This window comes from Streptomyces sp. NPDC032091, assembly GCF_055580265.1.
This window is the reverse complement of the sequence record NZ_JBVILR010000009.1, coordinates 96,390-153,392: the sequence shown is the minus strand read 5'-3', so window position 1 is coordinate 153,392 and position 57,003 is coordinate 96,390. Positions and strand designations below refer to the sequence as shown.

The 57,003-nt window shown below is 73.2% G+C and carries 51 protein-coding genes (1 of these 51 cut by a window edge); 36 read left to right on the top strand and 15 right to left on the bottom strand.

The genetic code is table 11. The features are described 5' to 3' along the window. The 7 genes from rplQ to glmM all read left to right on the top strand — a co-directional run. Positions 1–51: the 3' end of a 50S ribosomal protein L17 gene (gene rplQ / locus ACZ5NJ_RS17105; RefSeq protein WP_007265921.1), read on the top strand. Its footprint begins 426 nt before the window's first position; 51 of the gene's 477 nt are visible here — the last part of the coding sequence; its start codon lies beyond the left edge, outside the window; the stop codon is at positions 49–51. 102 nt (positions 52–153) lie between these two features. Then, complete coding sequence (gene truA / locus ACZ5NJ_RS17100; RefSeq protein WP_468765711.1) at positions 154–1,005, top strand: tRNA pseudouridine(38-40) synthase TruA; 852 nt, start codon at positions 154–156, stop codon at positions 1,003–1,005. Positions 1,006–1,054: 49 nt separating this feature from the next. Next, on the top strand, positions 1,055–2,674 hold the full coding sequence (locus ACZ5NJ_RS17095; protein ID WP_468765710.1) for an ABC-F family ATP-binding cassette domain-containing protein: 1,620 nt from the start codon (positions 1,055–1,057) through the stop codon (positions 2,672–2,674). 66 nt (positions 2,675–2,740) lie between these two features. Further along, complete coding sequence (locus ACZ5NJ_RS17090; protein ID WP_468765709.1) at positions 2,741–4,012, top strand: glycosyltransferase family 87 protein; 1,272 nt, start codon at positions 2,741–2,743, stop codon at positions 4,010–4,012. Between the two features lie 236 nt (positions 4,013–4,248). Beyond that, positions 4,249–4,692 (top strand): 50S ribosomal protein L13, encoded by a 444-nt coding sequence (gene rplM, locus ACZ5NJ_RS17085; protein ID WP_030773854.1) that lies wholly within the window; start codon positions 4,249–4,251, stop codon positions 4,690–4,692. A 41-nt stretch (positions 4,693–4,733) separates the two neighbouring features. Beyond that, a complete protein-coding gene (gene rpsI / locus ACZ5NJ_RS17080; RefSeq protein WP_030031261.1) occupies positions 4,734–5,249 on the top strand; it encodes a 30S ribosomal protein S9 in 516 nt (171 codons plus the stop codon). Positions 5,250–5,385: 136 nt separating this feature from the next. Then, positions 5,386–6,744: a phosphoglucosamine mutase gene (gene glmM, locus ACZ5NJ_RS17075; RefSeq protein ID WP_468765708.1), complete on the top strand. Its 1,359-nt coding sequence runs from the start codon at positions 5,386–5,388 to the stop codon at positions 6,742–6,744. Positions 6,745–6,799: 55 nt separating this feature from the next. Here the strand turns inward: glmM and coaA are convergent, their stop codons facing one another. Then, the gene (gene coaA / locus ACZ5NJ_RS17070) at positions 6,800–7,831 is read right to left on the bottom strand and encodes a type I pantothenate kinase (RefSeq protein WP_468765707.1); all 1,032 of its coding nucleotides are present in this window, start codon (positions 7,829–7,831) and stop codon (positions 6,800–6,802) included. A gap of 270 nt (positions 7,832–8,101) precedes the next feature. Between coaA and ACZ5NJ_RS17065 the strand changes: the two genes are divergently transcribed. From ACZ5NJ_RS17065 to ACZ5NJ_RS17025, 9 genes are all read left to right on the top strand, one after another. Beyond that, positions 8,102–8,866 (top strand): hypothetical protein, encoded by a 765-nt coding sequence (locus ACZ5NJ_RS17065; protein WP_468765706.1) that lies wholly within the window; start codon positions 8,102–8,104, stop codon positions 8,864–8,866. Further along, positions 8,863–9,657 (top strand): hypothetical protein, encoded by a 795-nt coding sequence (locus tag ACZ5NJ_RS17060; protein WP_468765704.1) that lies wholly within the window; start codon positions 8,863–8,865, stop codon positions 9,655–9,657. Before ACZ5NJ_RS17065 ends, ACZ5NJ_RS17060 begins: the two co-directional genes overlap by 4 nt. Before the next feature lie 63 nt (positions 9,658–9,720). Further along, entirely contained in the window at positions 9,721–11,592 is a 1,872-nt protein-coding gene (gene glmS, locus ACZ5NJ_RS17055; RefSeq protein ID WP_468765703.1) for a glutamine--fructose-6-phosphate transaminase (isomerizing), read from the top strand. Between the two features lie 14 nt (positions 11,593–11,606). Then, on the top strand, positions 11,607–11,975 hold the full coding sequence (locus ACZ5NJ_RS17050) for a holo-ACP synthase (protein ID WP_389609986.1): 369 nt from the start codon (positions 11,607–11,609) through the stop codon (positions 11,973–11,975). A 26-nt stretch (positions 11,976–12,001) separates the two neighbouring features. Next, entirely contained in the window at positions 12,002–13,417 is a 1,416-nt protein-coding gene (locus ACZ5NJ_RS17045) for an NAD(P)H-hydrate dehydratase (protein WP_468765702.1), read from the top strand. A gap of 129 nt (positions 13,418–13,546) precedes the next feature. Then, positions 13,547–14,683, top strand: a complete 1,137-nt coding sequence (gene alr, locus ACZ5NJ_RS17040; protein WP_468765700.1) for an alanine racemase — start codon at positions 13,547–13,549, stop codon at positions 14,681–14,683. Between the two features lie 91 nt (positions 14,684–14,774). Then, the gene (locus ACZ5NJ_RS17035) at positions 14,775–15,908 is read left to right on the top strand and encodes an alpha/beta fold hydrolase (protein WP_468765941.1); all 1,134 of its coding nucleotides are present in this window, start codon (positions 14,775–14,777) and stop codon (positions 15,906–15,908) included. Next, positions 15,865–16,425 carry a tRNA (adenosine(37)-N6)-threonylcarbamoyltransferase complex ATPase subunit type 1 TsaE gene (tsaE, locus tag ACZ5NJ_RS17030; protein ID WP_468765699.1) on the top strand — a complete coding sequence of 187 codons (561 nt, stop codon included), beginning with the start codon at positions 15,865–15,867 and terminating at the stop codon, positions 16,423–16,425. The genes ACZ5NJ_RS17035 and tsaE overlap by 44 nt, the downstream gene beginning before the upstream one ends. A 170-nt stretch (positions 16,426–16,595) precedes the next feature. Further along, a complete protein-coding gene (locus ACZ5NJ_RS17025) occupies positions 16,596–16,778 on the top strand; it encodes a hypothetical protein (protein WP_468765698.1) in 183 nt (60 codons plus the stop codon). 67 nt (positions 16,779–16,845) lie between these two features. Here the strand turns inward: ACZ5NJ_RS17025 and ACZ5NJ_RS17020 are convergent, their stop codons facing one another. Then, positions 16,846–17,409: a hypothetical protein gene (locus ACZ5NJ_RS17020; protein ID WP_468765697.1), complete on the bottom strand. Its 564-nt coding sequence runs from the start codon at positions 17,407–17,409 to the stop codon at positions 16,846–16,848. 165 nt (positions 17,410–17,574) lie between these two features. Between ACZ5NJ_RS17020 and tsaB the strand changes: the two genes are divergently transcribed. The 5 genes from tsaB to ACZ5NJ_RS16995 are packed head-to-tail and all read left to right on the top strand — an operon-like array spanning position 17,575 to position 20,969. Next, positions 17,575–18,237, top strand: coding sequence for a tRNA (adenosine(37)-N6)-threonylcarbamoyltransferase complex dimerization subunit type 1 TsaB (tsaB, locus tag ACZ5NJ_RS17015; protein WP_468765695.1), 663 nt, complete (start codon positions 17,575–17,577; stop codon positions 18,235–18,237). Next, entirely contained in the window at positions 18,234–18,794 is a 561-nt protein-coding gene (gene rimI / locus ACZ5NJ_RS17010; protein ID WP_468765694.1) for a ribosomal protein S18-alanine N-acetyltransferase, read from the top strand. Before tsaB ends, rimI begins: the two co-directional genes overlap by 4 nt. Next, complete coding sequence (gene tsaD, locus ACZ5NJ_RS17005) at positions 18,784–19,938, top strand: tRNA (adenosine(37)-N6)-threonylcarbamoyltransferase complex transferase subunit TsaD (protein WP_468765692.1); 1,155 nt, start codon at positions 18,784–18,786, stop codon at positions 19,936–19,938. Before rimI ends, tsaD begins: the two co-directional genes overlap by 11 nt. 17 nt (positions 19,939–19,955) lie before the next feature. After that, positions 19,956–20,225 carry a hypothetical protein gene (locus ACZ5NJ_RS17000; RefSeq protein WP_468765939.1) on the top strand — a complete coding sequence of 90 codons (270 nt, stop codon included), beginning with the start codon at positions 19,956–19,958 and terminating at the stop codon, positions 20,223–20,225. A 57-nt stretch (positions 20,226–20,282) separates the two neighbouring features. Beyond that, positions 20,283–20,969 (top strand): hypothetical protein, encoded by a 687-nt coding sequence (locus ACZ5NJ_RS16995; protein WP_468765690.1) that lies wholly within the window; start codon positions 20,283–20,285, stop codon positions 20,967–20,969. 48 nt (positions 20,970–21,017) lie between these two features. Here ACZ5NJ_RS16995 and ACZ5NJ_RS16990 read toward each other — a convergent pair whose 3' ends face one another. Then, entirely contained in the window at positions 21,018–22,190 is a 1,173-nt protein-coding gene (locus ACZ5NJ_RS16990) for a THUMP-like domain-containing protein (RefSeq protein WP_468765688.1), read from the bottom strand. A 168-nt stretch (positions 22,191–22,358) separates the two neighbouring features. On the opposite strand from ACZ5NJ_RS16990, the gene ACZ5NJ_RS16985 reads away from it, so the two are divergent. Then, complete coding sequence (locus ACZ5NJ_RS16985; protein ID WP_468765686.1) at positions 22,359–23,234, top strand: polysaccharide deacetylase family protein; 876 nt, start codon at positions 22,359–22,361, stop codon at positions 23,232–23,234. After that, on the top strand, positions 23,231–24,118 hold the full coding sequence (locus ACZ5NJ_RS16980) for a polysaccharide deacetylase family protein (protein ID WP_468765684.1): 888 nt from the start codon (positions 23,231–23,233) through the stop codon (positions 24,116–24,118). Before ACZ5NJ_RS16985 ends, ACZ5NJ_RS16980 begins: the two co-directional genes overlap by 4 nt. A gap of 342 nt (positions 24,119–24,460) precedes the next feature. On the opposite strand, the gene ACZ5NJ_RS16975 is transcribed toward ACZ5NJ_RS16980, so the two are convergent. The 5 genes from ACZ5NJ_RS16975 to ACZ5NJ_RS16955 all read right to left on the bottom strand — a co-directional run bounded on the left by ACZ5NJ_RS16975 (position 24,461) and on the right by ACZ5NJ_RS16955 (position 29,397). After that, positions 24,461–25,207, bottom strand: coding sequence for a DUF2071 domain-containing protein (locus tag ACZ5NJ_RS16975; RefSeq protein WP_468765682.1), 747 nt, complete (start codon positions 25,205–25,207; stop codon positions 24,461–24,463). After that, a complete protein-coding gene (locus ACZ5NJ_RS16970; RefSeq protein ID WP_468765680.1) occupies positions 25,204–25,536 on the bottom strand; it encodes a metalloregulator ArsR/SmtB family transcription factor in 333 nt (110 codons plus the stop codon). Before ACZ5NJ_RS16970 ends, ACZ5NJ_RS16975 begins: the two co-directional genes overlap by 4 nt. A 276-nt stretch (positions 25,537–25,812) precedes the next feature. Further along, positions 25,813–27,216, bottom strand: a complete 1,404-nt coding sequence (locus ACZ5NJ_RS16965) for an FtsW/RodA/SpoVE family cell cycle protein (RefSeq protein ID WP_468765678.1) — start codon at positions 27,214–27,216, stop codon at positions 25,813–25,815. A gap of 82 nt (positions 27,217–27,298) precedes the next feature. After that, positions 27,299–28,708 (bottom strand): sensor histidine kinase, encoded by a 1,410-nt coding sequence (locus tag ACZ5NJ_RS16960; protein ID WP_468765676.1) that lies wholly within the window; start codon positions 28,706–28,708, stop codon positions 27,299–27,301. Positions 28,709–28,710: 2 nt separating this feature from the next. Further along, positions 28,711–29,397, bottom strand: coding sequence for a response regulator transcription factor (locus tag ACZ5NJ_RS16955; protein WP_468765674.1), 687 nt, complete (start codon positions 29,395–29,397; stop codon positions 28,711–28,713). A 299-nt stretch (positions 29,398–29,696) separates the two neighbouring features. Here ACZ5NJ_RS16955 and groES point away from each other — a divergent pair, with 299 nt between their 5' ends. Together groES and groL are read left to right on the top strand one after the other, a co-directional pair. Continuing rightward, the gene (gene groES / locus ACZ5NJ_RS16950) at positions 29,697–30,005 is read left to right on the top strand and encodes a co-chaperone GroES (RefSeq protein ID WP_030230757.1); all 309 of its coding nucleotides are present in this window, start codon (positions 29,697–29,699) and stop codon (positions 30,003–30,005) included. 111 nt (positions 30,006–30,116) lie between these two features. Further along, entirely contained in the window at positions 30,117–31,745 is a 1,629-nt protein-coding gene (groL, locus tag ACZ5NJ_RS16945; RefSeq protein WP_468765672.1) for a chaperonin GroEL, read from the top strand. A 121-nt stretch (positions 31,746–31,866) separates the two neighbouring features. Here the strand turns inward: groL and ACZ5NJ_RS16940 are convergent, their stop codons facing one another. Together ACZ5NJ_RS16940 and ACZ5NJ_RS16935 are read right to left on the bottom strand one after the other, a co-directional pair. Further along, on the bottom strand, positions 31,867–32,565 hold the full coding sequence (locus ACZ5NJ_RS16940) for an ester cyclase (protein ID WP_468765670.1): 699 nt from the start codon (positions 32,563–32,565) through the stop codon (positions 31,867–31,869). Positions 32,566–32,660: 95 nt separating this feature from the next. After that, a complete protein-coding gene (locus tag ACZ5NJ_RS16935) occupies positions 32,661–33,434 on the bottom strand; it encodes an SDR family NAD(P)-dependent oxidoreductase (RefSeq protein WP_468765668.1) in 774 nt (257 codons plus the stop codon). 109 nt (positions 33,435–33,543) lie between these two features. Between ACZ5NJ_RS16935 and ACZ5NJ_RS16930 the strand changes: the two genes are divergently transcribed. Then, positions 33,544–34,440, top strand: a complete 897-nt coding sequence (locus ACZ5NJ_RS16930) for a LysR family transcriptional regulator (protein WP_468765666.1) — start codon at positions 33,544–33,546, stop codon at positions 34,438–34,440. 64 nt (positions 34,441–34,504) lie between these two features. Here the strand turns inward: ACZ5NJ_RS16930 and ACZ5NJ_RS16925 are convergent, their stop codons facing one another. Beyond that, on the bottom strand, positions 34,505–34,831 hold the full coding sequence (locus tag ACZ5NJ_RS16925; protein ID WP_468765664.1) for a WhiB family transcriptional regulator: 327 nt from the start codon (positions 34,829–34,831) through the stop codon (positions 34,505–34,507). Between the two features lie 379 nt (positions 34,832–35,210). Between ACZ5NJ_RS16925 and ACZ5NJ_RS16920 the strand changes: the two genes are divergently transcribed. From ACZ5NJ_RS16920 to ACZ5NJ_RS16905, 4 genes are all read left to right on the top strand, one after another. Next, on the top strand, positions 35,211–35,822 hold the full coding sequence (locus tag ACZ5NJ_RS16920; protein WP_003948568.1) for a response regulator transcription factor: 612 nt from the start codon (positions 35,211–35,213) through the stop codon (positions 35,820–35,822). A 342-nt stretch (positions 35,823–36,164) separates the two neighbouring features. After that, a complete protein-coding gene (locus ACZ5NJ_RS16915; protein ID WP_365151630.1) occupies positions 36,165–36,794 on the top strand; it encodes a sigma-70 family RNA polymerase sigma factor in 630 nt (209 codons plus the stop codon). Between the two features lie 122 nt (positions 36,795–36,916). Beyond that, positions 36,917–38,416 carry an IMP dehydrogenase gene (guaB, locus tag ACZ5NJ_RS16910; protein ID WP_468765661.1) on the top strand — a complete coding sequence of 500 codons (1,500 nt, stop codon included), beginning with the start codon at positions 36,917–36,919 and terminating at the stop codon, positions 38,414–38,416. A 143-nt stretch (positions 38,417–38,559) separates the two neighbouring features. Beyond that, the gene (locus ACZ5NJ_RS16905; protein ID WP_358893485.1) at positions 38,560–39,684 is read left to right on the top strand and encodes a GuaB3 family IMP dehydrogenase-related protein; all 1,125 of its coding nucleotides are present in this window, start codon (positions 38,560–38,562) and stop codon (positions 39,682–39,684) included. A gap of 77 nt (positions 39,685–39,761) precedes the next feature. On the opposite strand, the gene ACZ5NJ_RS16900 is transcribed toward ACZ5NJ_RS16905, so the two are convergent. The 4 genes from ACZ5NJ_RS16900 to ACZ5NJ_RS16885 all read right to left on the bottom strand — a co-directional run bounded on the left by ACZ5NJ_RS16900 (position 39,762) and on the right by ACZ5NJ_RS16885 (position 44,382). Continuing rightward, positions 39,762–41,519 carry a M16 family metallopeptidase gene (locus tag ACZ5NJ_RS16900; protein ID WP_468765659.1) on the bottom strand — a complete coding sequence of 586 codons (1,758 nt, stop codon included), beginning with the start codon at positions 41,517–41,519 and terminating at the stop codon, positions 39,762–39,764. 11 nt (positions 41,520–41,530) lie between these two features. Then, complete coding sequence (locus ACZ5NJ_RS16895; RefSeq protein WP_468765657.1) at positions 41,531–42,499, bottom strand: hypothetical protein; 969 nt, start codon at positions 42,497–42,499, stop codon at positions 41,531–41,533. A 91-nt stretch (positions 42,500–42,590) separates the two neighbouring features. Next, the gene (locus tag ACZ5NJ_RS16890) at positions 42,591–43,058 is read right to left on the bottom strand and encodes a hypothetical protein (protein WP_468765655.1); all 468 of its coding nucleotides are present in this window, start codon (positions 43,056–43,058) and stop codon (positions 42,591–42,593) included. Positions 43,059–43,152: 94 nt separating this feature from the next. Next, positions 43,153–44,382, bottom strand: a complete 1,230-nt coding sequence (locus ACZ5NJ_RS16885; protein WP_468765653.1) for a nucleotide sugar dehydrogenase — start codon at positions 44,380–44,382, stop codon at positions 43,153–43,155. A 253-nt stretch (positions 44,383–44,635) separates the two neighbouring features. Here ACZ5NJ_RS16885 and ACZ5NJ_RS16880 point away from each other — a divergent pair, with 253 nt between their 5' ends. From ACZ5NJ_RS16880 to ACZ5NJ_RS16855, 6 genes are all read left to right on the top strand, one after another. Continuing rightward, positions 44,636–46,342, top strand: coding sequence for a glycerol-3-phosphate dehydrogenase/oxidase (locus ACZ5NJ_RS16880; protein WP_468765651.1), 1,707 nt, complete (start codon positions 44,636–44,638; stop codon positions 46,340–46,342). A 150-nt stretch (positions 46,343–46,492) separates the two neighbouring features. Further along, the gene (locus tag ACZ5NJ_RS16875) at positions 46,493–48,823 is read left to right on the top strand and encodes a serine/threonine-protein kinase (RefSeq protein ID WP_468765649.1); all 2,331 of its coding nucleotides are present in this window, start codon (positions 46,493–46,495) and stop codon (positions 48,821–48,823) included. A 91-nt stretch (positions 48,824–48,914) separates the two neighbouring features. Then, on the top strand, positions 48,915–51,560 hold the full coding sequence (locus tag ACZ5NJ_RS16870; RefSeq protein WP_468765647.1) for a protein kinase: 2,646 nt from the start codon (positions 48,915–48,917) through the stop codon (positions 51,558–51,560). A 114-nt stretch (positions 51,561–51,674) separates the two neighbouring features. Beyond that, positions 51,675–53,288 (top strand): serine/threonine-protein kinase, encoded by a 1,614-nt coding sequence (locus ACZ5NJ_RS16865; RefSeq protein WP_468765646.1) that lies wholly within the window; start codon positions 51,675–51,677, stop codon positions 53,286–53,288. Between the two features lie 92 nt (positions 53,289–53,380). Continuing rightward, positions 53,381–55,012 (top strand): succinic semialdehyde dehydrogenase, encoded by a 1,632-nt coding sequence (locus ACZ5NJ_RS16860; protein ID WP_468765645.1) that lies wholly within the window; start codon positions 53,381–53,383, stop codon positions 55,010–55,012. 88 nt (positions 55,013–55,100) lie between these two features. Next, positions 55,101–56,894, top strand: coding sequence for a GMC oxidoreductase (locus ACZ5NJ_RS16855; protein WP_468765644.1), 1,794 nt, complete (start codon positions 55,101–55,103; stop codon positions 56,892–56,894). Positions 56,895–57,003: the final 109 nt, after the last annotated feature.

Below are 57,003 nucleotides of genomic sequence, written 5' to 3'. Positions count from 1 at the left end.
AAGGCCGAGGCCACCGAGACCGAGGCCGTCGAGGAGACCAAGGAGGCCTGATCCCGCTACGGGATCGAGCTTGCTTGATCGGCTCTGAACGGGCCCGCCCCTTCCCGGGGCGGGCCCGTTCTGCATGTCTGTGCGTCTGAGAGGATCGGTCACGTGAGTGACGAGGTGGAGCCCGGACACGTCCGGGTACGGCTGGACCTGTCGTACGACGGCAAGGACTTCTCCGGCTGGGCGAAGCAGCGCACGCTGCGGACCGTCCAGGGCGAGCTGGAGAGCGCCCTGCAGACCGTGATGCGGCTCAAGGAGCCGGTCGAGCTGACCGTCGCCGGGCGCACCGACGCCGGCGTGCACGCCCGCGGGCAGGTCGCGCAGTTCGACCTGGCCGAGGAGGTGTGGGCCGAGCACCACGACAAGCTGCTCCGGCGCCTCGCGGGCCGGCTGCCGCACGACATCCGGGTGTGGAAGGTCGCCGAGGCCCCCGAGGGGTTCAACGCGCGGTTCTCCGCGATCTGGCGCCGCTACGCCTACCGCGTCGGCGACCACCAGGGCGGCGTGGACCCGCTGCGCCGCGGGCACGTGCTGTGGCACCAGTGGCCCCTGGACGTGGACGCCATGAACGAGGCCTCCCGCGCCCTGCTCGGCGAGCACGACTTCGCCGCGTACTGCAAGAAGCGCGAGGGCGCGACGACCATCCGCACCCTCCAGGAGCTCAGCTGGGTGCGGGGCGGCGACGGGATCGTCACGGCGACCGTCCGCGCCGACGCCTTCTGCCACAACATGGTCCGCTCCCTGGTCGGCGCGCTGCTGCACGTCGGCGACGGGCACCGGCCCGTCGAGTGGCCCGGCCGGGTCCTGGCCGCGGCCGTACGGGACTCCTCGGTGCACGTGGTCAAGCCGCACGGGCTGACCCTGGAGGAGGTCGGCTACCCGGCCGACGAACTGCTGGCCGCCCGCAGCAAGGAGGCGCGGAACATGCGCACCCTGCCGGGCAAGGGCTGCTGCTGACCCGTCACCGGTTTGGGCCCGGCCCCGCCGGACCGCGACAATGCCCCGCATGGGACATCTCGAAGCCAGCCACCTGGAGTACTACCTTCCCGACGGGCGGGTCCTGCTCCCCGACGTCTCCTTCCGCGTGGGGGAGGGGTCGGTGGTGGCCCTGGTGGGGGCGAACGGCGCGGGCAAGACCACCCTGCTGAAGCTGATCTCCGGTGAGCTCCAGCCGCACGGCGGCGGGGTCACCATCAGCGGCGGCCTCGGCGTGATGTCCCAGTTCGTGGGCTCGGTGCGGGACGAGACGACCGTACGGGACCTGCTGGTCTCGGTGTCGCAGCCGCGGATCCGGGAGGCGGCGAAGGCCGTGGACCGGGCCGAGGAGCTGATCCTCACCGTCGACGACGAGGCCGCGCAGATGGCCTACGCCCAGGCGCTCAGCGACTGGGCCGACGTCCAGGGCTACGAGGCGGAGACGCTCTGGGACGTCTGCACGATGGCCGCGCTGGCCATCCCGTACGACCAGGCCCAGTTCCGTCAGGTACGCACCCTCTCCGGCGGTGAGCAGAAGCGGCTGGTCCTGGAGGCGCTGCTGCGCGGGCCGGACGAGGTGCTGCTGCTCGACGAGCCGGACAACTACCTCGACGTGCCGGGCAAGCGCTGGCTGGAGGAGCAGCTGCGGGCCACCCGCAAGACGGTGCTGTTCGTCTCCCACGACCGGGAGCTGCTCACCCAGGCCGCCGAGAAGATCATCAGCCTGGAGGCGAGCCCGATGGGCTCCGACGTCTGGGTGCACGGCGCGGGCTTCGGCACGTACCACGAGGCCCGCAAGGAGCGCTTCGCCCGGTTCGAGGAGCTCAAGCGGCGCTGGGACGAGGAGCACGCCCGGCTGAAGGCCCTGGTGCTGCGGCTGCGCAACCAGGCGGCGAGCAGCCCCGACATGGCCTCGCGCTACCGGGCGATGCAGACCCGGTTCCAGAAGTTCGAGGAGGCCGGCCCGCCGCCGGAGCCGCCGCGGGAGCAGGACATCAGGATGCGGCTCAAGGGCGGCCGGACGGGCGTGCGCGCGCTGACGGTGGAGAACCTGGAGCTGACCGGCCTGATGAAGCCGTTCGACCTGGAGGTCTTCTACGGGGAGCGGGTCGCGGTCCTCGGCTCGAACGGCTCGGGCAAGTCCCACTTCCTGCGGCTGCTGGCGGGGGAGGACGTCAGGCACACGGGTGACTGGAAGCTGGGCGCGCGGGTGGTTCCCGGCCATTTCGCGCAGACCCACGCCCATCCGGAGCTGTTCGGCCGCACGCTCGTCGACATCCTGTGGACGGAGGCGGCCAAGCCGCTGGGCCAGGCGATGGGGGCGCTGCGCCGCTACGAGCTGGAGCGGCAGGCGGAGCAGCCGTTCGAGCGGCTGTCGGGCGGCCAGCAGGCGCGGTTCCAGATCCTGCTGCTGGAGCTGGCCGGCACCACGGCGCTGCTGCTGGACGAGCCGACCGACAACCTGGACCTGGAGTCGGCGGAGGCCCTCCAGGACGGTCTGGAGGCGTACGAGGGGACGGTGCTGTGCGTGACCCACGACCGCTGGTTCGCGCGCACATTCGACCGTTATCTGGTCTTCGGTTCGGACGGTGTGGTGCGGGAGACTCAGGAGCCCGTCTGGGACGAACGTAGGGTCGACCGGAAGCGCTAGGGGGCCGACCTCCCCCGCGCGGGTCGAGGGGGAGGCGTCGTGGGGCTGCGGCCTAGCATCTGGCTCATGCGCATCTGGCTGACACGCAGTGGCCGTCCGGTCACGGAGGACCGGCTCGTCGCCTGGCTGCTCGGGCCGGCGCCGCGGACCTGGCGGGCGGTGGCGCTGGTGGTGCTGCTTTCCGTCTCGGTGTCGACGAGCCTGCGGGCGAACTGGGGATCGGACAACGCGTTCGTGGTCAAGGCGGCGGACGCGCTGCTGGAGGGCGTCTCCCCGTACGAGGACAAGCGCTTCCTGTACCTGCCCAGTGCCGTGCTCATGGCGGTCCCGGAGGCGCTGGTGCCGACGGGCGTGCTGCGCTGGCTGCTGCCGGCGGGGATGTCGGGGCTGGTCGGCGCCGGATGGTGGGCGGCGCTGCGGCTGTTCTCGGTGCCGGTCCGCTCGCGGTTCGCGGTGGGCGGGCTCGGACTGCTGGGGCTGGCGTACAAGCCGTACCTGAACCTGGTGCTGATCGGGAACTGGACGGCGATCTCGGCGGCGGCCCTGCCGGTGGCGCTGCTGCTCGCGCACCGCAGGTCCTGGACGGCCGCGGGGCTGGTGGTGGGGCTGGCGATCGCCTGCAAGCCGATGCTGGTGCCGGTGGGGCTGCTCTTCGTGCTGGCCCGGCGGTGGCGGGGGCTGGCGGCGGCGGTGGCGGTGCCGGTGGGGCTGTCGCTGGCGGGGGCGCTGCTGATGCCGAGCCCGACGCTGTTCTTCACCAAGACGCTGCCGTTCCTGTTCCAGGGGCAGGACGGGTACGCGCTGCCCTGGGACGCCTCGCCGATCGCGGTGCTGCCGCGGCTGGGGGTGCCGCAGCCCGTGGCGGTGGCGGTGGCGGGCGCGGGGGCGGCGGCCGGGCTGTGGGCGGCGTGGCGGCGGTGGCGGCGGCCGGATCCGCAGGGCGAGGGGGACGAGCTGCGGCTGGCGGAGACCGCCTGCATGGTGATGCTGGCCGTGTTCCTCGTCTCACGGCCGTCCTTCGACCACTACCTGCTGGTGGTGCTGCCGCTGCTGCTCGCGTCGGGGGTGCGGGAGGGCTCGCTGCCCCGCTCGGGCTGGTTCTGGGCGGCCCTGGTGCCGCAGGCGGCGGGGATCCCGTGGCCCTCCGAGTTCGAGCACAAACGGCGGGCTTTCCGGGACTGCGTGGCGCTCTGCGCGCTCGCCGGTCTGCTGGGGCGTCGTGCACTGCGCCGCAGTCGGGTTATTCTGGAGCCCGTAACAACTGCGGGGTCCCCACCCAGGACCGAACCGGAGTGCGCCGCGACGCCAGCAGAATCGGCAACGCGGACCGCGTTTTGACCCGTACGGGTCTGCTTGGGTATCCTGCTGGTTTGTTATGCGTATTGGCTTTCTCATTCTCACGTGAAAGGGCCTTACGCCGGTCCACCGGACCGATGACCAGCGGTTTTCACTCGGGTGCGTCCCCGATGTGAACGAGGGCTGTCGTGATCGTCCGTGGTGACCCTGTCAGGACCCTTCCCGCGGGGCTTAGGCCCTATGGGATGACCCACCACTGAAGAAGCGAAGGCATACGCGTGCGTACGTTCAGCCCCAAGCCCGGCGACATCTCGCGCCAGTGGCTCGTCATTGACGCCCAGGACGTGGTCCTCGGCCGTCTGGCGACCCAGGCCGCCACCCTCCTCAAGGGCAAGCACAAGCCGACTTACGCCCCCCACATGGACATGGGCGACTTCGTCATCATCATCAACGCCGACAAGGTTCACCTGTCCGGCAACAAGGCCTCGCAGAAGATGGCCTACCGCCACTCCGGCTTCCCGGGCGGTCTGCGCTCCGTGCGTTACGACGACCTGCTGGCGAACAACCCGGAGAAGGCCGTCGAGAAGGCCGTCAAGGGCATGCTCCCCAAGAACTCCCTGGGCCGTCAGATGCTCTCGAAGCTGAAGGTCTACTCGGGCGACCAGCACCCGCACGCTGCCCAGCAGCCGGTGCCGTTCGAGATCACCCAGGTCGCGCAGTAGTTCCGGCCACCCCCTAAACACAGAGAATTCTGAGGAGCATCGTGGCCGAGACCACCGCCGAGACCCCCGTCGACGAGTTCGAGGGCGTCGAGGAGTACACCACCGAGTCGGACGTCGCCGTCGAGGGCGACTACACCTCCGAGTCCCTTGCCGGTCGCTTCGGTGACCCCCAGCCGGCCGCCGGCCTGGGCCGTCGCAAGAACGCCATCGCCCGCGTCCGGATCGTTCCGGGCACCGGCAAGTGGAAGATCAACGGTCGCACCCTTGAGGACTACTTCCCCAACAAGGTGCACCAGCAGGAAGTCAACGAGCCCTTCAAGCTCCTGGAGCTCGACGGCCGCTACGACGTCATCGCCCGCATCTCGGGTGGCGGCGTCTCCGGTCAGGCCGGCGCCCTGCGCCTCGGCGTGGCCCGCGCGCTGAACGAGGCGGACGTGGACAACAACCGCCCGGCGCTGAAGAAGGCCGGCTTCCTCTCCCGCGACGACCGTGCGGTCGAGCGCAAGAAGGCCGGTCTCAAGAAGGCCCGTAAGGCTCCGCAGTACAGCAAGCGTTAATCTGCGCCTGCTGTTCAGCAACGAAACCGCCCCGGCAGCACTCTCTGTGCTGTCGGGGCGGTTCGTTTACCGCCAAAAGCGGCAAACAACTGTCACCAGCGGTAACCAAGCGAAGCGTGAACTCGGGAGGACAACAGTGGGACGACTCTTCGGGACGGACGGTGTACGAGGCGTCGCCAACGCGGATCTGACGGCCGAGCTCGCGCTCGGCCTCTCCGTGGCGGCCGCGCACGTACTGGCCGAGGCGGGCACCTTCGCGGGCCACCGCCCCACGGCCGTGGTCGGCCGTGATCCCCGCGCCTCGGGCGAGTTCCTGGAGGCCGCGGTCGTCGCGGGCCTCGCCAGCGCCGGCGTGGACGTCCTGCGCGTCGGTGTGCTGCCCACCCCGGCGGTGGCGTATCTCACCGGTGCGCTGGGCGCCGACCTCGGCGTGATGCTCTCCGCGAGCCACAACGCCATGCCCGACAACGGCATCAAGTTCTTCGCGCGCGGCGGCCACAAGCTCGCCGACGACCTGGAGGACCGGATCGAGTCCGTCTACGAGGAGCACCGCACCGGCGCTCCCTGGGACCGGCCCACGGGCTCCGGCGTGGGCCGGGTCTCCGACTACGACGAGGGCTTCGACAAGTACGTCGCCCACCTGATCGGCGTTCTGCCCAACCGCCTCGACGGCCTGAAGATCGTCCTGGACGAGGCGCACGGCGCGGCCGCCCGCGTCTCGCCCGAGGCCTTCGCCCGGGCCGGCGCCGAGATCGTCACCATCGGTGCCGAGCCCGACGGCCTCAACATCAACGACGGCTGCGGCTCCACCCACCTCGGCCTGCTCAAGCAGGCGGTCGTCGAGCACGGGGCCGACCTCGGCATCGCCCACGACGGTGACGCCGACCGCTGCCTCGCGGTGGACGCCGACGGCAACGAGATCGACGGCGACCAGATCCTCGCCGTGCTCGCCCTCGCCCTGCGCGAGGCCGGACAGCTGCGCGAGAACACCGTCGTCGCCACCGTCATGTCGAACCTGGGCTTCAAGCTGGCCATGGAGGGCGAGGGCGTCCAGCTCGTCCAGACCGCGGTCGGCGACCGCTACGTCCTGGAGTCGATGAAGGAGCACGGCTACGCGCTCGGCGGCGAGCAGTCCGGCCACGTGATCATCCTCGACCACGCCACCACCGGCGACGGCACCCTCACCGGCCTCATGCTGGCCGCCCGGATCGCCGCCACCGGCCGCTCCCTGGCCGACCTCGCCGGGATCATGACGCGGCTGCCGCAGGTCCTGATCAACGTCAAGGACGTCGACAAGTCCCGCGTCTCCACCTCCGCCGATCTGGCGGCCGCCGTGACCGAGGCGGAGCGCGAGCTCGGGTCCACCGGACGGGTGCTGCTGCGCTCCTCGGGTACCGAGCCGCTCGTACGGGTGATGGTGGAGGCCGCCGACATCGAGCAGGCCCGCGCGGTCGCCGGGCGGCTCGCGGACGTCGTGAAGTCGGCCCTCGGCTAGGGAGTACCCGGCCGCGGCCGCTCCCGGGGAGGCCCCGGAGCGGCCGCGGCGGGCCTCAGAGCTTGCGCAGGCTGAGCTTGGTGACCTTGTGGTCGGGGCCCTTGCGGACCACGAGCGTGGCGCGGCCGCGGGTGGGGGCGACGTTCTCCAGCAGGTTGGGCTTGTTGATGGTCCGCCACATCGTCTTCGCGTACTCCAGGGCCTCCTCCTCCGAGACCTGGGTGTACTTGCGGAAGTAGGAGAACGGGTTCTGGAACGCGGTCTCGCGCAGCTTCCGGAAGCGGTTGAGGTACCAGCGCTCGATGTCCTCGGGGCGGGCGTCCACGTACACGCTGAAGTCGAAGTAGTCGGCGAGGCCGACCCGGGTCCGGCCGTCCTTGCCCGGCAGGGCCGGCTGGAGGACGTTGAGGCCCTCGACGATGAGGATGTCCGGGCGGCGCACGACGAGCCGCTCGTCCGGGACGATGTCGTAGATCAGGTGCGAGTAGACGGGGGCCGTGACCTCGTCCTTGCCGGCCTTGATGTCGGCGACGAACTTGGTGAGCGCGCGCCGGTCGTAGGACTCCGGGAAGCCCTTGCGGGAGGTCAGGCCGCGGCGCTGGAGCTCCTTCATCGGGTAGAGGAACCCGTCCGTGGTGACCCGCTCGACGCGCGGGTGCTCGGGCCAGCGCGCCAGGAGGGCCTGGAGCAGACGGGCCACGGTGGACTTGCCGACGGCGACCGACCCGGCCACCCCTATGACGAACGGGGTCCCCTGCTGGGCGCCGTGGCCGGTGCCGCCCGCGTCGCCCAGGAAGGTGTTCAGGGTGCCGCGGAGGTTGCTGGTGGCGCCGACGTACAGGTTCAGCAGGCGGGAGAGCGGGAGGTAGACGTCCCGCACCTCGTCGAGGTCGATGACGTCCCCGAGGCCGCGCAGCCGCTCGACCTCCTCCGCCGTCAGAGGCAGGGGGGTGCGCTCGCGCAGGGCGCTCCACTCGGCCCGCGTGAGGTCCACGTAGGGCGAGGGCTCCGGCACCCGGCGGGAACCGGAACGCTCCGTTGCGTGGTCCGGCGTACAGCGTGTCGGCGATGTGATCACACCGCCCATTGTCGGGGCTCGGGGCCGCCCGTGGGTGGTGGGGTCGGTCACGTGGCGGCCGCGCGGGCGGGAACGCCCAGGTGGCGCGGGCGTCCGCGAGCGGGTCTCGATCGGAAGCCCGTCACGTCTCGTGCCGATCACGATTCCCCGGTGTGACCGGGAAGATCCCGCGTATGTGCCATTAACACCGGTCGCGTGATCGAGCAAGTCGTACATTGTTCGTCACCGCGACGTTGACCGGCGTCCCGCGGTGATCTGTTTCCTGGGGGAGAGCAACACGTGGGTACCACGTCTGTCCGTCGCGGCGTCCTGGCCGCGGCCGCCGTTTCCTTGTGTCTGCTGGCCGCCGCCTGCGACTCCGGCTCCGGTGCGGGGGCCGGTGCGGGGAAGGACGTACGCACCGACGCCGCGCCCGGGGGTACGGCGAAGTCGTCCGCGCTGCTGAGCGGGCTGCTGGTGGCTCCGGCGGACCTGCCGGGGTACCAGGTGGAGGGCAAGCGCGCGAAGCGCGAGCCGGAGCGGAAGGTCCCGTCCGACAAGGAGGTCTGCGTGCCGCTCGTCCGGGCGCAGGCCGGTATACCGATCGGCCGGGCGGCGGGGACCGCCGTCGCCGCGGTCATGGAGGAGCCCCGGCCCGCCGCCGCCGACGCCGGTGAGGACGAGAAGCTCGACGCGCTGCGGGAGAGCGCCGCGAAGCCGCAGACCACCGTGACCCTGGACTCCTACGCGGGTCAGGGCGCTGCGGACGCCTTCGCGGCGCTCAAGGCGGCCGTCTCGGGCTGCGCGGGCGGGTACACGGCCTTCGACGGGCCCAAGGCGATCAAGGTCGGGCAGGTGCTGCCCGGGGAGACGGCCCGGGCCGGGGACGAGTCGCTGGCCTTCCAGACGGTGCTGGAGCTGCCCGAAGGCCGGAAGACCGTCGTGCAGTACGTGTTCGTCCGCAAGGGCGACGTCCTGGCCACCTTCGAGAGGATGGGCGGTCCCGGCGGCGCCCCTCAGCCGCAGGAGGCGGTCGTCGCGGCGCAGGCCGGGAAGCTCGGATGAGAGGCGCGGATGCGCGGCGGGCGGCCGCGTGCACCGTCTCGGGGCTGGCGCTGGCCGTGCTGGTGAGCGGATGCGGGACCGGCCGGCCCACCGTGATCGTGGTGGAGGACGGCGTTCCGGCCGCCGCCGAGGTGTCCGCGCCCGGGACCGGGCCGGCGCGCAAGGGGCAACAGGATCTGTCGCGGAAGGGCCGGCCCCAGGAGGCCCCCGAGCGGCTGCTCGTGGCGCAGGCGGACCTGCTGGACCACAAGGTCACCCCGGAGACGCACGACAGCGCCCCGGCGAGCGTGGACCGGCCCGAGTGCCGGGAGCTGGCCCGCGCCGTCTCCGGGTTCCTGCCGGCCGGGCGGACCGGCTGGGCCAGGGCCTCCGTGATCGCGGTGGCGTCGGCGCTGTCCGACGACGCGTCGGAGCAGCAGAAGCGGGCGGCCGCGCTGGACGCGGCGAGCTCGACGGTGACGGTGGTGACCCTCGCCTCGTACGCGGGGGACGCCGCGCACGGGCACTTCGTCGAGGTGCAGAGCGCTGGGCGGGCCTGTGAGGGCGGGTACGCGGCGACGGCGAACGGGGAGACCGTCACGGTCACCCGGATCGTCCCGCACGCGGCGTCCGGCGGTGACGAGGCCCTCGCCTACACCGTGGAGGCGGAGCGCGACGGCGAGCCGTACGAGACCGAGCTCATGCTCGTGCGCAAGGGCGGCACGCTGGTGAACTTCCACGCCAGCCGGCTGTCCGGTGAGGCGCGGCTGGCCGCGCCCGCGATCGAGGCACAGGTCAGGAAGCTGGGCTGACGCCCTGTTTTCGTCCTGTTCGGGTACCCGACAGCGGCCCAACTCAGGCGTACCCTGCGGCCTATGTGCGGAATTGTGGGATACGTGGGAGCGCAGTCGGCGCTCGATGTGGTCATCGCCGGACTGAAGCGGCTGGAGTACCGGGGCTACGACTCGGCCGGGGTCGCCGTCCTCGCCGACGGCAAGCTCGTCAGCGCCAAGAAGGCCGGAAAGCTCGTCAACCTGGAGAAGGAGCTGGTGGCGCAGCCGCTCCCGGCCGGCTCCACGGGCCTGGGGCACACCCGGTGGGCGACCCACGGCGGGCCCACCGACGTCAACGCCCATCCCCATCTGGACAACTCCGGCCGGGTGGCCGTCGTCCACAACGGCATCATCGAGAACTTCGCCGCGCTGCGCGCCGAACTGGCCGAGCGCGGGCACCGGCTGGAGTCCGAGACGGACACCGAGGTCGTCGCCCACCTGCTGGCCGAGCGCTTCGAGGCGTCCCGGGGCGTCGGGGGCGCGGCGGGCGCCGGGCTGGCGGAGGCCATGCGGCAGGTGTGCCGGCGGCTGGAGGGCGCGTTCACGCTGGTGGCCGTGCACGCCGACGAGCCGGACGTGGTCGTCGGCGCGCGCCGGAACTCCCCCCTGGTGGTGGGCGTTGGGGAAGGTGAGAACTTCCTCGCCTCGGACGTGGCCGCGTTCATCGCCCACACCCGGTCCGCGATCGAGCTGGGGCAGGACCAGGTCGTCGAGCTCCGCCGGGACGGGGTGTCGGTGACCGACTTCGACGGTGCGCCGGCGTCCGTGCGGGCGTACCACGTGGACTGGGACGCCTCGGCGGCCGAGAAGGGGGGTTATGACTACTTCATGCTCAAGGAGATCGCCGAGCAGCCGAAGGCCGTCGCCGACACCCTCCTGGGCAGGATCGACGCGAGCGGCCTGCTGACCCTCGACGAGGTGCGCATCCCCGCCTCGGTGCTCCGCGAGGTCGACAAGGTCGTGATCGTGGCGTGCGGTACGGCGTACCACGCGGGCATGATCGCGAAGCTGGCCATCGAGCACTGGACCCGCATCCCGTGCGAGACCGAGCTGGCCAGCGAGTTCCGTTACCGCGACCCGATCCTGGACCAGCGGACGCTGGTGATCGCGATCTCCCAGTCCGGCGAGACCATGGACACCCTGATGGCGCTGCGGCACGCCCGCGAGCAGGGTGCCAGGGTGCTGGCCGTCTGCAACACGAACGGGTCGACGATCCCGCGCGAGTCGGACGCCGTGCTGTACACGCACGCCGGGCCGGAGGTGGCCGTCGCCTCGACCAAGGCGTTCCTGACGCAGCTGGTGGCCTGTTACCTCGTCGCCCTGTACCTCGGCCAGGTGCGGGGGACGAAGTGGGGCGACGAGATCGAGGTGGTGATCCGGGAGCTGTCGGACATCGCCGCGGCGGTGGACCGGGTGCTGGAGACGATGGAGCCGGTACGGGCCCTCGCGCGCTCGCTGGCCGACAAGGACACCGTGCTGTTCCTTGGCCGGCACGTCGGGTACCCGGTGGCGCTGGAGGGCGCGCTCAAGCTCAAGGAGCTGGCGTACATGCACGCCGAGGGCTTCGCGGCGGGCGAGCTCAAGCACGGGCCGATCGCGCTGATCGAGCAGGACATGCCGGTGGTGGTCGTCGTGCCGTCGCCGCGCGGACGCTCCGTCCTCCACGACAAGATCGTCTCGAACATCCAGGAGATCCGGGCGCGCGGGGCGCGGACCATCGTCATCGCCGAGGACGGCGACGACGCGGTCGTCCCGTACGCCGACCACCTGATCCGGATCCCGGCGACCCCGACGCTGCTCCAGCCGCTGGTGGCGACGGTCCCGCTCCAGGTGTTCGCGTGCGAGCTGGCGACCGCGCGCGGCAACGAGGTGGACCAGCCGCGTAACCTCGCGAAGTCCGTCACTGTGGAGTAGTAGGGGTTGTTGCCGTGATTGTCGGTGTGGGGATTGACGTGGCCGAGATCGCGCGGTTCGGCGCGGCGCTGGAGCGGACGCCGCAGATGGCGGAGCGCCTGTTCCTCCCCACCGAGTTGACGCTGCCGAGCGGCGAGCGGCGCGGAGTCGCCTCGCTCGCCGCCCGGTTCGCCGCCAAGGAGGCCCTGGCCAAGGCCCTGGGCGCGCCCGGCGGCCTGCTGTGGACGGACGCCGAGGTGTACGTCGAGGACACCGGGCAGCCCCGGCTGCGGGTGTCCGGCACGGTCGAGGCGCGGGCCCGGGCCCTCGGGGTGAAGTCCTGGCACATCTCGCTCAGCCACGACGCCGGGATCGCGTCGGCGGTGGTGATCGCCGAGGGCTGACGGCCCGGGTGGGGCACGCTGGTGGCATGCGTACTGCTTACAGCGTGGAGAGCGTACGGGCCGCCGAGCGCGAGCTGATGGCCCGTCTGCCGGAGGGTGCCCTGATGGCGCGGGCCGCGGCCGGGCTGGCCGCCGTGTGCGCGGAGCTGCTGGCGCGCGGCCGCGGCCGGGTCTACGGGTCCCGCGTGGTCCTGCTGGTCGGGCCCGGGGACAACGGGGGTGACGCCCTGTACGCCGGCGCCCGGCTGGCGCGGCGCGGGGCCGGGGTGACGGCGGTGCCGATGGACCCCGGGCGGATGCACCCGGGCGGGCTGGCCGCGCTGCGGGCCGCCGGCGGACGGGTCGGGACGACGGTGCCGGAGCGGGCCGACCTGGTCGTGGACGGGCTGCTCGGGATCGGCGGCCGGGGCGGGCTGCGGCCGGCCGCGGCCGCGCTCGTGGAGCGGATCCCGGCCGGGGCGACCGTGGTCGCGGTGGACCTGCCGAGCGGGGTCGACGCGGACACCGGGGAGGTGGCGGGCCCGGCGGTGACGGCCGACGTGACGGTGACCTTCGGGGCGTACAAGCCGGGACTGCTGACCGATCCGGGGGCCTCGCGGGCGGGGGCGGTGCGGCTGGTGGACATCGGGCTGGAGCCGCCGCGGCCCGCCGCCGCGATGGAGGCGCTGCAACACGCCGACGTGGCGCGGCTGCTGCCGGTGCCGTCCGCGTCGAGCGACAAGTACCGGCGGGGTGTCGTCGGGGTCGTCGCCGGGTCGGAGCAGTACCCGGGCGCGGCGGTGCTCGCCGTGGCGGGGGCGCTGCGGGGCGGCGCCGGCGCGGTGCGGTACGTGGGGCCGGCGGCGGAGGCCGTGCTGGCGCGCTTCCCCGAGGTGCTGGTCGGGCGGGGGCGGGTGCAGTCCTGGGTGGTCGGCCCGGGGCTCGGCGCGGGCCGCGCGGAGGAGGCCGAGCGGGCCCTGGCGGACGCCGACGTGCCGGTACTGGTCGACGCGGACGGGCTGCGCGGGCTGGACGGCGCGGTGGTGCGGGGACGCCGGGCCGCGACCCTGCTGACCCCGCACGCGGGGGAGGCGGCGGCGCTGCTGGGCGTGGCGCGGGAGGCGGTGGAGGCCGGCCGGCTGGGCGCCGTACGGGAGTTGGCGCGGCGGTACGGGGCGGCGGTGCTGCTGAAGGGGTCGACGACGCTGGTCGCGCCCGCCGGGGACGGGGCCGTACGGGTGAACCCGACGGGGACGCCCTGGCTGGCCACCGCCGGGAGCGGGGACGTGCTGTCGGGGCTGGCGGGGGCGCTGCTGGCCGGGGGGCTGTCGGGGGTGGACGCGGGGTCGGTGGCGGCGTACCTGCACGGGCTCGCGGGGCGGTTCGCGGCCGGCGGGGCGCCGGTGGTGGCGCAGGAGGTGGCCGGTGCGTTGCCCGAGGCGTGGCGCAGCGTCATGGCGTAGCCCGGCCGGGTGGCCGCTCGGCGGAGCCGTGTCCCCGCCCCGGATCCCGCGCCTCACGAGCCGGTGGGGGCATAGGGGGCGAACCGTGCCGGATCACCGGCGGGTACGGGTTCTGAGAGACTGTGGGCGATGAACGAGACACCGATGCGCGTGTACGCCGAGATCGATCTTGACGCCGTACGGGCCAACGTGCGCGCCCTGCGCGCCCGGGCGCCCCGGTCCGAGCTGATGGCCGTCGTCAAGTCGAACGCCTATGGGCACGGGGCCCTCCAGTGCGCCCGGGCGGCCCGGGAGGCCGGGGCCACCTGGCTCGGCACCGCCACCCCCGAAGAGGCGCTGGAGCTGCGCGCCGCCGGGATCCAGGGGCGGATCATGTGCTGGCTGTGGACCCCGGGCGGGCCCTGGCGCGAGGCGATCGAGGCGGACATCGACCTGTCCGTCAGCGGGATGTGGGCGCTGGAGGAGGTCCGCGCGGCCGCCCGCGCGGCCGGGCGCACCGCCCGGATCCAGCTCAAGGCCGACACCGGCCTCGGCCGCAACGGCTGCCAGCCCGCCGACTGGGCCGAACTCGTCGGCGCGGCCGTCGCCGCCCAGGCCGAGGGCACCGTCCAGGTCACCGGCGTCTGGTCGCACTTCGCCTGCGCCGACGAACCCGGCCACCCCTCCATCCGGCTCCAGCTCGACGCCTTCCGCGACATGCTGGCCTACGCGGAGAAGGAGGGCGTCGACCCCGAGGTCCGGCACATCGCCAACTCGCCCGCGACCCTCACCCTCCCCGAGACCCACTTCGACCTCGTCCGCACCGGCCTGGCCGTCTACGGCGTCTCGCCCTCCCCCGAGCTGGGCACCCCCGCCGAACTCGGCCTGCGGCCCGCGATGACCCTCAGGGCCTCCCTCGCGCTGGTCAAGACCGTCCCCGCCGGCCACGGCGTGAGCTACGGCCACCACTACGTCACCGGGGCCGAGACGCACCTCGCGCTCGTCCCCGCCGGCTACGCCGACGGCATCCCGCGGAGCGCCTCCGGCCGAGGACCCGTGCTCGTCGCCGGGAAGATCCGGCGGGCCGCCGGGCGGATCGCCATGGACCAGTTCGTCGTCGACCTCGGCGAGGACCTCGCCGCACCCGGCGACGAGGTCGTCATCCTCGGCGACGCCGAGCGCGGCGAGCCCACCGCCGAGGACTGGGCTCAAGCGGCGCATACGATCGCGTATGAGATCGTCACCCGTATCGGAGGTCGGGTGCCCCGGGTCTACCTGGGCGGCTGAGGCTGAGTGAGGACGGCGGCGACGTGAGCGGGAACGTGTCGTGAGCGAGAACTGGCGCAAGGCCGGCTGGGCCGGCGCCGCCATCGGCGTCATGGCGGCGGGCGCCGCGGCCGGTGTCGCCGTCGAACGGATCACCGTGGGCCGGGGCATCCGCCGCAAGGCGCGCCTCGCGCTGGACGCCGCCGGGGACTACGGCTCCCTGCGCGGGACCGAGGGCACCTGCCGCGCCGAGGACGGCACCGAGCTCTACTACGAGGTCGACGAGGCCGAGGAGACCGCGGCCCCCGGCGGTGTGAAGCGCCGGCTGCGCCGCAAGGACGCGGCCCCCGCCACCGTCGTGTTCTGCCACGGCTACTGCCTCAGCCAGGACTCCTGGCACTTCCAGCGCGCCGCCCTGCGCGGGCTCGTCCGCGCCGTCTACTGGGACCAGCGCAGCCACGGCCGCAGCGCCCGGGGCCTGGCCCAGGCCGACGGCGAGCCCATCACCATCGACCAGCTCGGCCGCGACCTCAAGGCCGTCATCGACGCCGCCGCGCCCCAGGGCCCGCTCGTCCTCGTCGGCCACTCCATGGGCGGCATGACCGTCATGGCCCTCGCCGAGCAGTTCCCGGAACTGGTGCGCGAGCGCGTCCTCGGCGTGGCCCTGGTCGGCACGTCCAGCGGGCGGCTCGACGAGGTCACGTACGGGCTGCCGTCCCTCGGGCAGGGGGCCGTGCGCCGCCTCCTGCCGGGTGTGCTCAAGGCCCTCGGCTCCCAGGTGGAGCTGGTGGAGAAGGGACGCCGCGCCACCGCCGACCTCTTCGCCGGCATGATCAAGCTGTACTCGTTCGGTTCCCGCGAGGTCGACCCCGGCGTCGCGCGCTTCGCCGAGCGGCTGATCGAGGCCACTCCGATCGACGTGGTCGCCGAGTTCTACCCGGCCTTCCAGATCCACGACAAGAGCGCCGCCCTCCAGAAGTTCGCCGACATCCCCGTCACCGTCGTCGCCGGGGACCGCGACATGATCATCCCGCCGGCGCACAGCGTCGCGATCAAGGAGGAGCTGCCGGCCGCCGAGCTGGCGGTCCTGGAGGAGACCGGGCACCTGATGATGCTGGAGCGCCCCGAGATCGTGACGGCGCTGCTCACCGGCCTGCTGGAGCGCGCCGGCGCCGTCCCCGCACCGACTAACGTTGGGGCGCATGGAAGACGTACAGCGGGAAGCGCCGCGCAGCCCGGCCGCTGAGGCCCTGGCCGAGGCCGCCGCCGAAACCCTGATCACCGTCGACTCGCCCGCCTCCATGCAGGAACTGGGCCGCAGGATCGCCGGCCTGCTGCGCCCCGGCGACCTGGTCCTGCTGACCGGTGAGCTCGGCGCGGGCAAGACCACCCTGACCCGGGGGCTGGGGGAGGGGCTGGGCGTGCGCGGGGCCGTGACCTCGCCGACCTTCGTGATCGCCCGGGTGCACCCGTCCCTGGGCGACGGCCCGCCGCTGGTGCACGTGGACGCGTACCGGCTCGGCGGCGGGCTGGACGAGATGGAGGACCTGGACCTGGACGTCTCGCTGCCCGATTCCGTGGTCGTCGTGGAGTGGGGCGACGGCAAGGTCGAGGAGCTCTCCGACGACCGGCTGCACGTGGTCATCGGGCGGGCGGTCGGCCACGAGGAGGTCCTGGACGACGTGCGCGAGGTCGCGCTGCGCGGCGTGGGCGCCCGGTGGGAGCAGGCCGGGCCGGAGCTGGCGCGGCTGTCGCCGGCGTAGCCGGGCCGGCGGGCGCCCTGACGCCCGGCCGGCCGCCGGCCGGTGTACCGACGATGTGCCGACAACTCGTCGGGAAAACATTGCGCGGGCACGGGCCGACGTGATGACATGGTACCGAGCGCTGGTTAGGTGTGCCTAAGTTCGGCGTCCCGGGGTCTCAGGAGGCAGCCATGTCGGCAGCAGGAGCAGAGCGAGCGCCCGTCGTGTCCATGCGGGCCCTGCTCGCGGCGGGTGCGGCCGCCAGCGCGGTGTCCACGCCGCCCGCCCGCTCGGAACCGGACCCCCGGGACCCCGCCGCCGACGACGCGGCGGACGCCGAACGGGCCGCCTCCGCGGAACCGGAAGCGGCCTGACGACGGCGGGAGCCCGCGCGCGGTACCCACGGACGGGTGAAAGGTCCGCCCGGAAGGGCGGGCCGGACTACGGGACGACGACGATCTTCGAGTTGTAGAGCGCGAAGGCCCACAGGGCGTCGCCGTCCGCACGCGACATCCGGATGCCGCCCGTCTTCTTCGACGGGTCCGGCTGCGGCAGCTGACCGTCCACGCGGGCGCTGAAGCCGATCCCGATGCCCTCGGTGCTGCTCGCGAAGCGGACCACGTGCTCGATCGGCACCCCGTCCGAGCCGGTGACCGTGCCCGCCCGGGAGTTGACCAGGTAGCTGCCGGGCGCCGGGTGCACCGTGCTCGGCACCACCGTGAAGGTCTTCGGGTCCTTGCCGTCCTCCGTGACCAGCCACACCCGCTTCTGCGACACCGAGTACACGACCCGCTGCCCGGTCCCCGACGCGGCCGGCAGCGCCGCCGGCTTCGCCGCGTCCTGCTGCGCGGGAGCCTGGTTCTGCGGCTGCGCCGGCGGAGCCTGCGCGGCGGCCTTCGCCGGGTGCGCCGGAGCGGTCGCGTGCGCCTGGAAGCCGAGGAAGCCGATGGCGGCGATCGCCGCGACCGTGAGGCCGGCCACGATTCCCGAGCTGCTGCGTGCCACCTTGCTCCACCTCTCCGCGCCTGCGCGTGCTGGTTCCTGCTGCGTTGCCGAGTCGTGCGCGCCTGCGCTTCGTCGCCGCGTCGCACTGCCGGTCGAAAGGTAGCAGCCGGACCCCGCCCCGACCGGCCGCAAGGCCCGGGGGCCGGGGAGTCGTAGGCTGTTCGCGTGCTCTTGCTCGCCGTAGATACCGCCACGCCCGCCGTCACCGTCGCCCTGCACGACGGGGAGTCCGTCCTGGCCGAGTCCCACCAGGTCGACGCCCGCCGCCACGGGGAGCTCCTGCTGCCCTCCGTGGACCGGGTCCTCGCCGAGGCCGGGGTGAAGCTCGACGCCCTCACCGGCATCGTCGTCGGCGTCGGCCCCGGCCCCTACACCGGGCTGCGCGTCGGCCTCGTCACCGCCTCCACCTTCGCCGCCGTCCTCGGCATCCCCGTCCACGGCCTGTGCACCCTCGACGGGCTCGCCTACGCCGCGGGCGCCGCCGGCATCGAGGGCCCCTTCACCGTCGCCACCGACGCGCGGCGCAAGGAGGTCTACTGGGCGCGCTACGAGGACCCGCGCAGCCGCGTCGGCGAGCCCGCCGTCGACCGCCCGGCCGACATCGCCGAGCGGGTCGCCGGCCTCCCGGCCGTCGGCCAGGGCGCCCGCCTCTACCCGGAGGTCTTCACCGACGCCCGCGACCCCGAGCACCAGTCGGCCGCCGCCCTGGCCGGCCTGGCCGCCGAACGCCTCGCGGCGGGCGCCGACTTCCTCCCCGTGACGCCGCTCTACCTGCGCCGCCCCGACGCCCAGGTGCCGAAGAACTACAAGGTGGTCACCCCGCAGTGACCGCCCCGACCGCAGTGCTCCGCGAGATGCGCTGGTGGGACATCGCACCGGTGCTGGAACTGGAGCACGAGCTCTTCCCCGAGGACGCCTGGTCGGCCGGGATGTTCTGGTCCGAGCTCGCCCACGCGCGCGGCCCGCGGGCCAGCCGCCGCTACGTCGTCGCCGAGGACCCCTCCTCCGGCCGCCTGGTCGGCTACGCGGGACTGGCGGCCTCCGGCGACCTGGGCGACGTACAGACCATCGCGGCGGCCAAGGACCAGTGGGGCACCGGACTCGGCGCCCGGCTCCTCACCGAGCTGCTGCGCGCCGCGACCGCCTTCGAGTGCGCGGAGGTGCTGCTGGAGGTCCGGGTCGACAACACCCGCGCCCAGCGGCTCTACGAGCGCTTCGGCTTCGAGCCGATCGGCTTCCGGCGGGGCTACTACCAGCCGGGGAACGTCGACGCGCTGGTCATGCGCCTGACGGACCCGGCCCGTACGGCCGCCGCGGCCTCCCCGGCCGACCCGACCACCGAGACCACCGAACACCCTGAGAGCAGTGAGACCCATGGCAGCTGACGAACCGCTCGTCCTCGGCATCGAGACCTCCTGCGACGAGACCGGCGTCGGCATCGTCCGCGGCACCACCCTGCTGGCCGACGCGGTCGCCTCCAGCGTCGACGAGCACGCCCGCTTCGGCGGGGTCGTGCCCGAGGTCGCCTCCCGGGCCCACCTGGAGGCGATGGTCCCGACCATCGAGCGCGCCCTGAAGGAGGCCGGCGTCAGCGCGCGCGACCTCGATGGCATCGCGGTCACCGCCGGCCCCGGCCTCGCGGGCGCGCTGCTGGTCGGCGTCTCGGCGGCGAAGGCGTACGCCTACGCGCTGGGCAAGCCGCTCTACGGGGTCAACCACCTCGCCTCGCACATCTGCGTCGACCAGCTGGAGCACGGCCCGCTGCCCGAGCCCACCATGGCCCTGCTGGTGTCCGGCGGCCACTCCTCCCTGCTGCTGGCCCCGGACATCACCAGCGACGTCCGCCCGCTCGGCGCGACCATCGACGACGCGGCCGGCGAGGCGTTCGACAAGATCGCCCGCGTGCTCCAGCTGGGCTTCCCCGGCGGGCCGGTCATCGACCGGCTGGCGAAGGAGGGCGACCCCAAGGCCATCGACTTCCCGCGCGGACTGACCGGGTCGCGCGACCCGGCGTACGACTTCTCCTTCTCCGGCCTCAAGACGGCGGTGGCCCGCTGGATCGAGGCGAAGCGGAACGCGGGCGAGGAGGTGCCGGTGCGCGACGTGGCGGCGTCCTTCCAGGAGGCCGTGGTGGACGTGCTCACCCGCAAGGCGATCCGCGCGTGCAAGGACGAGGGCGTGGACCACCTGATGATCGGCGGCGGCGTGGCGGCCAACTCCCGGCTGCGCTCGCTGGCGCAGGAGCGGTGCGACGACGCGGGGATCATCCTGCGCGTGCCCCGGCCCAAGCTGTGCACCGACAACGGCGCGATGGTCGCGGCCCTGGGCGCCGAGATGGTCAAGCGGAACCGTCCGGCCTCGGACTGGGACCTGTCGGCGGACTCCTCCCTCCCGGTCACGGACCCGCACGTCCCGGGCACGTCCGCCGCGCACGGCGAGGGCGAGGGCCAGGGGCACGGCCACTCCCACGGCCACGCGCACTCCCACGACCACGTGCACGAGCTCAGCAAGGACAACCTCTACTCGTGAACACCGTCGTCGTGCTGATGTGGGAGGCCCGGGCCGTCGAAGGCCGGGGCAACGAGCTGCTGGAGTGGGCCCGTGCCCAGGTCCTGGCCCGGGATCCGCTGCGCCGCGAGGTGCTGCGCGCCCCGCAGGACCGGGTCCTCGTGGTCACCTGGTGGCCGGCCCCGGAGGGCGGCTCCGCGGCGGAGCTGCCCGAGCTGCCCGAGCTGCCCGAGCCCGCGGCGGACCTGATCACCCGGCCCGTGCACCGCTGGCGCTTCGAGTCCGTCGAGGTCACGGAGGGCGGCTGAGCGCGGGTCGAGGAGCGCTGCGGCGAAGCTCCACGGGGCGTCGCTAGGGTCATGCGCATGCCTAGCCGCCGTGACCTGCCGCCCCCGCCGCCGCCCGCGCACCTGCGCGAGTGGCTGGACGAGCGCGTCGTACGGGCCGACCGCGCGCGGCACCTCGCCGAGCTGAGCCGCCGCAGCCTGGGTCTGGGGCGGCTGGCGCTGCTGTGGGTGCTGGCGGCGGTCTTCGCGGTGGGCTGGACCTTCGTGAGCACGGCCGCGATGACCTTGGCCTCCGCCGCCGGCCCGGAGCGCCTCTTCGGCGTCGTCTTCGCCGGGATGGGGGCGGCCGTCCTGGTGCCGGCCGGCTACTGCTTCGTACGGGGTGCCCGGCAGGAGCGCCGGATGCACCGGCTGCTGTGCGCGTGGGCCGTCGCCGACCACGGCGCCGGCCACGGCCCCGGAGCGGATGCGGGGCTGCGTGCCCCGGTCCGCAGTGCGGTGTGGCTGCTGGCCTCGCTGTCCCTGGGCGCCCTCGGCTTCTGGACGGCCTTCACCGCGGCGTCGGGTGCCCGGCCGGGCACCGACACGGTCGGGGAGGTCGCGTACTCCATGGGCCTCGGCCTGATCCTGTGGATCACCGCGCTCCTGGGCCTGGCCAAGGCCGCCACCCACTACAGCTGGTCCCTCCGGGCCCGCCCCGCCCACCGGGAACGCACCCGGGCCGCCCCCTCCCGCCCGGCGAAATCCAGCCTCGCCGGCGTGTGAGGCGCGGGGGGCACCCCCAGCGGTGGCCGGGGGAGGCCCGGGCCCCCGCTACGCCACGGGGCCGCCGATCAGCATCGCCGGCGCCCCCGCGACCCGCGTCAGGAACACCGTGGCGGAGTTCGGCCCCGACGGCTTCACCTTCCGCCGCAGCTCCTCCGGCTCGATCGCCGACCCCCGCTTCTTCACCGTCAGCACCCCCACCTCCCGCTCCCGCAGCAGCGCCTTCAGCTTCTTCAGCCCGAACGGCAGCACGTCCGTGATCTCGTAGGCCGTCGCGTACGGCGTCGCCCGCAGCTCGTCGGCCGTGATGTACGCGATCGTCGGGTCGATCAGCCGCCCCTCCAGCCGCTGCGCCACCTCCGCCACCAGGTGCGCCCGGATCACCGCGCCGTCCGGCTCGTACAGCCAGCGCCCCACCGGCCCCGCCTCGGGATCCGGCAGCGGCTCGGCGGTGCCCAGCCCGACCGGTCCCGGCAGCAGGGTGGCCCGTACCGTGCCGGGGGCGGTGCCGAACCACAGCACGGCCTCCTTCACGTCCCCGTGGTCCGAGATCCACTCCGCCTCGGCCTCCGCCGGCACCGCCTCGTGCGGGATCCCCGGCGCGATCTTGATGGCGGCGTACCGCGCGGCCCGCGCCGCCCCGACCGCCCACGACAGCGGCGGCGAGTACGACTCCGGGTCGAAGATCCGCCCGCGCCCGCCGCGCCGGGCCGGGTCGATGAAGACGGCGTCGTACGAGGAGACGTCGACGTCCGTCACGTCCGCCTCCCGGACCTCGATGAGGTCCGCCAGCCCCAGCGCCTCCGCGTTGGCCCGCGCGACCGCCACCGTCAGCGGGTCGAGGTCCACCGCCAGCACCCGGATCCCGCGCCGCGCCAGCGCCAGCGCGTCCCCGCCGATCCCGCAGCACAGGTCCGCCACGCTGCGTACGCCCAGTCCGGCGAGGCGCTCGGCCCGGTACGAGGCCACGGACGCGCGGGTGGCCATCTCCCCGCCGCCGGGGGTGAAGAACATCCGGAACGCGTCCTCGGCCCCGAACTTCGCCACCGCCCGCTGCCGCAGCCGGGCCTGCCCCAGCGCGGCCGACACCAGGGCGGCGGGGTGCTCGCGGCGCAGCCGGGTGGCCACGGCCAGCTCCTGGGCGGGGTCGTAGTCGCGGAGCGAGTCGAGGAGCGCGCGGCCCTCGGGGGCGAGGAGCGCGGCGAAGTCTTCGGGAGTCACGGCTCCATTGTCGGCCAGTCGGTGGAAGGGAGGGCTCCGGCCGTGGTGTCGAGCGGGGAGCCGGGCCGCGTGGTGCAAGGATCCGCTGCTATGCAGCTAGTACGACAAAAGGGAAATCCCACGCAGTTTGGTCACCGGTCCGCGGCCCGTCCGCGCGCCCGGTACGGGGTGGCCGCGGCCGCGCTGCTGGTCGCCGCCCTGGGCACGGGGTGCGGCGCCGCGGGCCCGGCCGCGCCGGTCAAGGGCAAGCCGGACCGTCCCGCCGCCGAGGCCGGCTCCGGCGCGGCCGGCGCCCTCGCCAACTCCGCCGAGAAGCTCAAGGCCGCCCAGGCGGCCCGCGCCGTCATGGCGAAGAAGTGGGGGCTGGCCAAGACCCCGCTCATGGCCCCGGCCGGGCCGAAGACGAAGCCCGAGATCCCCACCCGCGAGGGCTTCGAGGTCGAGGGCCAGGACGAGCTGCCCCCGGTCTTCACCACCGTCCCGACCGAGGACAAGGTCGTCTTCCTGACCGTCGACGACGGGGCCGAGAAGGACCCCGAGTTCATCCGGATGATGCAGGAGCTGAAGATCCCGTACACGGCGTTCCTCAGCGACTACCTCGTACGGGACAACTACCCGTACTTCAAGGAGATGCAGGCCGCCGGCGTCACGCTGAACAACCACACCCTCAACCACCGCTACATGCCCGGCCTCAACTACGAGCAGCAGCGCGAGGAGATCTGCGGGCAGCAGGACACCATCCAGAAGCAGTTCGGCAAGCGGCCCCAGCTCTTCCGGCCGCCGTACGGCAACTACAACCAGGACACGCTGCGCGCGGCCAAGTCCTGTGGCATCAAGGCGGTTCCCCTGTGGAACGCGGAGGCCTTCCCGAACCGGATGGACTACCGTGAGTGGGACAGGGACCTGCACCCCGGCGACATCATCCTCACGCACTTCCGGGGTCGCGAGGACTGGAAGGGCACGATGCCTGACATGATCCGTCATGTCATGAAGACCGTCACGGACAAGGGGTACGCCGTGGCCCGCCTGGAGGATTACCTGTGAAGTACGCGCGCCGGCTGGTAGCCGGGACGCTGACGGCCGGCGCGCTCGCGCTGTCCCTGTCGGGATGCGGGAACAGCGTGGATCCCATCGAGAGGCTGGGCCGCAAGGCCGGGCAGTCGGGGAGCCCGTCGGCCTCCCCGTCCGCCCGCGCCTCCGCGTCCGCCTCGGCCCAGGCGGGCACCCCGGGCGACGAGGCGTACCGCAAGTGGGGGCTGACCGCCCCGCTGCAGTACGCCCCGAAGCCGGCGCAGAAGCCCCAGCTCCCCAAGCCGGCGGGGCCGGGCAAGCCGGTGGTCGTGGACCGAATACCCGTGGCGCCGAACGACAAGGTCGTCTTCCTGACCTTCGACGACGGCGCGGAGAAGGACCCCGAGTTCCTGAAGATGGCGGCGGACCTGAAGCTGCCGATCAGCATGTTCCTGACGGACAACGTGGCGTCGTCGGACTACGGCTACTTCGAGAAGCTCCGCGACAACGGCTCCGGCAGCACGATAAACAACCACACGCTGACGCACCCCAACATGCGCACGCTGGCGTTCGCGGCGCAGAAGAAGGAGATATGCGGTCAGCAGGAGCGCCTGGAAAAGCGCTTCGGGAAGATGCCCGTCCTGTTCCGCCCGCCCTTCGGCAACTACAACGACGACACCCTGAAGGCCGCCTCGGAGTGCGGTATCGACAAGGTCGTGCTGTGGCGGGCGTCGATGCAGATCAACGACTTCCAGTACGCCGAGGGCTCGGCCCTCAAGCCCGGCGACATCATCCTGGCCCACTTCCGCGGCCCGTCGGAACTCAAGGGCGCGACGGAGATCCACATGACGACGCGGATGCTCCAGCACATACAGGAGCAGGGCTTCAGGATCGCCCGCCTGGAGGACTACCTGTAGGGGATCGGGGCCCGGGGGAGGCGGGGTCTCGGCCGGGCGGTCTCAGGGAAGGGCTGGGGGTTTCCCGTCCGTCTCATCGTCCTTCCGCGTCGGGCCGGTCAGTCAAGAGCGCTCCTTCGTCGCGTCGCTACGCGATGTCGCTGCGCTCCACCCTTGACAGCCCGACCCGCCACGAAAAGCCGAAGACTGCCGGGAACCCCCCAAAGGAACGGGACGGACCGGAGAGGGACATGCGGCCCCCATGAGCGGCAATCCGGACCACCCCACGCGCCAGATCGCTACGCGCTGCCCGTATTTCAGCGTCTCGCCGCCGTCTGGGGTTGCCACCTGCACCCCATGACGTCAGCTGGCGAGTTGGACGGGCTGCTCGGCAGTCATGGTGGGGAGCGGCCGCCAGGTGGCGGGGACGTCGCGCATGACCAGGGCGCAGTCCAGGGTGGCCGTTCCCGGGGGGAACCGGTCCGGGTCGTCGAAGAACGACGAGGTGGCGGAGACGGCCCGGCCCGCCTCCACCTGCCAGGCGTTCGTGCTCAGCCGCATCCCCTCCAGGTGGCGGCCGGTGCCGGTGGGCGAGAGGCCCTTCGACCCGCTCCGGAAGAAACGGGAGGCCTCGGCGAGATCGGCGAAGAGTCCGCTGCCCCGCAGCTCGTCGGAGAGTTCGACTGTTACGTCGACCCGGGTGTCCCCGTCCCGCGTCGCCAGCGCGACGCGCATCCGGTCGGGCGTCTCGTCCACCTCGAAGTCGGCGCGGCCGTGTGCACCGGGGAAGAGGCGGCCGCCGGCCCAGGCGTTGATCGGGGACGCGGTGTCGCGCCGGGGGATGTAGACACCGGTTTCGACGCCTTCCGGTCCGTCCCATTCGACGGCGATGCGGTGCGCCACGTTCTCGCTGCGCAGCCCGACGGCCCGGGGGGCCCAGGTGGGCCGGACGCTTCCCAGGCGCAACAGGCAGATGCCCGCGACCGCGTAGCCGTTCACCAGCTGCGGGCGCAGCGGCCCGGGCAGCAGACGCGCCGCCGCTTCCGGGGCGACCCGGTAGTTCACCAGGAGGCGCCGTTCGATGACGCTGGACATGGCCGGCTGCTTCATGATCCCTCGCTCTGCGCCCCGGGGCGCCATTTGGTCTGGCGGAGCACGATCTGTTCGGGGCACACGGCGCTGAGGAACCGGCCGATGGAGGTGGCCAGACGGTCCTCGGCCAGCGCGTAGAGGATCCGGTTGCCCTCCCGCCGCTCGGTGACCAGGCCGGCGCCCTTGAGCACGCCGAGATGCCGCGAGATGGAGGGCGCGCTGATGGAGAACCTGGCCGCGATCTCACCGGCGGCGAGCTCACCGCCCCTGAGGTCCTCAAGGATCTGCCGCCGCGTCGGATCGGCCAGGGCCCGAAAGGCCCCCGCCTCGCCCTGAGCTTCTGTCATGCCGGCAACTTAGCTCATTAGCTAAACAGCTAACAAGGTGGAGGTCGGATCTCGTCGGCTTTTGGGGCGGGTAGCGGCCCCGGACGGGCGCCGGACGCTGAGACGGGAGAAGCGCGTAGCGATCTGATGCGTGGGTTGGCGCTGATTGCGGTCGTCGGGGGCCGGATGTCCGGTCTGCCGTGTCCCGACCGCCCGGCTCATCGCTGATCCCGCTGCATGTCCAAGGAACGTCCGTCCCGAACCCCGGCCCCCCCGCCCCCGCCGAGCCCCGTACCCCTACCGCGCCCCCGCCGTCACCACCGGGGTGATCGTCGTTTCCACCGGGCCGCGGGCGTCCGCTTCCCGCTGGCGTTCCGCGCTGTCGCTGATGCGGAGCAGGAGGGCGATCATGATCCAGTTCGCCAGGAGGGACGAGCCGCCCTTCGCCAGGAAGGGGAGGGCCTTGCCGGTGAGGGGGATCAGGCCCGTGACGCCGCCGGCGACCACGAAGACCTGGAGGGCCAGCGCCGCGGCGAGGCCCACGGCCAGCAGCTTGCCGAACGGGTCCCGCGCGGCCAGCGCCATCCGCAGGCCCCGCTGCACGAGCAGGGCGTACAGCAGCAGGACGGCCATGACCCCCGCCAGACCGAGCTCCTCGCCCACCGTCGTCAGGATGAAGTCGCTGCGCCCCGCGAACTTGATCAGCTCGGGGTGGCCCATCCCCAGGCCGGTGCCCGAGACGCCGCCCGTGCCGAAGCTGAACAGCGCCTGCGCCGACTGGTCGGACGTGACCCCGGGCGGGCGGTTCTCCCAGTAGTAGGACAGCGGATTGAGCCAGGCGGCCACGCGTGCCTTGACGTGCGGCTCGGTCGAGCCGACCACGAAGGCGCCGCCCGCCGCCAGGACCAGGCCGCACGCGATCCAGCTGGTGCGCTCGGTGGCCACGTACAGCATCACCACGAACACGCCGAAGAAGATCAGCGAGGTGCCCAGGTCGCGCTCGAAGACCAGCACCAGCAGCGAGATGATCCACACCGTGATGATCGGCCCGAGCTGGCGCATCGGCGGCAGTCGCATGCCCAGGAACTTCCGGCCGGTCAGCGCCAGCGAGTCGCGGTGGATGACCAGGTACCCCGCGAAGAAGACCGCGATCATGATCTTCACGAACTCGCCCGGCTGGAGCGAGAACCCGAACAGGATGATCCAGCGCTTCGCGCCGTACGTGTCCGCGCCGAAGAACGCCGGCGCGATCAGCAGCACCAGCGCGACGGCCATCGTGATGTAGATGAACCGCTGGAGCAGCCGGTGGTCCCGCAGCAGGGCCACCACCAGCAGGCAGGCGGCGACCCCGACCACCGTCCACATCAGCTGGCCGGGCGCGTTCGCGTCCGACCCGTAGCGCTCGATGTAGCCCTGGTCGAGCCGGTGGATCAGGACGAGCCCGAGCCCGGTCAGCAGCATGGCGAGCGGGAAGACCAGCGGGTCCGCGTACGCCGCGAACCGGCGGATGCCCAGGTGTCCGACCAGGGAGAGCAGGGTCATGCTGATCACGAAGCTGGTGAGGTGCTGGGGCAGCTCGCCGTTCATCGCCAGGCCCGCGCTCACGTGCCCGAAGACGGCGATGGCGACGACGAACAGCAGCAGCAGTGCTTCGGTGCGGCGGCGGGCGCCCGCCGTCGTCAGGGGCCTCAGTCCACGCACGGAACGCCGCCACCGTCGAGGGTGTCCGCAGTCGACTGCGGACCGATCTGCTCGGCAATGAGGCGCTTTATCTTCATATCGTCTATGACGATGATGCCCTCCCCATGGTTCCTTGCGAGGCCCTCGACGGGAAGGGGATCCGCAGTTCCAGCAGCGCGCCCCCGCCCGGCGCGTCCAGCGCGCGGACGTCGCCCCCGTGCGACCGGGCGATCTCACGGGCGATGGCCAGGCCCAGGCCGGTGCCGCCGCTGGCCCGGCCCCGGTCCGCGTCGAGCCGTACGAACCGCTCGAAGACCCGGCCCCGGTCCGCCTCCGGGATCCCCGGACCGTCGTCGGCCACCTCCAGCACCGCCCACCCGTCTTGCACGGCGGCCCGCACCACGACCCCGCCCCGCGCGTACCGCAGGGCGTTGTCCACCAGGTTGGCCAGCGCCCGCTCCAGCCGCGCCGCGTCCCCGTACGCCGGGACCGGCTCCGGCGCCTCCACCCGCACCGGCACCCGGGGCGCGGGCCGGCGCGCGGCGTCCTCCGCGGCCAGCAGCGCCAGGTCCACGGGCTTGGGGCGCGGCGCGGGCCCCCCGTCGAGGCGGGCCAGGAGCAGCAGGTCGGCGGCGATCCGCTGGAGCCGGTCGGTGTCGGCCAGCGCGGCGGCCACCGACGCCCGGTCGGGCCGTTCCCCGGCCAGGGCCACCTCCAGCCGGGAGCGGACGGCGGCCAGCGGGTTGCGCAGCTCGTGCGAGGCGTCGGCGGTGAACTGCCGCTGCCGGGCGTCGGAGCGCTCCAGCCGGTCGAGGGTGTCGTTGACGGTCCGCGCCAGCTGGGCGATCTCGTCGGCCCCGCCCGGGTCGGGGACCCGGCGGTCCAGCTCGCTCGCGGTGACGGCGGCCAGGCCGGAGCGGATCGCGGCGACGGGGCGCAGCGCGTGCCCGGTGGCCCACCAGGCCAGGGCCGCGGCAAAGGCGGTCATCGGCGGCGCCCCGGCGAGCAGCCCGACGGCGACGGCCCGCGTGGCGTCGTCCACGTCGCCGAGGGCGGTCATGGCGTACACGGTGTGCGGGGCGGCCGGATCGTGCGCTCCGGGCGGGCCTGGGGCCGCGACCGCGACGACCACGCGCCGCTGCGCGCCGGGGTGCGCGGGCGCCGCCACGGCCGACCGGGAGTCCTGTCCCGGGCCGGGGCGCAGCCCGTCGAGGCGGGGGATGTCCCGGGGTTCCCCGCCGGCGGCGGTGCTCGCGACGGTGCGGCCCTGCGCGTCGCGGACGAGGACCAGGTCGACCCCGCTCTCCGGCGCGGGGAGCCGGCCGCCGGGCGGGAGGGTCCGGGTGTCGACCTGTGCGGCGACCTTCCGTGCGGCGAGCTCGGTGCGGCCGGTGGTGTTGTCGAGGAGGTTGCCGCGCATGAGGGTGTACAGCCACAGCCCGCCGGTGGCGAGCACCGCGGCCATCGCGAGGGCGGCGGCGAGCGCGGTCCGCGCGCGCAGGCTGCTGACCACCGTCAGCCGCCGTCGGGGGCCATGCGGTAGCCGGTGCCGTGGACGGTGAGGATGGAGCGGCGGCCGAAGGGCGCGTCGATCTTCTTGCGCAGCGAGGAGACGTAGACCTCGACGATGTTGGGGTCGATGCCGTGCGGGGAGTCCCAGACTTCGTCGAGGATGTCCTGCTTGGCGACGGCCCGGCCGGGGCGCTCCATCAGGCAGGCGAGGACGCCGAGCTCGCGGGCGGTGAGTTCGATGTCCCGGTCGCCGCGGCGGCAGCGGCGGTCGTTCGGGTCGAGGACGAGGTCCCCGGCGCGGAGTACGGCGGGCGCGGGCCCCGGGCCGGCGGCGCGGCGGGCGAGGGCGCGCAGGCGGGCGCCGAGCACGACGAAGGAGAAGGGCTTGGTGAGGTAGTCGTCCGCCCCGGCGTCGAGTCCTTCGGCCTCGTCGTACTCGCCGTCCTTCGCGGTGAGCACCAGGACGGGGGTCGGGTCGCCGTGGGCGCGCATCCGGGCGCAGATCTCGGCGCCGCCGGGGCCGGGGAGCATGAGGTCCAGCAGGACGACGTCGTAGGGGCCGCCGGTGAGGGCCAGGTCCAGGCCCCGGTGTCCGTCGTGGGCGACCTCGACGCGGTGGCCCTCGGCGGACAGGCCCTGCCGGAGGGACTCGGCCAGGTTCTCTTCGTCTTCGACGACCAGGATGCGCACGCGCCAAGCCTCACATACCGGGCGCCGGACGGGGCCGGCCCGGGGCGGGGCGCTTCGTGGGCCCCAGGGGCCGGGTTTGGGCCAAGTGGGGGGTTCGGCGGCCGGAATGCATGGAACCGGCGGAGCGTGTTGGCACTCCGCTTGACCGAGTGCTAATCGCCGGAATAGTGTCACACCTGGCACTCGCCACCGGTGAGTGCCAACACAGCGACAGGCAGGTCCGGCACCCGCGACGACGGATCGACCTGGTCGCCACCTCAGACAGTTAACCCCGGATCTCCGAAGGGGGAGGTCGGATCGTGACGACCGCCAGCTCCAAGGTTGCCATCAAGCCGCTTGAGGACCGCATCGTGGTCCAGCCGCTCGACGCCGAGCAGACCACGGCCTCCGGCCTGGTCATCCCGGACACCGCGAAGGAGAAGCCCCAGGAGGGCGTCGTCCTCGCGGTCGGCCCGGGTCGCTTCGAGGACGGCCAGCGTCTCCCGCTGGACGTCTCCGTCGGCGACATCGTGCTGTACAGCAAGTACGGCGGCACCGAAGTGAAGTACAGCGGCGAGGAGTACCTCGTCCTCTCGGCCCGCGACGTGCTCGCGATCGTCGAGAAGTAATCACTTCTCACGCATTGCTTTGAACTGCGCCCCTGGTCACCCCGCTGCTTGCCGGGCGGCGAGGGGCGCAGTTCGTTAAACCCGAGTTTTCGAGAGGGCTGAACCGCTCCCATGGCGAAGATCCTGAAGTTCGACGAGGACGCCCGTCGCGCCCTTGAGCGCGGCGTCAACAAGCTTGCCGACACGGTCAAGGTGACGATCGGCCCCAAGGGCCGCAACGTCGTGATCGACAAGAAGTTCGGCGCGCCCACCATCACCAACGACGGTGTCACCATCGCCCGCGAGGTCGAGCTGGACGACCCGTACGAGAACCTCGGCGCGCAGCTGGTGAAGGAGGTGGCGACCAAGACCAACGACATCGCGGGTGACGGCACCACCACCGCCACCGTGCTCGCCCAGGCGCTCGTCCGCGAGGGTCTGCGCAACGTCGCCGCCGGCGCCTCCCCGGCCGCCCTGAAGAAGGGCATCGACGCCGCGGTCAAGGCCGTGTCCGAGGAGCTCCTCGCGACCGCCCGCCCGATCGAGGACAAGTCCGACATCGCCGCCGTGGCCGCGCTCTCCGCGCAGGACTCGCAGGTCGGCGAGCTCATCGCCGAGGCGATGGACAAGGTCGGCAAGGACGGTGTCATCACCGTCGAGGAGTCCAACGCCTTCGGCCTGGAGCTGGAGTTCACCGAGGGCATGGCCTTCGACAAGGGCTACCTCTCCCCGTACATGGTCACCGACCAGGAGCGTATGGAGGCCGTCCTCGACGACCCGTACATCCTGATCAACCAGGGCAAGATCTCCTCCATCCAGGACCTCCTGCCGCTGCTGGAGAAGGTCATCCAGGCGGGTGGCTCCAAGCCGCTGCTGATCATCGCCGAGGACGTCGAGGGCGAGGCGCTCTCCACCCTCGTCGTCAACAAGATCCGCGGCACCTTCAACGCGGTCGCCGTCAAGGCCCCGGGCTTCGGTGACCGCCGCAAGGCGATGCTCCAGGACATGGCCACCCTCACCGGTGCCACCGTCATCGCCGAGGAGGTCGGCCTCAAGCTCGACCAGGCCGGTCTGGACGTCCTCGGTTCCGCGCGCCGCGTGACCATCTCCAAGGACGACACGACCATCGTCGACGGTGGCGGCAACGCCGCCGACGTCGCGGGCCGCGTCAACCAGATCAAGGCCGAGATCGAGTCCACGGACTCCGACTGGGACCGCGAGAAGCTCCAGGAGCGCCTGGCGAAGCTCGCCGGCGGCGTCTGCGTCATCAAGGTCGGCGCCGCGACCGAGGTGGAGCTCAAGGAGAAGAAGCACCGTCTGGAGGACGCCATCTCCGCGACCCGCGCCGCGGTCGAGGAGGGCATCGTCTCCGGTGGTGGCTCCGCGCTCGTCCACGCCGTCAAGGTCCTGGAGGGCAACCTCGGCCTGACCGGCGACGAGGGCACGGGTGTGGCGGTCGTCCGCCGCGCCGCCGTCGAGCCGCTGCGCTGGATCGCCGAGAACGCCGGCCTCGAGGGCTACGTCATCACCTCGAAGGTGGCGGAGCTGGAGAAGGGCAACGGCTTCAACGCCGCGTCCGGCGAGTACGGCGACCTGGTCAAGGCCGGCGTCATCGACCCGGTCAAGGTCACCCGCTCCGCGCTGGAGAACGCCGCTTCCATCGCCTCCCTGCTGCTCACGACCGAGACCCTGGTCGTCGAGAAGCCGGCCGAGGAAGAGGCCGACGCCGGTCACGGCCACGGTCACGGCCACAGCCACTGAGGCTGATGCCTGAGCGCCAGCCGCACGAGAGGGCCCTGGTCACCGCTGTGAAGCGGGGGTGACCAGGGCCTCTTGCGTACGTACGGCGCGCGGTGTGCGTGCCGCCGGGCGGCGCGGACGGCTACTCCGGCATCATGCCCATCTGGCGCATCAGGCCGGGGGCGTCGTAGTACCACCAGCCCTCGGCGATCCGGCCGTCGGCGAGGCGATGGGTGGTGCAGCCCGACATGGTCACTTCCTTGCCCGTCGGGGCGACCCCCATGAACTCGCCCTTCTGGACGCCCTTCCAGTTCCAGAGGGTCGTGACGCAGTCGCCTTCGGCGATCTGCCGGGTCTGCTCGAAGGAGAAGTCGAAGGCGTCCCGCCACATGGTGATCGTCTGCCGCATGCCGTCGCGGCCGTCGCTCTGGCCCTCGCTCTCCATGATGTCGTGGTCGGTGTAGTCCGCCGCCAGGCACTCCTCCAGCGCGGCGAAGTTCCCCTTGAGGATGCACTCCTCGAACAGCCGGTTCACGACGAGCTTGTTGAGGTACTCGTCGCGCACCACGTCGAGGTTCATGAACTTCGGCATTCCCTCGCAGAGGGCGACCATCTCCTGGAACATCCGGTCGGTCTCGGGGAGGTGGGAGTTCTTCATCGCCTCCTCGTACGAGGGGAATTCGACGAGGTCCACATAGTGGGTCCGGGCGTCGCGGTCCCTGCCGATCATCGTGTGGGTGACCGTGCGCCTGCCACTGGTCTGTTCCGCGTAGCGGTCGATGAGGGCGTTCATCTCGTCGAACCGCCTGGTTTGGTAGTCGATTACCTGTACGAATGTCATCGCGTCGCCTCCCACGGTGGATGAGACACGTCCAGTTTAGGGAGATTTCACCCTATTGAGGCGATTACCGATGGGTCATACGGGGCAACGCGGCACTACTGCGGGCCGTACTTGCGCCCCGTACGGGAGGACACGCCGCCGAGCAGCCCGCGCGGGGTCAGCTTCACCACGCCCATCAGCGCCTTGTACCGCGGGTCCGGGATCGAGACCGTCTTCCCGCGCGCCAGGTCGGCCAGCGCCGCGGAGACCAGCTTGTCGGCGTCGAGCCACATCCAGCCCGGAATGTTGTCCGTGCCCATGCCGGCCCGCTGGTGGAACTCGGTCCGCACGAAGCCCGGGCACAGCGCCATCAGCCGCACCCCGCTTCCGGCCAGGTCCCGGGCCGCGCCCTGGGTGAACTGCACGACCCAGGCCTTGCTCGCGCCGTAGGTGCCGCGCGGGACGAAGGCGGCGACCGAGGCCACGTTGACGACCCCGCCGCGGCCGCGCGAGCGCATGGACGCCGTCGCCGCCGACGTCAGCCGCAGCACCGCCTCGACGTGCACCTTCAGCATGGCCAGCTCGTCGGCGAGGGAGACCTCCAGGAAGCGGCCCTTGTTGCCGAAGCCCGCGTTGTTGACCAGCAGGTCCACCGGGTGCGTACGGTCGCCGAGGCGGGTCTCGACCGCCGTGATGCCCTCCTCCGTGGCGAGGTCGGCGGCCAGCACCTCGGCCTCGATGCCGTGCCGGTCGTGCAGCTCGGTGGCCTGTTCGGCCAGTCGCTTCGTGTCCCGGGCCACCAGGACGAGGTTGTGGCCCTGGGAGGCGAGCCGCCGGGCGAAGGCGGCGCCGATGCCCGCCGTGGATCCAGTGATCAACGCAGTCGTCATGTGCGCAAAATAGCCGCCCGGACCGGCTCCCGTACCCCCCGAGGGGCCTGTTCTCAAAGTCGTGACCGGGTCCGGCCGCCGCGGCAAAAGGCGGGCTTATGCTCAAAGGGTGATTGAGGCCCGCCACCTGCGGATCCTGCGCGCTGTCGCCGGGACCGGTTCCTTCTCCGCCGCCGCCCGTGAACTCGGCTGCACCCAGCCCGCCGTCTCCCAGCAGATGAAGGCGCTGGAGCAGTCGGCCGGCACCCCGCTGCTGGTCCGCACCGGCCGCGAGATGCGGCTGACCCAGGCGGGTGAGGCCCTCGTGCGCCACGCCGCCGGGATCCTGGCCGGGCTGACCGCCGCCGAGGAGGAGGTCGCGGCCATCGCCGGGCTGCGCGCCGGACGGGTGCGGCTCGTCTCCTTCCCCAGCGGCAGCTCCACGCTGGTGCCGACCGCGCTCGCGGCGATGCGCGCCGAGCACCCCGGCACCCGTATCTCCCTGGTGGAGGCGGAGCCGCCGCGCTCGGTGGAGATGCTGCGCGAGGGGGACTGCGACCTGGCGCTGGCCTTCCGGTACGACGGGGCCGCGGCCGTGGCGGAGTGGGAGGACCTCGTGGTCACCCCGCTGCTGACGGACCGGCTCGTGGGGCTCGTGCCCGAGGGGCACCGGCTGGCCGGCGCCGGGCGGGTGGGCATGGCGGAGCTGGCGGACGAGCCGTGGATCGCGGGCTGTCCGCGCTGCCGCCGCCATCTGGTGGAGGTGTGCGAGGGCGCCGGCTTCACCCCGCGCATCGACTTCGCCACCGACGACTACCCGGCCGTGGTCGGGCTGGTCGGCGCGGGGCTGGGCGTGGCGGTGCTGCCGGAGCTGGCGGTGGAGTCCGTACGGGCCAAGGGCGTGAGCACCCTGGCCGTGGAGCCGGCGGTGGAGCGGGAGGTCGTGGCGCTGACGCTGCCCGACCTGGCCCGCGTGCCGGCGGTGGCGGCGACCCTGGGGGAGCTGGTGCGGGCCGCCGCCCGCTGACCGGTCGGGCCGGGTCGGGGAGTGGCGAGAGGAAACGTTCCTTCGCGGCGTCGGTGCGGTGTGGTCAGTGCGGTGTGACGGGGCCGATCGTGCTGGTGGCGGGGATCAGCCGGTGTCGCGCGCGGCCCATCAGTTCCTCGCGTTCGTCCTCGGTGAGGCCGCCCCACACCCCGTAGGGCTCGCGGACGGCGAGTGCGTGCGCGGCGCATTCCGAGCGCACCGGGCAGCGCATGCAGACCTCTTTAGCCGAGGCCTCGCGCGCACTCCTGGCCGCGCCCCGCTCGCCCTCCGGGTGGAAGAAGAGGGAGCTGTCGACTCCGCGGCAGGCTGCGAGCAGCTGCCAGTCCCAGAGGTCGGCGTTCGGTCCGGGGAGGCGGGAGAAATCTGCCATGGGTAGTCCTCTTGGTGCCGGTACTGAGGCGGATAGGGTCCATGTCTCCACACCTACTGTCGTAGTAGATGTAAATATGACTCATTGGGAATCTAGCCTCAGACACATGCCAAACGGAAGGAAAGCCGCCAAATAGGGCATAGCTCCAGATGGAGGACTCGCGACGGGTGGCTCCAGCGTCGTGATCGCTTCCTCACGTAGAGTGCCGAAGGTGTCCGTCCGACCCGTAACTCTTTCGAGTGACCATCGTTGAGAGAGCGAGTGCGGTTGAAACGAGAAGTTCCCGGACAGGTGTCCGAGGACGTCGACCGCACAGGTGACGATACGTACCAGCCTGGAGGCTCAAGGTGACGCGCATCAGCAGCTGCGGAGGGCGGGCATGACTTCCGTCCTCGTCTGCGACGACTCCCCGCTTGCCCGAGAGGCGCTCCGTCGCGCGGTTGCCACCGTGCCCGGCGTCGAGCGCGTGACGACTGCGGCCAACGGCGAGGAAGTCCTCCGCCGCTGGGGCGCCGACCGCTCCGACCTGATTCTCATGGACGTACGGATGCCCGGCCTCGGCGGTGTCGAGACCGTCCGCCGGCTCCTGTCCGCCGACCCGGGCGCCCGCATCATCATGCTGACGGTCGCCGAGGACCTGGACGGAGTGGCCCTCGCGGTCGCCGCCGGCGCCCGCGGCTACCTGCACAAGGACGCCTCGCGCGCCGAACTGCGGGCCACCGTCACGCAGGCGCTCGCCGACCCGACCTGGAGGCTGGCCCCGCGCCGGCTGCGCTCGGCCGAGATGGGCGCCGCGCCCACCCTCACCGCGCGTGAGATCCAGGTGCTGGAGGGCATGAGCCACGGCCGGTCCAACGCGGAGATCGGGCGCGAGCTCTTCCTCTCCGAGGACACGGTCAAGACCCACGCCCGCAGGCTCTTCAAGAAGCTCGGCGCCTCGGACCGCGCGCACGCCGTGGCGCTCGGCTTCCGCTGGGGTCTCGTCCGCTGACCGCGGGAGCGGTCTCCGGGGTGTCCGGAGCGGTCCCGTCCGCCGCTGGCGGGCGGGGCGGCAGGCCCCCCGGGACGGCGGGATGCGAAAGTCCCGTCCCGACCGGTGTCCCGTCGGGGATTGACGGGGCACAATCCGGGGGACGTGTCGCTTCGGGCGCGATGCCGCATCCTTGATGGTGTGCCGCATTCTTGGAGAGGTCGAGTCCTCGGGGACGACGATTCGGGCCGAGCGGAGGGGAGGGCGCAGAAGATGGGTTCCGGCGCACCCGCTCATAACGCTTCGACGCACAACACGGACCGCGATGCCACGAACGCTCCGCCGCCAAGGCACCATGGATTGATGCGCGACGACGAGGCCCTGGGGTCAGCCCCGGCCACAGGCCCCACCGGCGCCGCCAAAGGCGGCAACGCCGGGGCCGTCAGCGCGCTCGTACGCCGCGCGGTCGACGGTGACGAGCAGGCCACGCACGATCTGCTGGCCTTCGTGCACCCCCTCGCCATCCGCTACTGCCGCACCCGGCTGTCGCGGCTGCCGGGTGACGCCCGTCACTTCGTCGAGGACCTCGCGCAGGAGGTGTGCGTCGCCGTCCTGATGGCGCTGCCGCGCTACCGGGACACCGGGCGCCCCTTCGAGGCGTTCGTCTTCGCCATCGCCGCCCACAAGGTCGCCGACCTCCAGCGGGCCGCCATGCGGCACCCGGGGAGCACCGCCGTACCGTCCGACGAGATGCCGGAGCGGCCGGACGACTCCCTCGGCCCGGAGGAGCGGGCGCTGCTCAGCAGTGACGCCGCCTGGGCCAAGAAGCTGCTGGCCAACCTGCCCGAGAACCAGCGCGAGCTGCTCGTCCTGCGGGTGGCCGTGGGGCTGACCGCGGAGGAGACCGGCCAGATGCTCGGCATGTCCCCGGGCGCCGTGCGGGTCGCGCAGCACCGCGCGCTGAGCCGGCTGCGCGCGCTCGCGGAGCAGTGAGACCGCCCTTTTTCGTCGTAGGAAGCTACGAAACTCCTGGTTGACCTTGGTCGTGGAATGAGACGCCTCGGGATCCCGTTAGCATGGACATCCGCGCTGAGCAAGACCATTGGGAAGGTGTCATGACCGCCGACGGAGTACCCGACAAATTCGCCGCGCTCGGACTGACCTACGACGACGTGCTGCTTCTGCCGGGCGCGTCGGACATGGCTCCGGACGAGATCGACACTTCCTCCCTCATCTCGCGCAACGTCCGGGTGAACGTTCCGCTGCTGTCCGCGGCCATGGACAAGGTCACCGAGGCCCGGATGGCCATCGCCATGGCCCGCCAGGGCGGCGTCGGCGTCCTGCACCGCAACCTCTCCATCGCCGACCAGGCCAACCAGGTCGACCTGGTCAAGCGCTCCGAGTCCGGCATGGTCACCGACCCGATCACGGTGCACCCGGACGCGACGCTGCGCGAGGCCGACGAGCTCTGTGCGAAGTTCCGCATCTCCGGCGTCCCGGTCACCGACCCGGCCGGCAAGCTCCTCGGCATCGTCACCAACCGCGACATGGCCTTCGAGTCGGACCGCAGCCGCCAGGTGCGCGAGGTCATGACCCCGATGCCGCTGGTCACGGGCAAGGTCGGCATCTCCGGCGTGGACGCCATGGAGCTGCTGCGCCGCCACAAGATCGAGAAGCTCCCGCTGGTCGACGAGGCGGGCATCCTCAAGGGCCTCATCACGGTCAAGGACTTCGTCAAGGCCGAGAAGTACCCGAACGCCGCCAAGGACAAGGACGGCCGCCTGCTGGTCGGCGCCGCCGTCGGCGTCGCCGGTGACGCGTACGAGCGCGCCCAGGCGCTGATCGAGGCGGGCGCCGACTTCATCGTCGTCGACACCGCCCACGGCCACTCCCGCCTGGTCGGCGACATGGTCGCCAAGATCAAGTCGAACGCCTCCGTCGACGTCATCGGCGGCAACGTCGCCACCCGCGACGGCGCCCAGGCCCTGATCGACTCGGGCGTCGACGGCATCAAGGTCGGCGTCGGCCCCGGCTCCATCTGCACCACCCGCGTCGTCGCCGGCATCGGCGTCCCGCAGGTCACCGCGATCTACGAGGCCTCGCTGGCCGCCAAGGCCGCGGGCGTCCCCGTCATCGGCGACGGCGGCCTCCAGTACTCCGGCGACATCGCCAAGGCCCTGGTCGCGGGCGCCGACACGGTGATGCTCGGCTCGCTGCTCGCGGGCTGCGAGGAGTCCCCGGGCGAGCTGCTCTTCATCAACGGCAAGCAGTTCAAGTCGTACCGCGGCATGGGCTCGCTCGGCGCGATGCAGTCCCGCGGCGACCGCAAGTCCTTCTCCAAGGACCGCTACTTCCAGGAGGGCGTCGGCGGCGACGACAAGCTGATCCCCGAGGGCATCGAGGGCCAGGTCCCCTACCGCGGCCCGCTGTCCGCGGTGGTCCACCAGCTCGTCGGCGGTCTGCGCCAGTCGATGTTCTACGTCGGCGGCCGTACGGTGCCCGAGCTCCAGGACCGCGGCCGGTTCGTCCGGATCACCTCGGCGGGCCTCAAGGAGAGCCACCCGCACGACATCCAGATGACGGTCGAGGCGCCGAACTACAGCCGCAAGGGCTGAACCGAGCACTGAGCACGAGCCGAGAGGGGCGGACCCGGGACACGGGTCCGCCCCTCCCGGCGTCCGTACGGCGGTCACCGGAACGCGCGGGGCCGGGGTTCGGGGATACTGGACGGGCAGACCCAGAGGAAAGGCCACCACACGTGACTGAGATCGAGATCGGGCGCGGCAAGCGCGGCCGCCGGGCGTACGCCTTCGACGACATCGCCATCGTCCCCAGCCGGCGTACGCGGGACCCGAAGGAGGTCTCGATCGCCTGGCAGATCGACGCGTACCGCTTCGAGCTCCCCTTCCTGGCCGCCCCCATGGACTCCGTGGTCTCCCCGCAGACCGCCATCCGCATCGGCGAGCTCGGCGGTCTGGGCGTGCTGAACCTGGAAGGCCTGTGGACCCGCTACGAGGACCCGCAGCCGCTGCTCGACGAGATCGCGGAGCTGGACGAGGAGGCCGCCACCCGCCGCCTCCAGGAGATCTACGCCGCCCCCATCCAGGCGGACCTGATCCGGCAGCGCATCAAGGAGGTCCGCGACTCCGGTGTCGTCACCGCCGCCGCGCTCTCCCCGCAGCGCACCGCCGAGTTCTCCAAGGCCGTCGTGGACGCGGGCGTGGACATCTTCGTGATCCGCGGCACCACCGTCTCGGCCGAGCACGTCTCGGGCGCCGCGGAACCGCTGAACCTCAAGCAGTTCATCTACGAGCTCGACGTGCCGGTGATCGTCGGCGGCTGTGCCACCTACACGGCGGCCCTGCACCTGATGCGCACCGGCGCCGCGGGCGTCCTCGTCGGCTTCGGCGGCGGGGCCGCGCACACCACGCGCAACGTCCTCGGCATCCAGGTCCCGATGGCCACGGCCGTCGCGGACGTGGCCGCGGCCCGCCGCGACTACATGGACGAGTCCGGCGGCCGCTACGTGCACGTCATCGCCGACGGCGGCGTGGGCTGGTCCGGCGACCTGCCCAAGGCCATCGCCTGCGGCGCGGACGCCGTGATGATGGGCTCCCCGCTGGCCCGCGCCACCGACGCGCCCGGCAAGGGCCACCACTGGGGCATGGAGGCCGTCCACGAGGACGTGCCGCGCGGCAAGAAGGTCAACCTCGGCACGGTCGGTACGACCGAGGAGATCCTCACCGGCCCGTCGCACACCCCGGACGGCTCGATGAACCTCTTCGGCGCCCTGCGCCGCTCGATGGCCACGACCGGCTACAGCGAGCTCAAGGAGTTCCAGCGGGTCGAGGTCACGGTCGCGGACTCCCAGCACCGCCGCTGACCGCGGCTGCGCGCACACGCGCCGAAGGGCCCGGCCCCCGAGGGGGAGCCGGGCCCTTCGCCGTGCCGGGGGGCGGGTCAGCCCTGGCCGTTGCGCCGCCTGCGCATCGGGACGGACCACGTGAAGGCGCTGAGCGCGGTCATGAACCCCATGATGAAGAGGGCGCCCCAGTCCGGTCCCTCCGGTGTCAGCTCCGTGTCGAACTCGGCGAGGGCGGCGATGGCGGTGATGCCGGCCACGAGCACGGTCAGGGTCCCGAAGAACCAGATCGCCGCGGTGACGACCCCGCTCCGCGACTGCCTCACGGCCGCCTGCCGCCGGGCCGACTGCTTCTCCCGCACCTTCGCCTCGTCCGGCTTGGGGATGCGGGCGGGGTCGCGGGGTGGCATGCGGACCACCGCGGTGGCCGGGACGCCGGCGTCCGCGGGGGCCAGCTCGGCCGCCGTGATCCCGAACAGGGTCGGCTCGACGGTGATGCTGAAGCCGTCGTGGCCGACGAGGTGGCGGGCGCCGTCCGGGTAGACCTGCATCAGGGAGCACTCGGCGTACCGGACGGTCAGGTGGCCGCCCGGGCGGACCAGGCTGAGCCCGTCGCGCGCGACGATCAGCGTGGTCTCGCGGTTCTCCACCGCGGCGTAGCGGCGTCCGGTGAGCAGGTCCGACGACCGCGTCGGGGCCTCCGTGAGCCCGGCCCAGTCCACGCCCCGGCCCGGGACCTGCATCAGGGCGTTCGCCCACACCTCGCGCGCGATCCGCTGGAGGTCGGCGACGGTGACGGCCTCGATCTCGGCGCGGGACTCGGAGTAGCTGAGGCAGCGGTGGCGCAGCAGCAGGTTCATCGCCTCGGACGGGAGCTTGGCCACGGCCGGCTCCGGGTGGTCGAACCGGCCGAGCGCGGCGGCCCGTACGGCGGCCAGGTCGGCCTGCTCGATGCGGCCGGCGCGGAGTGCGGCGAGCACGTCCACGAACGCGCCGATCATCGCGTCCTGCTTCTGCGGCAGCGCGTCGGCGTAGGCGGTGACGGTCGCCCAGTCGGTGTCGCGCGGGCTGTAGTCGGCGGCCGCGGTGTAGGAGTAGCCGCCCTTCTGGCGCAGTTCGCGGAAGAGTTCCCTGCCGAGGAGCTCGGCGAACAGGTGGCCCGCGGTCGAGCGGGGGATGACGGAGGTCAGGACGACCCCGCCGTCGGGGCCCTGGAAGTAGGCCGGGGTGGTGGGCAGGGCGGAGGTGGGCTCGGGAGCGGGGCGCCAGGTGCCGGTGGGCAGGGTGAGGTCGAGGCCCTCGGGGAGGGTGTCGCCGGTCATCCACAGCACCGCGTTCTCGGCGGTGAACCAGGTCCGGGCCCAGTCGCGGACGTCGTCGGCGGTGAGCCGGTGCAGGCCGGTCTCGCCGTAGCTGGTCAGGCCGTAGCCCCGGGAGCCGTAGCGCCACAGCGGCATGTCGTGGGCGGCGCCCGTACCGCGGCCGGCGGCCTCGGTGCGCAGGATCTCCTTCTCGGTCTCCAGCCGGTCCATGGGCAGGTCGCGCAGGGCCGCGCAGACGCCGTTGAGGTATTCGACGACGTCGGCGGGGGTGCCGGTGACGTGGAAGTGGGTGTAGGCGGCGGCGGTGGCGCCGTTGTAGTGGAGGTCGCTGAGGCCGTGGTGGTGCAGGGCCAGGTGCTCGACGAGGTGGGTGACGCCGTTGGTGGCGAGGGTCTCGTCGGCGCGGCCCACGCGGAAGAGCAGTCCGGCGGTGAGGGGGCCGGAGCCGGGGGCGAGGACGGTGCGGATGCCGGCGACGGTGGTGTGGGTGACGCCGTCTTCGGTGATGTGCCCGGCCGGGATGTCGGTGGTCATGGTGGTCTTCCTCAGCCCTTGGCCAGGGCGGTCTTGCGGTGGCGGGCGAACGCGGCGGAGTGGTCCGCGCCGAGGTAGTCCCAGGGGAACTCGGTGGCGCGGTCGCCGAGGGCGCGGAAGTGCGGGGCGGCTTCGGCGGCGCGGCCCGCCGCGCTGTGGGCGGCGGCGAAGGCGTTGTGGGCGCCGACGTACGCGAAGGCGTCGGTGCGGGTGGCCGGGTGCAGGACGGAGCGGGCGGCGGCCTCCCGCAGCGCGGTGTGCCGGTCCGGCTCGCGCAGGAACGTTTCGGCGGCGCGGGTGTTCTCGTCCCGCTCGATCTCCAGGTACCGCTCCAGCTGGACGACGGCGACGAGCGCCCCGTTCGGGCCGCCCTCGGGCGCGGCTTCGGCGCAGGCGCGGGCGAAGCCCTCGGCCTCCTCCCAGCTGCCGCTCCACTTCGGGCAGAGCTGCTGGAGCAGCTGGGCCTGGCCGGAGTAGTGGTGGGGGTGGTGTTCGGCGAGGCGCTCGTAGCGGCGCCGGGCCTCGCCCTGGCCCAGTTCGAGCCCGCGCGCGGTGGTGATGCGCAGGTACCAGGCGAGGGCGTACGCCGGGTACTCGGCGCAGACGTCGATGAGCAGGATCTCCGCCCGCCGCAGGTGCGCGTGGAAGGAGTCGAACTGCTCCCGGCTCACGTGCTCGGCGCGCGCGCCGCTGCGGATCGTCCAGCCGGCGCGGACCAGGTGGTGGGCGTACAGCGTGCGGAAGAGCGGGTCGCCGGGGCGGCCGGCCGCGGTCTCGCGGAGGAAGTCCCCGCCGTCGGGGGTCTCGGCCACGGTCCAGGAGGCGAGGACGCGGTCGTCCTCGTCGGGGAGCGCCTCGAAGGCGGCGGCGACGGCCTCGGCGTCGCGGAGGCGGACTGCCGAGCGCAGGGCGGCCAGGTCCCGGAAGTACTCGGTGGGGTCGGTGAGCGGCCGGTCGAGCGGCGGCGTGAGAGCAGACACGCGGCGGATCATATGGCCGGCGCCGTGGGTTCCGACAGGGGTTCCGGGATCTCGGTTCGGGGGAAAGTGCCTGCTCAGCGACGTCTGCTCGTCAGGCTGCGGACGCGCGGCCGACGTGGAACGCCGTGTATCCGCCGAGGGCCAGGAAGGCGTACGACACCAGGTCGGCGTTCTCCTTCCAGTTCTCGACCACTTCGTCGAACCGGCCGGTCAGTACGTCGACGACGCTCTGGTCGAGCTGGTCGGCGATCATCAGGGCGAGCCCGAGGAACTGGCCCCCGAAGACCGCGGCCACCGCGAGCAGGGTGGCGACGACCGGCAGGACCGGGTTGCGGCCCCCGGCCCGGCCCGCGGCGAAACCGACCAGGGCGCCCACGCCCACGGCCGCGTACGAGATCTGCGCCTCGGTGGCCCGGATGGTCACGCCGTAGACGCCGGCGGCGACGAGCGCCGCGAGGAGGGCGGCGAGGACCCCCAGGACCACGTGGCCGCCGGCCCGGGCCGGGGTGGCGGCCGGGGTGTAGGAGGAGGGTGCGGGCGGCTGGAAGTTCTGGCTCATGCGGGAAATCCCCCCCGGGGATTCGGGCGCACGCGTGTCCTGCGGACATAAGTGCGAGATAAGTGACGCCGCAGGCTAGCAGGGGGCCGGCCGGTCAGAGGCGGTGGGCCGCGCCCGCCGGGCTGGCGCCCCGGGTGTCCAGGAGGAGCTGGGCCTTCACCGCCAGGCCCTGCATGTCGTACGTGCGGTGGTGCTGGAGCAGGATCGTCAGGTCGGCGTTGGCGGCGGCCTCGTAGAGGGAGTCGGCGCGCGGGACGGGGCGGTCGCGGACCCGCCAGCCCGGGATGTACGGGTCGTGGTAGCTGATCAGGGCTCCCAGGTCGAGGAGGCGGCTGGCGATCTCCGGGGCGGGTGAGCCCTCCTGGTCGGGGAGGTCGGGCTTGTAGGTGACGCCCAGGAGGAGGACGCGGGCGCCGCGGGCGGACTTGCCGTGCTCGTTCAGCAGGGTGGCGCAGCGCTGGATGACGTACTGCGGCATCCGGTCGTTGATCTCCTGCGCCAGCCCGACCATGCGCAGGGGGTGGCCGGGGGTGCGGGTGGTGTGGGGGAGGTAGTTCGGGTCCAGGGGGACGCCGTGGCCGCCGACTCCGGGGCCGGGGCGGAAGGCCTGGAACCCGTACGGCTTGGTCTCGGCGCAGCGGATGACGTCCCAGAGGTCGACGCCGAGGTCGTGGCAGAGGACCGCCATCTCGTTCATGAGGGCGATGTTCACGTGCCGGTAGTTGGTCTCCAGCAGCTGGACGGTCTCGGCCTCGCGCAGACCGCGGGCCCGGACGACCTTCTCGGTGAGGCGGGCGTAGAAGGCGTGCGCGGACTCGGTGCAGGCGGGGGTGAGGCCGCCGATGACCTTGGGGGTGTTGGCGATGGTGTGGGTCCGGTTGCCGGGGTCGAGGCGGCTGGGGGAGTAGGCCAGGTGGAAGTCGCGTCCGGCGCGCAGGCCGGAGCCCTCTTCGAGGATCGGCCGCAGGTAGTCCTCGGTGACCCCGGGGTGGGCGGCGGACTCCAGGATCACGGTGGTGTGCGGGCGCAGGCGGGCGGCGAGGGTGCGGCCGGCCGTGCCGACGGCGTCGAGGTCGAGCGCCCGGTCGGCGCCGAGCTGGGTGGGGGCGCAGATGACGGCGGTGCGGACCCGGCCGAGTTCGGCGGGGTTGGTGGTGACGCGGAAGCCGGCCGCCGACATGCGGCGGATCTCGGCGGCGGTGAGGGGGCTGTCCGTGGCGGGGCCGCTGTCGTAGCCGACGGTCTCGATCCCGGCGGCGACGGCCGCCTGGGCGAGGGGGAGGCCGAGGTGGCCGAGTCCGATGACGGCGAGATCTGCGGGCATGGGGGGCCGTCCCTTCCCTTCCCTGGCATGCATGAGATGGCGGTGCGCGCAAGTCCTGTGGACGAATGGAGCTGGCGCAATGTCAGACTAGGCGTATATATGACAGATATGTCGCATTCTGGGGTTGTGGCCATCCCTGTGTTGTCCACAGCCGGTGGCTGATGTCGGAGCGGCCGGTCAGAATCGGAAAACGGGGAATGTGAGCGGGATCACCCGCATCGAGCGGGTTCGCCCGCACCAACGGGAGGCAGCCGTGAGGACAGCGACACTGGGGCCCGCGCAGCGCGCGGAGGCCCTTGCCGGGATGGCCGAGCGGGAACTGGACGTGCTGGTCGTCGGCGCGGGCGTGGTCGGCGCGGGCACCGCGCTCGACGCGGTGACCAGAGGCCTGTCGACCGGGCTGGTGGAGGCGCGGGACTGGGCGTCGGGGACGTCGAGCCGCTCCAGCAAGCTCATCCACGGCGGCCTGCGCTATCTGGAGATGCTCGACTTCACCCTGGTCCGCGAGGCCCTCAAGGAGCGCGGGCTGCTGCTGGAGCGCCTCGCCCCGCACCTGGTGAAGCCCGTGCCGTTCCTGTACCCGCTCCAGCACAGGGTGTGGGAGCGGTTCTACGCGGGCTCGGGCGTGGCCCTGTACGACGCGATGTCGGTCTCCAGCGGGCACGGGCGCGGCCTGCCCACCCACCGCCACCTGTCGCGCAAGCGGGCGCTGCGGATCGCGCCGGCGCTGCGCAAGGACGCCCTGGTCGGGGCCCTGCAGTACTACGACGCCCAGATGGACGACGCCCGCTACGTGACCACACTGGTCCGGACGGCCGCCGCCTACGGGGCGCACTGCGCCAACCGGGCGAGGGTGACCGGCTTCCTGCGCGAGGGCGAACGGGTGGTCGGGGCCCGGGTGCGGGACGTGGAGGGCGGCGGGGAGTACGAGATCCGCGCCAAGCAGGTGGTGAACGCGACCGGGGTCTGGACGGACGACACCCAGGCGCTGATCGGGGAGCGCGGACAGTTCCACGTACGGGCGTCCAAGGGCATCCACCTCGTGGTCCCGAAGGACCGGATCCACTCGAACACCGGGCTGATCCTGCGGACCGAGAAGTCGGTGCTGTTCGTGATCCCGTGGGGCCGGCACTGGATCGTCGGCACCACGGACACGGACTGGGACCTCGACAAGGCGCACCCGGCGGCGTCGAGCGCCGACATCGACTACCTGCTGGAGCACGTCAACTCGGTGCTGGCGGTGCCGCTGACCCGGGACGACGTCCAGGGGGTGTACGCGGGCCTGCGGCCGCTGCTGGCGGGCGAGTCGGACGCCACGAGCAAGCTCTCCCGCGAGCACACGGTCGCCCATCCGGTGCCGGGGCTGGTGGTGGTGGCCGGCGGCAAGTACACGACGTACCGGGTCATGGCGAAGGACGCCGTCGACGAGGCGGTGCACGGGCTGGACCAGCGGGTGGCCCAGTGCGTCACGGAGGACGTGCCGCTGGTGGGCGCGGAAGGCTACCGGGCCCTGTGGAACGGCCGGGCCCGCCTCGCCGCGCGGACCGGGCTGCACGTGGTGCGGGTGGAGCACCTGCTGAACCGCTACGGATCCCTGACGGAGGAACTGCTCGGCCTGATCGCGGACGACCCCGCGCTGGGGGAGCCGTTGACCGGGGCGGAGGACTACCTGCGGGCGGAGGTCGTCTACGCCGCGTCGCACGAGGGCGCCCGGCACCTGGACGACGTCATGACCCGGCGGACGCGGATCTCGATCGAGACCTTCGACCGGGGGACGCGGTCGGCGCGCGAGTGCGCCGAACTGATGGCTCCGGTGCTGGGCTGGGACAAGCGGCAGACGGAGAACGAAGTGGAGCACTACGAGAAGCGGGTGCAGGCGGAGCGCGAATCCCAGCGCCAGCCGGACGACCAGACGGCCGACGCGGCCCGGCTGGGGGCGCCCGACATCGTGCCGCTCTGACTCCGCGATCCGGAAGGGGGAACCGCCGGACCCGGGGCTCCCGTCCGATGCGGAGTGAGCAACAATGAGGTTTCTGCCGGGGTGGGTTACCTTGCCCCCGGTGGCTGCCGGGGGCAGCCGGGGCAGGCTGCACGATCGCAGAGGGGACGCATGTCGAAGCCGGAGCACACCGAGTCGCCTGCCGAGGCGCCTGCCGGGCCGCCTGCGGCGGAGTCCGAAACTGCGGGTGCCTCCGAGGGCGGTGGCACGGCCAAGTCGGCCGCCCGGCCCGGTTCTGACGCCGTGCGGGACGGATCCGCCCGGGCGGCGAAGGACGGCTCCGGCGACGAGCCGGCCGCCGCGTCCGTGCCCCGGCCGAGGACCGGCACCTCCGCGTCCGAGGCGCCCGAGGACGCGGCCCCCGCGGCCGGCAAGGCTGCTGACGCCGCGACGGAAGAACCGGCGGCCGCGACGGAAGAGCCGACCGCCGCGCAGCCGGACGCCGGCTCCGCGCCCGAGGACGAAGTCCCGTCCGGGAAGCGGGCTCCGGCCGGGAAGGGCGCTCTGGTGGACCGGGGCGAGGACGGCGTGGAGCCGGAGGCCTCCGCCGACGGCGAGCGCAAGGGGCGGCTGCTCGCGGGCCGCTACCGGCTCGGGGCCGTGCTCGGCAGGGGCGGCATGGGCACCGTGTGGCGGGCCGAGGACGAGGTGCTCGGCCGGACCGTCGCCGTCAAGGAACTCCGCTTCGGCGGCGGCGTCGACGAGGACGAGAAGCGCCGCCTCATCACCCGTACCCTCCGCGAGGCCAAGGCCATCGCGCGGATCCGCAACGAGGGCGCCGTCACCGTCTACGACGTCGTCGACGAAGACGCCCGGCCGTGGATCGTCATGGAGCTCATCGAGGGCCCCTCCCTCGCCGAGTTCGTCCGCGAGAACGGCCCGCTGAGCCCGCGCCGCGCCGCCGAGGTCGGGCTCGCCGTGCTCGACGTCCTGCGCGCCGCGCACCGCCAGGGCATCCTGCACCGCGACGTGAAGCCCTCCAACGTGCTCATCGCCGCCAGCGGCCGCGTCGTCCTCACCGACTTCGGCATCGCCCAGGTCGAGGGCGACCCCTCCATCACCTCCACCGGCATGCTCGTCGGAGCGCCCTCGTACATCTCCCCCGAGCGCGCCCGCGGGTACAAGCCCGGCCCGCCCGCCGACATGTGGTCGCTCGGCGGGCTCCTGTACGCGGCCGTCGAGGGCGTGCCCCCGTACGACAAGGGCTCCGCGCTCGCCACCCTCACCGCGGTGATGACCGAGGCCGTCGACCCGCCGAAGAACGCCGGTCCGGCGCTGACGGAGGTCATCTACGGCCTGCTGGTCAAGGACCCGGCCCTGCGGCTCGACGAGGACCGGGCCCGGTCGATGCTCACCGCCGTGATCAACGCCCCCGAGCCCGCGCCGGCGCCCGAGCCCGTCCCGGCCGTCGAGGAGACCCGGCCGATCTCCCTCGGCAAGGCCGACGCGGAGGCGGAGAAGGCCGCCGAGAAGGCGGCGAAGAAGGAGCGCGAGCGCCGCGAGCGCGAGCAGCGCGACCGCACCCGCGCCGCGCTGAAGGCCGCCCGCAAGGCGGCGGCCGCCGAGGCGGCGGCCGCCTCCGCCACCGAGGCCCCGCAGCGGCCCTCGACGGTGGCCCCGGCATCGCTCACCGACGTGATGCCGCGCCGCACCATCGTCCTCGCCATAGCCGGCGTGGTCGTGGTGCTGGCGGTCATCGGCTCGCTCATCGCCTACGCGGTCAGCGGCCAGGACGACGACGGCCGGAAGAACGAGGGCAAGGGCGGGGCCACCCCGTCGGCCTCCGCCGACCGGTCCCCGGGCAACTCCCCGGCCGCGTCCCAGGTTTCCTCGCCCGCCCCGACCCCGGCCGCGAGCGGCAGCCCGGGCCCGGCCGCGTCGGGCGCGAGCCCCGGTGCCGACCCCGCCCAGAACCAGCAGCAGGGGCAGGGGCAGAGCCAGGGCCAGGGCGCCAGCCCGGGCGGCTCCGGCTCCGGCGGCGCACTGCCCGCCGGGTTCACGAAGGTGACGGACCTGAGCTTCCAGTTCGCCATGGCGATGCCCGACGGCTTCCACCAGACGGGCACCGCCGGGAAGAACTCGGGCGCGATATACAGCCGCTCCGGCGGCTACCCCCGTATCCAGGTCGACCACACCGACACCCCGGGCAGCGACGCCCGCGCCGCCTGGACCGAGATGGTCCCGGGCCTGGCCGGCAGCAGCAAGAACTACCACCAGATCCGCCTCGAACCCGTCGAATACCGGGGCTACCCCACCGTCGCCGACCTGGAGTTCGAGCGCGAGGACCAGGGCATGAAGATCCGCGTGCTCGACCGCGGCTTCAGGGCGGACGCCAGGAACGGCTACGCCATCATGATCAGCTGCCCGTCCGACCAGTGGGACGGCCCCGAATGCACGCAGATCCGCAACACCGCCTTCGACACCTTCCAGCAGTTGGGCTGACGGCCCTCGCAAGCCCGGGACGCGGGCGGCCCCGGCCACGTATCGTGTCAGCGGGGGCCCTGGGGGACCCACCGCACTCGGGGGAGGCGATGTGGAGGACTACGCCGGCCGGATCCTGGCCGACCGCTACCGCCTGCCGTTGCCGCCGTCCGACGCCCACGAGCTGATCGAGACCCGCGCCTTCGACACCCGTACGGGGCAGGAAGTCCTGGTCCGGCACGTGCCGCTGCCCGAGGTCGTGGACGCCGAACTGCTGGACGGAACCCGTGCGGCGCCGGCCTCCACCGGGGAACTCCCCGCGGTGCGCCGGGCGATCGCCGCCGCCCAGGCCGCCGCGTCCGTACCGGACCATCCGCGCCTCGACCAGGTCTTCGACGTGTTCGCCGAGGACGGGTCGCTGTGGATAGTGAGCGAACTCGTCCCCGCCAGGCCGCTGGCCGCGCTGATCGCCGACGAACCGCTGAACCCCTACCGGGCGGCGGAGGTCGCCTCGGACGTGCTGACCGCCCTGCGGGTGCTGCACGCGCACGGCTGGACGCACCGCAACATCACCGTCCGCACGGTCCTGATATGCGAGGACGGCCGGGTCGTGCTCACCGGGCTCGCCGCCGGAGCCGCCGAGGACGCCCTGTGCGGCTACGACCCGGTGCCGCCGGAGGAGCCCGGGGACGGCGGCGGTACGGACCCGGACCCCTCGGCCGCTCCCTGGGAGGCCCCGCCCGACGGCCCCGGCGGACTTCGGCCCGAGTACGCCCCGCTGGTGGCGCCCGGGTACGACACAGGGCCGCGCTACTCCGACCACATCCTCCCGGAGCCCGCCCCGCCCGCCCCGCCGGAGCCCCCGGTTCCGTCCGGGCCCCCGGCCCCGCCCGCCCCGTCCGGCCCCGCCGCCCGGCCCGCCGGGACCCTGGACGACGCCCTGGCCGCCGCCCGCGCCGGGACCATCGCCGCCTACCGGGCCGGCTCCCGGGCCGCCGCCGAGAAGGTGGCCCAGGAGCGCGGGGTACGGGGACCGGTGGTCGTCCCGAAGCTCCCGCCGACCGGCGCCGACCTGCCGCAGGAGTACGCGTACCCGTACGGCGGTCCGGACACCGCCGCCACCCCCTGGCACGGCGCCGCCCCCCGCCGCCCGGAGCAGAGCCCCTCCCCGCAGCCGGAGAGGGCCCCGTCCGCGGAGCCCGGCCCGCAGCGGCCCGAGCCGCCCGCCGAGCCGCCCGCCGAACCGCCCCGGCCCGCGCTGCCGGCGGCGCTCGCCCTCCCGCAGGGCTACCACCAGGCCGACCCCCCGCCGCCCGCCACCCGCCCGGGCGAGGGCCGGCCCTGGCCCGCGAGCGGCGCCTCCGAGGGGAACCCGCCCGAAGCCACCGCCGCCCTGCCCGTCGTCCGGCGGCACCCCGCCGGATCCGCCGCCCCTGCCGTCCCGGGCCCCCGCGCCCCCGAAGCCCGTACGCCCCGCCCCCCGGCCCCCCGGCCCCCCGCGCCCGCCCGGGCCGACGGGTCCGGGGCCGCCGGATCCTGGGGCGGAGGTCCCGGGCAGGGCGGCGGCGGGCCCCGGACCGGGCTCGACGCCGAGCGGGCCCGGCAGACCCGGATGGCCGTCGTCGGGCCCGTCACCGAACGCTGGGCCCCCGAACAGGCCGGCCCCGTCCACGGCGGCCCCTGGCAGCTGGCCGCGCCCGTCGGCCCCGCCACCGACCTCTGGGCCCTCGGCGCCCTGCTGTACCGGGCCGTGCAGGGCCACGCCCCGTACCCGGAGGAGAGCGTCGCGGAGCTCGTGGACATGGTCTGCGCCGAGCCCCCCGCCTTCGCCGAGGAATGCGGCCCGCTGCGCCCGGTCGTGGAGTCCCTGCTGCGCCAGGACCCCACCGAGCGGCCCGACTTCGAGGAGCTGCGCGGCTGGCTGCGCTCGCTGGTCCGCTCCGCCCCCGAACCCGACGGCGCGTTCGTCCTCCCGCTCCCGGAGCCGGACCCAGCCCGCCTGCCCGAGGTGCGCCGCCGCGGGGACGTGCACGGCCGCCACCGCAACCGCGACGCCCCACGCACGCCGCGTTCCCTCGGCCGGACCCTGCTGGTCGGGGTCCTGGCGCTGCTCGCGGCCGGGGTGGCGTACGCGATGCTGTTCCTGCCGGGCTCCGACGACCGGGAGGCCGGCCGGGACCGGCAGCCCACGGCCGCCCAGAGCCCGGCGCCCTCCACCCCGGCAGCGCCCAAGACCGGGAAGCCCCCGCAGCAGTCGCAGCCGGCGCCGCGGCCCTCCGGCGCGCAGCCGCCGGCGCAGCAGGCCCCCGAGGGCTACACCCTCCAGCAGGACCCGGCGCACTTCACGGTCGCCGTCCCCGACGGGTGGGAGCGGCAGTCGCTCAACGAGGCCGGCCAGGTCCGCTACACCCAGGGCCAGTTCACCCTGATCGTGGTCCCCGGCCGGGACCGGGTCGAGGGCGGCTCCCCGGACCCGATCGGCTACCAGAAGGACAAGGAGGCGGAGCTGGCCCCCTACCGCAACTCCACCTGGGCCTCCGGCGGTGACGTGAAGTCCACCCGGGTGGGCCAGCAGTTGCGGGTGACCGGCCGCTACACGTGGATCGACGCGGCGGGACGCTCCCTGCTCGCCCGCAACTTCGTCGTCGCGCTCGGGGGCGCCTACCACGTGGTCATGGTCACGGGACCGGAGGACAACCAGGACCGGGTCACCGACGTCTTCGACAAGGCCACGGCCAGTTACCAGGCCGGAGGCTGACGGCCGATCAGTACGGCGATTGCGTCACAGTGCTGTCTCACCGGCCACGCCCGGTTCCGGCACGGCGCGCAGGCTCCGTAATCTGGCCCGGAGTGCACAGAGCGGCGGGAATTCGTGGAACAGCAGACAGGCGCGGGCGCGGTACTCGCGGGCCGGTACCGGCTCGTGGAGCCGATCGGCAGCGGTGGCATGGGCAAGGTGTGGCGCGCCCACGACGAGCTGCTGCACAGGACGGTCGCCGTCAAGGAACTGACGGCGGTCCTGTACGTGGCCCAGGCCGACCGGGAGGTCCTGCACGCCCGGACGCAGAAGGAGGCCCGGGCGGCGGCCAGGATCCAGCACCCGGCGGTCGTCACCGTCCACGACGTGCTGGACCACGACGACCGGCCGTGGATCGTCATGGAGTACGTCGACGGCCCCTCCCTCGCCGAGGCCGCCAAGGCGGCCGGGCGGATCGAGCCCCGCGAGGCGGCGCGGATCGGCCTGCACGTCCTGGGCGCGCTGCGCGCCGCGCACGCGGTCGGCGTCATGCACCGGGACGTCAAGCCGGGGAACGTGCTGCTGGCCAAGGACGGCCGGGTGCTGCTCACCGACTTCGGGATCGCGGCGATCGAGGGCGACTCCTCCATCACCCGGACCGGTGAACTCGTCGGCTCCATCGACTACCTGGCCCCCGAGCGGGTGACCGGCGGCGCCCCCGACCCGTCCTCGGACCTGTGGTCCCTGGGCGCCACCCTGTACACGGCCGTCGAGGCCCGCTCGCCGTTCCGCCGGACGTCTCCGATCTCCAGCCTCCAGGCCGTGGTCAACGACGAGCCGCCGGTCCCGCGCCAGTCCGGCGCCCTCGGCCCGGTCATCACCGCCCTGCTGCGCAAGGACCCGGCCGAGCGGCCCTCGGCGGCGGAGGCCGAGCGGATGCTGATCGAGGCGATGGAGGGCCGCGAGCCCAAGGCGGCGCACGCGTACGTGCCCACCCGCGCGGTGAGCGCCGAGGAACGGGCCCCCGCCCGGGAGGCCGTCCCCCCGGCGCCGGAGCCCGCGCCCGCCCGGACGGCGGCCACCGAGCCCGCCGAGCGGCCGCCGGCACCCGCCTGGCGCACGCCGGGCCGGCTGCGGCGGATCGCGGGGGTCGCCCTCGTCGCGGCGCTTCTCGGCGGCGGCGGGGTCTTCGGCGTGCTGAAGCTGACCGGGGGGGACGCCCCGGACAACGCGGGTCCGGATGACAAGAACGTCTCCGCCCCCGACGGACAGGACGCGGGTGCCGACGCCCCGCCGCAGGGCTACACCGAGGTCACCGACCCGGCGGGCTTCACCCTGTTCGTCCCGGAGGGCTGGACCCGCCAGGTGGACGGCAACCAGATCGACTACACCGGGGACAACGGCAAGCACTACATCCGGATCGCCGCCGACCCCACCCCGGACTACCCGAACCCGTACGCGCACCTGCTCGACCTGGAGAAGCAGGTGGCGAAGCGGACGGACTACAAGCGGCAGAAGCTCAACCCGAACACCTTCCGGGACACCACCCAGGCCGTGCTGTGGGACTTCACGTGGACCGAGAAGGGGGTGCACGCCGGACCGCGCCGGGCCATCGAGCAGATGTACGTCGACAAGAACGGCACCGAGTACGCGATCTACATGACGGGCCCCGCCGAGGACTGGGCGACGACCCGCCAGCGGTTCGACACGGCCCTCAGCGGCTGGGAACCGGCACCGAAGAAGGGCTGACCGGTCACCGCGCCAGCGATTACTGGCACACTTGGCAAAATCCGGTTACCCACGGGTACCCAAAGCCCCCCGGGCGCAATACGCTCACCGCCATGACGGACTCGAAGGCTGCTGCCGCCCCCCTCCGCTCCGCACCCGGGCCCACCAACCCGGTCGCCCCGGCGCCGGCGGGCGCCCGTACCGCCGCCGACGTGGTGACACCCGCCCTCGTCACCCGGCTCACCCGCGGAGTCATCGGCTCCGGCAGCACCGCCAACCACACCCCCTTCACCGGGGCCAAGCTGGCGGACCTCCCCGAGGCCACCCCCGAGGACGTGGCCGAGGCCTTCGCCCGGGCCCGCGCCGCCCAGCCCGCCTGGGCCGCGCTGCCCGTGCGGCAGCGCGCCGCCGTCCTGCTGCGCTTCCACGACCTGGTCCTCGCCCGCCAGTCCGAGGTCCTCGACCTCATCCAGCTGGAGACCGGCAAGGCCCGCCTGCACGCCCACGAAGAGGTCCAGGCCGTCGCCGTCGCCGCCCGCCACTACGGCCGCAAGGCCCCCTCCTACCTGCGCCCCAAGGGCCACACGGGCGCCATGCCCACCCTCACCAAGGTCACCGAGCTGCGCCAGCCGCGCGGGGTCGTCGGCCAGATCGCCCCCTGGAACTACCCCCTCGAACTCTCCGTCGGCGACGCCCTGCCGGCCTTCGTCGCGGGCAACGCCGTCGTCATGAAGCCCGACACCGAGACCGCGCTGACCGCCCTGTGGGCCCGCGACCTGCTCATCGAGGCGGGCCTGCCCGCCGAGGTCTTCCAGATCGTCCTCGGCGAGGGCCCCGTCGTCGGCCCCGAGGTGGTCCGGCACGCCGACTACGTCTCCTTCACCGGCTCCACCCGCACCGGCCGCGAGGTCGCCCAGGGCGCCGCCGCCCGCCTCGTCGGGGTCTCCCTCGAACTCGGCGGCAAGAACGCCATGCTCGTCCTGCACGACGCCGACGTGGAGAAGGCCGCCGCCGGAGCCGTCCGCGCCTGCTTCTCCTCCGCCGGCCAGCTGTGCATCTCCATCGAGCGGCTCTACGTCCACGCCTCCATAGCCGACGCCTTCGTCGAGCGCTTCGCCGCCCGCACCAAGGCCATGCGGCTCGGCGCCTCCCTCGCCTACGGCGCCGACATGGGCTCCCTCGTCGGCGAACGGCAGCTGGAGACCGTGCGGCGGCACGTCGACGAGGCCGTCGCCAAGGGCGCCACCCTCGTCGCCGGCGGCACGGCCCGCCCCGACATCGGCCCCCTCTTCTACGAGCCCACCATCCTCGACGGGGTCGAGACCCCCATGGCGGTCTGCGCCGAGGAGACCTTCGGCCCGGTCGTCTCGATCTACCGGTTCACCGACGAGGACGAGGCCGTCGCCCAGGCCAACGCCACCGCCTACGGCCTCAACTCCAGCGTCTGGACCAAGGACGCCCGCCGCGGCCACGCCGTCGCCGCCCGCCTGCGCACCGGCACCGTCAACATCAACGACGGCTACGCCCCCGCCTACGGCAGCGCCCAGGCCCCCATGGGCGGCATGAAGGACTCCGGGCTCGGCCGCCGGCACGGCTCCGAGGGCATCCTCAAGTACACCGAGGCCCAGACCGTGGCCCACCAGCGGCTGCTGCCGATGGCGCCCTCGCTGGGCATGGACGACGCGCGGTACGCCGAGTTCATGACCCGCAGCCTCAAGGTCCTCAAGGCCCTCCGCTTCCGCTAGGCAACCGCAGGCCGCCCGCACGCCGCCGCACCAGTCACCGCAGCACCCCAGGGCACAGGCACGACCGACCGCCGGGAGGCACCGCGCAGTGTCGTACGACCACGCATACGACTACGACGTCATCGTCATCGGATCGGGCTTCGGAGGGTCGGTCTCGGCGCTGCGGCTCACCGAGAAGGGCTACCGGGTCGGCGTCCTGGAGGCAGGCCGCCGCTTCACCCGCGAGAGCCTGCCCCGCAACAGCTGGGACCTGCGCAACTACCTGTGGGCACCCGCCCTCGGGCTGTACGGGATCCAGCGCATCCACCTGCTCGGCAACGTGATGGTGCTCGCGGGCGCCGGCGTGGGCGGCGGCTCCCTCAACTACGCCAACACCCTCTACGTGCCGCCCGCCGCCTTCTTCGAGGACCGGCAGTGGGCCTCCATCACCGACTGGCAGGCGGAACTCGCCCCGTACTACGAGCAGGCCAAGCGGATGCTCGGGGTACGGCTCAACCCGACGATGACCCCCTCCGACGTCCACCTCAAGGCGGCCGCCGAGAAGATGGGCGTCGGCGACACCTTCCACATGGCGCCCGTCGGCGTCTTCTTCGGCGACGGCGAGGACGCCGAGGGGCAGCGCAAGGTCCGCCCCGGGCAGGAGGTCCCCGACCCCTACTTCGGCGGCGCCGGGCCCGCCCGCACGGCATGCACCGAATGCGGCGAGTGCATGACCGGCTGCCGGCACGGAGCCAAGAACACCCTGAACGAGAACTACCTGCACCTGGCCGAACGCGCCGGCGCCGTCATCCACCCCATGACCACCGTCACCGCCCTCGCCGAACACCCCGACGGCGGCTACCGCGTGCGCACCGTCCCCACCGACCACCGCCGCTCCGGCCGCGCCAAGGTGCTGCGCGCCCGTCATGTGGTCGTCGCGGCGGGGACGTACGGCACCCAGACCCTGCTGCACACCATGAAGGACCGCGGCGAACTGCCCCGTCTCTCGGACCGGCTCGGCGACCTGACCCGCACCAACTCCGAGGGCCTGGTCGGTGCCCAGACCGACGACCGCCGCTACCGCCGGCGCCACCCCGGCGAGGCCCGGGCCGACTTCACCCGGGGCGTGGCCATCACCTCGTCCGTGCACCCGAACGCCGACACCCACATCGAGCCCGTCCGCTACGGCAAGGGCTCCAACGCCATGGGGTTCCTGACCGTCCTCCAGGTGCCCCACAGCGCCCACCGGGTCCGTGCCTGGTTCGCCCGCACCGCACGCCACCCCGTGCAGCTGGCGCGGTCCCTGTCGAACCGGCGCTGGTCGGAGCGGACCATCATCGGCCTGGTCATGCAGTCGCTGGACAACTCCCTGACGACCTACCGCAAGCCCCGCGGGCCCGGCAAGGGCCTGCTGACGGCCCGCCAGGGCCACGGCGCCCCCAACCCCGTGCAGATCGCCGAGGCGACCCGGGCCGCGACCCTGCTGGCCGAGGAGATCAACGGCTTCCCCGGCAGCAACGTCGGCGAGCTGATGGGCACCCCGCTGACCGCGCACTTCCTCGGCGGCTGCCCCATCGGCGCCACCCCCGAGGAGGGCGTGGTCGACCCCTACCACCGGCTGTACGGGCACCCGGGGATCTCGGTGGTCGACGGCTCGGCGGTCTCCGCCAACCTCGGAGTCAACCCGTCCCTGACCATCACGGCCCAGGCCGAGCGGGCGATGTCGTACTGGCCGAACCGCGGCGAGGCGGACCCGCGGCCCGCGCAGGGGGAGGCGTACCGGCGCCTCGCGGCGGTGGAACCGGTCCGTCCGGCCGTCCCGAAGGAGGCCTTCGGGGCACTGAGGCTGCCCTTCTTCGCCGTTCCGGACCTTCCCCCGAGACAACCGGAAGCGAAGGACTGAGCTCTGGAAACGGTCGCGGGGGGGGGGGGGGGGGGGGGGGGGGGGGGGGGGGGGGGGGGGGGGGGGGAGGGGGGGGGGGGGAGGGGGGGGAGGGGGGGGGGGAGGGGTG

Bases quoted from the DNA above. Each gene is read 5' to 3' on its own strand.
- ACZ5NJ_RS17095 (WP_468765710.1), top strand. From the start codon at position 1,055: ATGGGACATCTCGAAGCCAGCCACCTGGAGTACTACCTTCCCGACGGG.
- ACZ5NJ_RS17090 (WP_468765709.1), top strand. From the start codon at position 2,741: ATGCGCATCTGGCTGACACGCAGTGGCCGTCCGGTCACGGAGGACCGG.
- coaA (WP_468765707.1), bottom strand. From the start codon at position 7,831: ATGGGCGGTGTGATCACATCGCCGACACGCTGTACGCCGGACCACGCA.
- ACZ5NJ_RS17060 (WP_468765704.1), top strand. From the start codon at position 8,863: ATGAGAGGCGCGGATGCGCGGCGGGCGGCCGCGTGCACCGTCTCGGGG.
- glmS (WP_468765703.1), top strand. From the start codon at position 9,721: ATGTGCGGAATTGTGGGATACGTGGGAGCGCAGTCGGCGCTCGATGTG.
- ACZ5NJ_RS17045 (WP_468765702.1), top strand. From the start codon at position 12,002: ATGCGTACTGCTTACAGCGTGGAGAGCGTACGGGCCGCCGAGCGCGAG.
- alr (WP_468765700.1), top strand. From the start codon at position 13,547: ATGAACGAGACACCGATGCGCGTGTACGCCGAGATCGATCTTGACGCC.
- ACZ5NJ_RS17035 (WP_468765941.1), top strand. From the start codon at position 14,775: ATGGCGGCGGGCGCCGCGGCCGGTGTCGCCGTCGAACGGATCACCGTG.
- tsaE (WP_468765699.1), top strand. From the start codon at position 15,865: ATGGAAGACGTACAGCGGGAAGCGCCGCGCAGCCCGGCCGCTGAGGCC.
- ACZ5NJ_RS17025 (WP_468765698.1), top strand. From the start codon at position 16,596: ATGTCGGCAGCAGGAGCAGAGCGAGCGCCCGTCGTGTCCATGCGGGCC.
- tsaD (WP_468765692.1), top strand. From the start codon at position 18,784: ATGGCAGCTGACGAACCGCTCGTCCTCGGCATCGAGACCTCCTGCGAC.
- ACZ5NJ_RS17000 (WP_468765939.1), top strand. From the start codon at position 19,956: ATGTGGGAGGCCCGGGCCGTCGAAGGCCGGGGCAACGAGCTGCTGGAG.
- ACZ5NJ_RS16995 (WP_468765690.1), top strand. From the start codon at position 20,283: ATGCCTAGCCGCCGTGACCTGCCGCCCCCGCCGCCGCCCGCGCACCTG.
- ACZ5NJ_RS16975 (WP_468765682.1), bottom strand. From the start codon at position 25,207: ATGAAGCAGCCGGCCATGTCCAGCGTCATCGAACGGCGCCTCCTGGTG.
- ACZ5NJ_RS16970 (WP_468765680.1), bottom strand. From the start codon at position 25,536: ATGACAGAAGCTCAGGGCGAGGCGGGGGCCTTTCGGGCCCTGGCCGAT.
- groL (WP_468765672.1), top strand. From the start codon at position 30,117: ATGGCGAAGATCCTGAAGTTCGACGAGGACGCCCGTCGCGCCCTTGAG.
- ACZ5NJ_RS16940 (WP_468765670.1), bottom strand. From the start codon at position 32,565: ATGACATTCGTACAGGTAATCGACTACCAAACCAGGCGGTTCGACGAG.
- ACZ5NJ_RS16935 (WP_468765668.1), bottom strand. From the start codon at position 33,434: ATGACGACTGCGTTGATCACTGGATCCACGGCGGGCATCGGCGCCGCC.
- ACZ5NJ_RS16925 (WP_468765664.1), bottom strand. From the start codon at position 34,831: ATGGCAGATTTCTCCCGCCTCCCCGGACCGAACGCCGACCTCTGGGAC.
- ACZ5NJ_RS16920 (WP_003948568.1), top strand. From the start codon at position 35,211: ATGACTTCCGTCCTCGTCTGCGACGACTCCCCGCTTGCCCGAGAGGCG.
- ACZ5NJ_RS16915 (WP_365151630.1), top strand. From the start codon at position 36,165: ATGCGCGACGACGAGGCCCTGGGGTCAGCCCCGGCCACAGGCCCCACC.
- guaB (WP_468765661.1), top strand. From the start codon at position 36,917: ATGACCGCCGACGGAGTACCCGACAAATTCGCCGCGCTCGGACTGACC.
- ACZ5NJ_RS16900 (WP_468765659.1), bottom strand. From the start codon at position 41,519: ATGACCACCGACATCCCGGCCGGGCACATCACCGAAGACGGCGTCACC.
- ACZ5NJ_RS16890 (WP_468765655.1), bottom strand. From the start codon at position 43,058: ATGAGCCAGAACTTCCAGCCGCCCGCACCCTCCTCCTACACCCCGGCC.
- ACZ5NJ_RS16885 (WP_468765653.1), bottom strand. From the start codon at position 44,382: ATGCCCGCAGATCTCGCCGTCATCGGACTCGGCCACCTCGGCCTCCCC.
- ACZ5NJ_RS16875 (WP_468765649.1), top strand. From the start codon at position 46,493: ATGTCGAAGCCGGAGCACACCGAGTCGCCTGCCGAGGCGCCTGCCGGG.
- ACZ5NJ_RS16860 (WP_468765645.1), top strand. From the start codon at position 53,381: ATGACGGACTCGAAGGCTGCTGCCGCCCCCCTCCGCTCCGCACCCGGG.